Origin of the sequence: Bradyrhizobium cenepequi, assembly GCF_020329485.1 — a bacterium.
In the GTDB taxonomy this organism is placed as follows: domain Bacteria; phylum Pseudomonadota; class Alphaproteobacteria; order Rhizobiales; family Xanthobacteraceae; genus Bradyrhizobium; species Bradyrhizobium cenepequi.
Genome location: NZ_JAGKJI010000049.1, coordinates 1 through 49,667 on the forward strand (window position 1 = coordinate 1; position 49,667 = coordinate 49,667).

42 protein-coding genes and 1 pseudogene are annotated in these 49,667 nt (G+C 63.0%); 21 read left to right on the forward strand and 22 right to left on the reverse strand.

What is annotated here, in order from left to right:
* From J6497_RS32920 to J6497_RS32945, 6 genes and pseudogenes are all read right to left on the reverse strand, one after another.
* A pseudogene (locus tag J6497_RS32920) lies at window positions 1-222 on the reverse strand (hypothetical protein); the annotation flags it as partial.
* Between the two features lie 86 nt (window positions 223-308).
* The gene (gene fahA, locus J6497_RS32925; RefSeq protein ID WP_225708410.1) at window positions 309-1,580 is read right to left on the reverse strand and encodes a fumarylacetoacetase; all 1,272 of its coding nucleotides are present in this window, start codon (window positions 1,578-1,580) and stop codon (window positions 309-311) included.
* A 150-nt stretch (window positions 1,581-1,730) separates the two neighbouring features.
* On the reverse strand, window positions 1,731-3,077 hold the full coding sequence (gene hmgA / locus J6497_RS32930; RefSeq protein ID WP_225708373.1) for a homogentisate 1,2-dioxygenase: 1,347 nt from the start codon (window positions 3,075-3,077) through the stop codon (window positions 1,731-1,733).
* 2 nt (window positions 3,078-3,079) lie between these two features.
* The gene (locus tag J6497_RS32935) at window positions 3,080-4,036 is read right to left on the reverse strand and encodes an MBL fold metallo-hydrolase (RefSeq protein WP_225708374.1); all 957 of its coding nucleotides are present in this window, start codon (window positions 4,034-4,036) and stop codon (window positions 3,080-3,082) included.
* Between the two features lie 12 nt (window positions 4,037-4,048).
* Window positions 4,049-4,276, reverse strand: a complete 228-nt coding sequence (locus J6497_RS32940) for a DUF2783 domain-containing protein (protein ID WP_225708375.1) — start codon at window positions 4,274-4,276, stop codon at window positions 4,049-4,051.
* 7 nt (window positions 4,277-4,283) lie between these two features.
* The gene (locus J6497_RS32945; protein WP_225708376.1) at window positions 4,284-5,897 is read right to left on the reverse strand and encodes an FAD-dependent oxidoreductase; all 1,614 of its coding nucleotides are present in this window, start codon (window positions 5,895-5,897) and stop codon (window positions 4,284-4,286) included.
* A gap of 132 nt (window positions 5,898-6,029) precedes the next feature.
* On the opposite strand from J6497_RS32945, the gene J6497_RS32950 reads away from it, so the two are divergent.
* Entirely contained in the window at window positions 6,030-6,563 is a 534-nt protein-coding gene (locus J6497_RS32950; protein WP_376708309.1) for a MarR family winged helix-turn-helix transcriptional regulator, read from the forward strand.
* 225 nt (window positions 6,564-6,788) lie between these two features.
* Here J6497_RS32950 and J6497_RS32955 read toward each other — a convergent pair whose 3' ends face one another.
* Window positions 6,789-7,595: an N-acyl homoserine lactonase family protein gene (locus J6497_RS32955; protein ID WP_225708377.1), complete on the reverse strand. Its 807-nt coding sequence runs from the start codon at window positions 7,593-7,595 to the stop codon at window positions 6,789-6,791.
* A gap of 373 nt (window positions 7,596-7,968) precedes the next feature.
* On the opposite strand from J6497_RS32955, the gene J6497_RS32960 reads away from it, so the two are divergent.
* The 4 genes from J6497_RS32960 to J6497_RS32975 all read left to right on the forward strand — a co-directional run bounded on the left by J6497_RS32960 (window position 7,969) and on the right by J6497_RS32975 (window position 14,466).
* A complete protein-coding gene (locus J6497_RS32960) occupies window positions 7,969-9,435 on the forward strand; it encodes a caspase family protein (protein WP_225708378.1) in 1,467 nt (488 codons plus the stop codon).
* A gap of 147 nt (window positions 9,436-9,582) precedes the next feature.
* Window positions 9,583-10,239, forward strand: a complete 657-nt coding sequence (locus tag J6497_RS32965; protein WP_225708379.1) for an OmpA family protein — start codon at window positions 9,583-9,585, stop codon at window positions 10,237-10,239.
* A gap of 151 nt (window positions 10,240-10,390) precedes the next feature.
* Window positions 10,391-11,317: an efflux RND transporter periplasmic adaptor subunit gene (locus tag J6497_RS32970; protein WP_225708380.1), complete on the forward strand. Its 927-nt coding sequence runs from the start codon at window positions 10,391-10,393 to the stop codon at window positions 11,315-11,317.
* Window positions 11,317-14,466, forward strand: coding sequence for an efflux RND transporter permease subunit (locus J6497_RS32975; RefSeq protein WP_225708381.1), 3,150 nt, complete (start codon window positions 11,317-11,319; stop codon window positions 14,464-14,466). The genes J6497_RS32970 and J6497_RS32975 overlap by 1 nt, the downstream gene beginning before the upstream one ends.
* A gap of 13 nt (window positions 14,467-14,479) precedes the next feature.
* On the opposite strand, the gene J6497_RS32980 is transcribed toward J6497_RS32975, so the two are convergent.
* On the reverse strand, window positions 14,480-15,154 hold the full coding sequence (locus J6497_RS32980) for a Crp/Fnr family transcriptional regulator (RefSeq protein ID WP_225708382.1): 675 nt from the start codon (window positions 15,152-15,154) through the stop codon (window positions 14,480-14,482).
* 215 nt (window positions 15,155-15,369) lie between these two features.
* Here J6497_RS32980 and J6497_RS32985 point away from each other — a divergent pair, with 215 nt between their 5' ends.
* Both J6497_RS32985 and J6497_RS32990 read left to right on the forward strand, forming a co-directional pair.
* On the forward strand, window positions 15,370-17,382 hold the full coding sequence (locus tag J6497_RS32985; protein WP_225708383.1) for an AsmA family protein: 2,013 nt from the start codon (window positions 15,370-15,372) through the stop codon (window positions 17,380-17,382).
* A 901-nt stretch (window positions 17,383-18,283) separates the two neighbouring features.
* Entirely contained in the window at window positions 18,284-18,469 is a 186-nt protein-coding gene (locus tag J6497_RS32990; RefSeq protein WP_225708384.1) for a hypothetical protein, read from the forward strand.
* A gap of 39 nt (window positions 18,470-18,508) precedes the next feature.
* On the opposite strand, the gene J6497_RS32995 is transcribed toward J6497_RS32990, so the two are convergent.
* Together J6497_RS32995 and J6497_RS33000 are read right to left on the reverse strand one after the other, a co-directional pair.
* Window positions 18,509-18,757: a hypothetical protein gene (locus J6497_RS32995; RefSeq protein ID WP_225708385.1), complete on the reverse strand. Its 249-nt coding sequence runs from the start codon at window positions 18,755-18,757 to the stop codon at window positions 18,509-18,511.
* Between the two features lie 134 nt (window positions 18,758-18,891).
* Window positions 18,892-19,323: an anthrone oxygenase family protein gene (locus tag J6497_RS33000; RefSeq protein WP_225708412.1), complete on the reverse strand. Its 432-nt coding sequence runs from the start codon at window positions 19,321-19,323 to the stop codon at window positions 18,892-18,894.
* Between the two features lie 78 nt (window positions 19,324-19,401).
* Here J6497_RS33000 and J6497_RS33005 point away from each other — a divergent pair, with 78 nt between their 5' ends.
* The 5 genes from J6497_RS33005 to J6497_RS33025 all read left to right on the forward strand — a co-directional run bounded on the left by J6497_RS33005 (window position 19,402) and on the right by J6497_RS33025 (window position 26,625).
* A complete protein-coding gene (locus tag J6497_RS33005; RefSeq protein ID WP_225708386.1) occupies window positions 19,402-19,863 on the forward strand; it encodes a MarR family winged helix-turn-helix transcriptional regulator in 462 nt (153 codons plus the stop codon).
* A 146-nt stretch (window positions 19,864-20,009) separates the two neighbouring features.
* Complete coding sequence (locus J6497_RS33010; protein ID WP_225708387.1) at window positions 20,010-22,196, forward strand: type I restriction-modification system subunit M; 2,187 nt, start codon at window positions 20,010-20,012, stop codon at window positions 22,194-22,196.
* A gap of 59 nt (window positions 22,197-22,255) precedes the next feature.
* Entirely contained in the window at window positions 22,256-23,122 is an 867-nt protein-coding gene (locus J6497_RS33015) for a restriction endonuclease subunit S (protein ID WP_225708388.1), read from the forward strand.
* 14 nt (window positions 23,123-23,136) lie between these two features.
* Window positions 23,137-23,526 carry a restriction endonuclease subunit S gene (locus J6497_RS33020; protein WP_249793858.1) on the forward strand — a complete coding sequence of 130 codons (390 nt, stop codon included), beginning with the start codon at window positions 23,137-23,139 and terminating at the stop codon, window positions 23,524-23,526.
* A 3-nt stretch (window positions 23,527-23,529) separates the two neighbouring features.
* Window positions 23,530-26,625 carry a type I restriction endonuclease subunit R gene (locus tag J6497_RS33025; protein WP_225708390.1) on the forward strand — a complete coding sequence of 1,032 codons (3,096 nt, stop codon included), beginning with the start codon at window positions 23,530-23,532 and terminating at the stop codon, window positions 26,623-26,625.
* A gap of 337 nt (window positions 26,626-26,962) precedes the next feature.
* On the opposite strand, the gene J6497_RS33035 is transcribed toward J6497_RS33025, so the two are convergent.
* The gene (locus J6497_RS33035) at window positions 26,963-27,370 is read right to left on the reverse strand and encodes a type II toxin-antitoxin system VapC family toxin (protein WP_225708391.1); all 408 of its coding nucleotides are present in this window, start codon (window positions 27,368-27,370) and stop codon (window positions 26,963-26,965) included.
* Window positions 27,367-27,627 (reverse strand): antitoxin, encoded by a 261-nt coding sequence (locus tag J6497_RS33040; protein WP_225708392.1) that lies wholly within the window; start codon window positions 27,625-27,627, stop codon window positions 27,367-27,369. The genes J6497_RS33035 and J6497_RS33040 overlap by 4 nt, the downstream gene beginning before the upstream one ends.
* A 106-nt stretch (window positions 27,628-27,733) precedes the next feature.
* Here J6497_RS33040 and J6497_RS33045 point away from each other — a divergent pair, with 106 nt between their 5' ends.
* A complete protein-coding gene (locus tag J6497_RS33045; RefSeq protein ID WP_225708393.1) occupies window positions 27,734-28,621 on the forward strand; it encodes an efflux RND transporter periplasmic adaptor subunit in 888 nt (295 codons plus the stop codon).
* A gap of 269 nt (window positions 28,622-28,890) precedes the next feature.
* Here J6497_RS33045 and J6497_RS33050 read toward each other — a convergent pair whose 3' ends face one another.
* Window positions 28,891-29,727, reverse strand: a complete 837-nt coding sequence (locus tag J6497_RS33050) for a caspase family protein (RefSeq protein WP_225708394.1) — start codon at window positions 29,725-29,727, stop codon at window positions 28,891-28,893.
* Between the two features lie 403 nt (window positions 29,728-30,130).
* Between J6497_RS33050 and J6497_RS33055 the strand changes: the two genes are divergently transcribed.
* The 6 genes from J6497_RS33055 to J6497_RS33080 all read left to right on the forward strand — a co-directional run bounded on the left by J6497_RS33055 (window position 30,131) and on the right by J6497_RS33080 (window position 37,839).
* Window positions 30,131-31,855, forward strand: coding sequence for a hypothetical protein (locus tag J6497_RS33055; RefSeq protein WP_225708395.1), 1,725 nt, complete (start codon window positions 30,131-30,133; stop codon window positions 31,853-31,855).
* Window positions 31,856-31,932: 77 nt separating this feature from the next.
* On the forward strand, window positions 31,933-32,655 hold the full coding sequence (locus J6497_RS33060; RefSeq protein ID WP_225708396.1) for a thermonuclease family protein: 723 nt from the start codon (window positions 31,933-31,935) through the stop codon (window positions 32,653-32,655).
* A 46-nt stretch (window positions 32,656-32,701) separates the two neighbouring features.
* On the forward strand, window positions 32,702-33,535 hold the full coding sequence (locus J6497_RS33065) for an LssY C-terminal domain-containing protein (protein ID WP_225708397.1): 834 nt from the start codon (window positions 32,702-32,704) through the stop codon (window positions 33,533-33,535).
* Window positions 33,536-33,609: 74 nt separating this feature from the next.
* Window positions 33,610-34,797: a pyridoxal-phosphate-dependent aminotransferase family protein gene (locus tag J6497_RS33070; protein WP_225708398.1), complete on the forward strand. Its 1,188-nt coding sequence runs from the start codon at window positions 33,610-33,612 to the stop codon at window positions 34,795-34,797.
* A gap of 161 nt (window positions 34,798-34,958) precedes the next feature.
* Window positions 34,959-37,073, forward strand: a complete 2,115-nt coding sequence (locus tag J6497_RS33075) for a S9 family peptidase (protein ID WP_225708399.1) — start codon at window positions 34,959-34,961, stop codon at window positions 37,071-37,073.
* A gap of 205 nt (window positions 37,074-37,278) precedes the next feature.
* Window positions 37,279-37,839 carry a flavin reductase family protein gene (locus tag J6497_RS33080; protein ID WP_225708400.1) on the forward strand — a complete coding sequence of 187 codons (561 nt, stop codon included), beginning with the start codon at window positions 37,279-37,281 and terminating at the stop codon, window positions 37,837-37,839.
* A 252-nt stretch (window positions 37,840-38,091) separates the two neighbouring features.
* On the opposite strand, the gene J6497_RS33085 is transcribed toward J6497_RS33080, so the two are convergent.
* The 3 genes from J6497_RS33085 to araD all read right to left on the reverse strand — a co-directional run bounded on the left by J6497_RS33085 (window position 38,092) and on the right by araD (window position 42,263).
* Window positions 38,092-39,534 (reverse strand): aldehyde dehydrogenase family protein, encoded by a 1,443-nt coding sequence (locus J6497_RS33085; protein ID WP_225708401.1) that lies wholly within the window; start codon window positions 39,532-39,534, stop codon window positions 38,092-38,094.
* Between the two features lie 104 nt (window positions 39,535-39,638).
* Entirely contained in the window at window positions 39,639-40,358 is a 720-nt protein-coding gene (locus J6497_RS33090; protein WP_225708402.1) for a ribonuclease activity regulator RraA, read from the reverse strand.
* Window positions 40,359-40,526: 168 nt separating this feature from the next.
* Complete coding sequence (gene araD / locus J6497_RS33095; RefSeq protein WP_225708403.1) at window positions 40,527-42,263, reverse strand: L-arabinonate dehydratase; 1,737 nt, start codon at window positions 42,261-42,263, stop codon at window positions 40,527-40,529.
* Between the two features lie 158 nt (window positions 42,264-42,421).
* Here araD and J6497_RS33100 point away from each other — a divergent pair, with 158 nt between their 5' ends.
* Complete coding sequence (locus J6497_RS33100) at window positions 42,422-45,550, forward strand: PAS domain S-box protein (RefSeq protein ID WP_225708404.1); 3,129 nt, start codon at window positions 42,422-42,424, stop codon at window positions 45,548-45,550.
* Between the two features lie 124 nt (window positions 45,551-45,674).
* Here the strand turns inward: J6497_RS33100 and J6497_RS33105 are convergent, their stop codons facing one another.
* Window positions 45,675-46,322: a response regulator transcription factor gene (locus tag J6497_RS33105; RefSeq protein ID WP_225708405.1), complete on the reverse strand. Its 648-nt coding sequence runs from the start codon at window positions 46,320-46,322 to the stop codon at window positions 45,675-45,677.
* 146 nt (window positions 46,323-46,468) lie between these two features.
* On the opposite strand from J6497_RS33105, the gene J6497_RS33110 reads away from it, so the two are divergent.
* Window positions 46,469-46,780 (forward strand): hypothetical protein, encoded by a 312-nt coding sequence (locus J6497_RS33110; protein WP_225708406.1) that lies wholly within the window; start codon window positions 46,469-46,471, stop codon window positions 46,778-46,780.
* A gap of 97 nt (window positions 46,781-46,877) precedes the next feature.
* Here the strand turns inward: J6497_RS33110 and J6497_RS33115 are convergent, their stop codons facing one another.
* The 5 genes from J6497_RS33115 to J6497_RS33135 all read right to left on the reverse strand — a co-directional run.
* Window positions 46,878-47,207 carry a PilZ domain-containing protein gene (locus J6497_RS33115; protein ID WP_225708407.1) on the reverse strand — a complete coding sequence of 110 codons (330 nt, stop codon included), beginning with the start codon at window positions 47,205-47,207 and terminating at the stop codon, window positions 46,878-46,880.
* 3 nt (window positions 47,208-47,210) lie between these two features.
* A complete protein-coding gene (locus J6497_RS33120) occupies window positions 47,211-48,086 on the reverse strand; it encodes a CheR family methyltransferase (protein ID WP_225708408.1) in 876 nt (291 codons plus the stop codon).
* Between the two features lie 32 nt (window positions 48,087-48,118).
* Window positions 48,119-48,502 (reverse strand): response regulator, encoded by a 384-nt coding sequence (locus J6497_RS33125; RefSeq protein WP_225708413.1) that lies wholly within the window; start codon window positions 48,500-48,502, stop codon window positions 48,119-48,121.
* A gap of 243 nt (window positions 48,503-48,745) precedes the next feature.
* Window positions 48,746-49,126 (reverse strand): flagellar biosynthesis repressor FlbT, encoded by a 381-nt coding sequence (gene flbT, locus J6497_RS33130; protein WP_225708409.1) that lies wholly within the window; start codon window positions 49,124-49,126, stop codon window positions 48,746-48,748.
* Between the two features lie 185 nt (window positions 49,127-49,311).
* Window positions 49,312-49,667 (reverse strand): flagellin (locus J6497_RS33135; RefSeq protein WP_283844991.1); only part of this gene is annotated, 356 nt, incomplete at its 5' end.

Consider the following 49,667-nt stretch of genomic DNA (forward strand, 5'->3'; position numbering starts at 1 on the left):
CACACGCGGCACCGATCCGAGCTTCTCCCCCGCCCGGCTGCGGACCTTCTCAATTAACCCCAGCAGCCCCGCATGATCGCCGCCCTCCAGCTTGTGACGCGACATCCGATCCCGATCCGGGCTGTGCAGCGTCACCAGCCACGTCTTCTGACTGAGTTCGATCGCAACGAAAATTGTGCCATTATGGCCGGTGGTGGGCGTGTCTACGGTCGATGCTTGCATCTGACTCTCCGAGGGTTCGAGTGTGGAAACCCAAACCTATCGGAAAGGCCACGCTCACCGCCCCATGGAATCTACATGCTCCTCGGTCACTCCGCCGGCAGAATCGTGCCCTCGACCTCGCCGAAGCCGACGCGATAGCCGTCACCCTGGCACCAGCCGCGCATGACGAGCGAGTCGCCGTCTTCGAGGAAGGAGCGCTTGATGCCGCCGGCGAGCTCGGCCGGCTCGGTGCCGTTCCAGCTGATCTCGAGCAGACTGCCGCGCTGGTCCTTCTCAGGGCCGGAGATGGTGCCACTCCCTAAGAGATCACCGACATTCATCGCGCAGCCAGAGGAGGCGTGGTGCACCAATTGCTGCACCGAGGACCAATACATGTATTTGAAATTAGTGCGGCAGATCCGCGCTGCCTCATTCATCCCAGCTGCACGCAGGGCGACGTCGAGCGTCAGATCGTAATTGTTCGGCTGCGTCTGGCGCAGATACGGCAGCGGCACCGGCTCCTGGGTGGGCCCTTGCACGCAGAACGGCTCCAGCGCCTCGCGCGTGACGACCCATGGGCTGATCGAGGTCGCGAAAGCCTTGGCCTGGAATGGACCGAGCGGGACATACTCCCATTGCTGGATGTCGCGGGCGCTCCAGTCGTTCAGGATCACGAAGCCGAAGATCATCTCCTCGGCCTGCCTCTCGGTCAGCATCTCGCCCATCGCAGACGGCTGGCCGACCACGACGCCCATCTCGAGTTCGAAATCCAGGCGCTTGCATGGACCGAAGCTCGGCGCGTCCGCACTTGGCGGTTTCAACTGCCCGCGTGGCCGGCGCACTTTGGTGCTGCTGACGACAACCGTGGAGGCGCGGCCGTTATAGGCGATCGGCATGTGCAGCCAGTTCGGCTGCAGCGCGTTGTCCTTGCCGCGAAACATGACGCCGACATTGGTGGCGTGCTCCTTCGACGAATAGAAGTCGGTATAGCCGTCGACCGTGATCGGCAGATGCAGCTTCACGTCACGCATCGGCACCAGCGCGCGCCCACGCAGGCGTTCATTGTCGCGCAGCTCGGGATGGTCGTGGCGGAGCAATTCGCTGATCCGTGCGCGGGTGCGCGACCAGACCTTTGGACCGAGGGACATGAAGGGGTTGAGTGAGGACGCGGCGAACACCGCGGGTTCGACCACGTCGATGCGGCCGTCTTGCGCCAGTTGCCAGAGATCGAGCACGTAGTCGCCGATCGCAACCCCGATGCGCGGAGCAAGACCATCCTTGGCCGAGAACACGCCGTACGGGAGATTCTGGATCGGGAAGTCCGACGCGGGATCGACGTCGATGAAGGAGCGGAGTTTGGGGTCGTTGGGATGGGACATGGTTTCCTGCCGAATGTTCGGCGCTCTATCCTTTGTCATTCCGGGATGCGCCGCGAGGCGCAGGCCCGGAATCCATTTCACGGCGGGCGCGGGTTGAGGGATGGATTCCGGGCTCGTGCTTCGCACGCCGCGGAATGACGGAAGCAACGACTATGGCCTACCCGGATCGAACCGCTTCTCCAGTCCTTTCCAGCAATCAGCGTAGTCATCCTGCAACGTCGCCGACTTCGCCGCGAACTCGGTGACGCGCTGCGGGAAGCGGGTTTCGAACATGAAGGCCATGGTGCCCGTGAGCTTCACCGGCTTCAATTCGCTGTTGCTGGCATGATCGAACGCCTCGCGGTCGGGGCCGTGCGGCAGCATGCAGTTGTGGAGCGAGATGCCGCCGGGGACGAAGCCCTGCGGCTTGGCGTCATAGACGCCGTAGATCAGGCCCATGAACTCCGACATGATGTTCATGTGGTACCACGGCGGCCGGAACGTGTTCTCCGCCACCATCCAGCGCTCCGGGAAGATGACGAAATCGATATTCGCGGTACCTGCCGTCTCCGACGGCGAGGTCAGGACCGTGAAGATCGAGGGGTCGGGATGATCGAAGGCGATCGCGCCGACCGGCGAGAAGGTGCGCAGATCGTATTTATAGGGCGCATAGTTGCCGTGCCAGGCGACCACGTCGATCGGCGAATGCGACAGCGTCGTCTTCCAGAGCGAGCCGCCCCATTTGACATAGAGCTCGGTCGGCGTGTCCTTGTCCTCGTAGCTAGCGACAGGCGTCAGAAAGTCGCGCGAATTGGCCAGGCAATTGGCGCCGATCGGCCCACGCTCCGGCAGCGTGAAGGCGCCGCCGTAGTTCTCGCAGAGATAGCCGCGCGCCGGGCCGTTCGGAATCTCGACGCGGAATTTCACACCGCGCGGGATCACCGCGATTTCACCCGGCTCGATATCGATTCGGCCGAATTCGGTAACTAGCCGCAGATTGCCCTGCTGGGCCACAAACATCATCTCGCCATCGGCATTGTAGAAATGCTGGTCCACCATCGATTTGGTGATGAGGTAGACATGTGCCGCCATGCCGGCTTGCGTGTTGGCGTCGCCTGCGGTCGTCATGGTCTGCACGCCCTGCAAGAAGGTCTGTTCCTGCGTCGGGATCGGCGCCGGATCCCAGCGGAGCTGCGCGATCGGAATCTCGTATTCGTGGCAGGGCGCGGTGCGCCACAGTCCGGCATCGACTTTTGCAAACCGCCCGGAATGTTTCACGGACGGGCGTATCCGATAGAGCCAGGAGCGCTCATTGGCGCCGCGCGGCGCGGTGAAGGGCGAGCCGGAGAGCTGCTCGGCATAGAGCCCGTAGGCGCAGCGCTGCGGCGAGTTGCGCCCCACCGGCAGCGCACCGGGCAGCGCTTCGGTCTCAAAGCTGTTGCCGAAGCCGGACATGTAGCCCGGGGTGATTTGCGCGGAGCTTTTCGCGATCGTATCAGGCGAGGTGTTGATGTTCATGGTCATCCTCCTCCTTGCAGGGCGGCCCACATTTCGCGGTCGCGCTTGTCGGTCCAGATCACGGGATCGTCGATCCCGGACGCCTCGTCATAGGCGCGCGAGACGTTGAACGGCAGGCAATGCTCGTAGATCGCGAAGGTCGAGAATTTCGGATCCATCACCTCGCGCGTCGCCGCCATCGTCTCCTTCAGCGTGCGCCCTTTTGCCACCGACGCCTCGGCAGCGCCGTAAAGGGTCGTGACGAAATCACGCGTCATCGCGATCGCCTCACGCCCGGTGGCAAGGCCCTTGAGCGCATCGCCACGTCCGGGTGCGACGGCCTTGGGATTGAAGGCGCGGATCTCGTTCAGCGTCATCGGCCATTCGCGCAAATGCGCATCGCCGCAATAGCAGGCGGAATGATATTCGATGAGGTCGCCGGAGAACATCACCTCGGCATCCGGCACCCAGGCGACGATGTCGCCGGACGTATGCCCGGCGCCAAGCTGCATCAGCCGCACCTCGCGCTTGCCGAGATAGATCGACATCTCGCCCTCGAAGGTCAGCGTCGGCCAGGTCAGGCCGGGAATGCTCTGGGCGTCCTGGAACAGGCGGGGAAAGCGACCGTATTCGGAATCCCAGTCCTGCTGGCCGCGCTCCTCGATCAGGCGGTAGGTCTCCTGCGAGGCGACGATGCCCTGCGCCTTGTAGGCGGAGGCCCCTAACACGCGCACCGCGTGATAATGCGACAGCACGACATATTTGATCGGCTTGTCGGTGACGGCGCGCACGCGCTCGATCACCTTGTTCGCCATCGCCGGCGTCGCCTGCGCGTCGAACACGAGGCAGCCGTCCTCGCCGACGATCACGGCGGTGTTCGGATCGCCCTCGGCGGTGAAGGCGTAGAGATCGGTGCCGATCTCGGAGAAGGTGATCTTCTTCTCCGCCATGTCCGTAGTGGACGCAAAGCCTTTGGCCATCTTATATCCTCGTTATTGTTGCTGCTGTTGTTGCTGCTGGCTCGCCTCCAGCATCCGCCGCTTGGCGAGCGCGATCGCCTCGTGCAGCACCTCGACGTCGCCGATATGGTTGGCGAGCACGAGCACCAGCGCGGCGTCGAGATCGGCGCTTTGCGCGTCCGTCAAGCCGCGATGCGCCTCGACGATCGCACGGAAGGCGTCGTCCGGTTTTGCAAAGTTCGAGCTAGTCGACAGCGCCATGACAACCTCAATTGAATCCTGTCGCGCGCGCCAGCGCCGCTTCGAGCAGCGGCCGCGTCGGATGGCGGAAGCGCGCCGCGACATAACCGTCGGGCCGCAGCAGATAGGCCGAGCCTGGTTCTGCGTCGTAACGCTTGCCGGCGAAACCCGCGGCGTCAACGAAGCCCTCATTGCTACCGATGCGGATGGTCTTGATGCCATCGGGCACATCAACCGCGGCGCCATTGCCAAACTCCAGCAGCGTGAACCGCGTTCCCGCACCGATGAACGCCTCGGTCAGGAACTGCGGATTGCCTTCGCGCCCGGCGATCGGCGCATCCAGCATCGAAGCGCCCGGCCGCAGCCCGCCGCACCATGCATCGCCATCCGGCGTCGACAGCGGCGTATCGTAAACCGACGGCACCGACAGCCGCCCACCATTGACCATCCGCTTGCCGAACTCGGTTTCCTTCGCCAGCGCCAGCACTGCCTGGCGCAGCCGCGCTTCCTGCCGCGAGGCGGGCGCCATGAAATCGGTGGAGCGGGTGGATTCGCGGATGTTCTCATCCGCCGCGGCGCTGCGCTCGATGTGATAGCTCTCGAGCAACGATTCCGGCGAAGTTTCGCGCAGCACACGGTCGAGTTTCCACGACAGATTCTCGGCGTCTTCTAGCCCGGAATTGGCGCCGCGCGCGCCAAAGGGCGAGACCTGGTGCGCGGCGTCGCCGGCAAAGATCACGCGACCGTGGATGAACTTGTCCATCCGCCGGCACTGGAACTTGTAGAGCGAGATCCACTCGAACTCGAACTCGTCGTGACCGAGCATGCGCGCGATCCGCGGTCGCACATTCTCCGGCTTCTTTTCGTGCACCGGGTCTGCATCCGGATGGAGTTGCAGATCGATGCGCCAGACATCGTCCGGCTGCTTGTGCAAGAGTGCCGAGCGGCCGGCATGGAACGGCGGATCGAACCAGAACCAGCGCTCGGTCGGGAACGCCGCAGTCATCTTGACGTCGGCGATCAGGAACTGGTCCTCGAACACCTGACCCGAAAATTCCGCGCCGACCATTCTGCGCAAGGACGAGCGCGCACCGTCGCAGGCGATCACGAAGGAAGCATGGATCTTGTACGCGCCCTCCGGCGTCTCGATCGTCAGCGCCACGCCATCGTTGCGGCTCTCCAGCGCGATCACTTTGTTGCGCCAGCGCAGGTCGATCGCAGGCAACTCGCGCACGCGATCGACCAGGTAGGCCTCGGCGTAGAATTGCTGCAGGTTGATGAAGGCGGGCCGCTTGTGGCCGTCCTCAGGCAACAGGTTGAACTGATAGAGTTGGGAGGCACCGTGGAAGATCTTGCCGACGCTCCACACCACGCCCTTCTCGACCATGCGCTCGCCTACGCCGAGCCGATCCCAATATTCCAGCGAGCGTTTCGAGAAGCAGATCGCGCGCGAGCCTTCGCCGATCCGGTCGGCGTCATCGAGCAGCACCACCGGTTGCCCGCGCTGGGCGAGATCGATCGCAAGCGACAGTCCCACGGGGCCGGCGCCAACCACCACGACGGGATATTCAGCCATATCGGGCGCCACCCGATCCTCGTCGGGATGCCTCAGATAGCCGAACTGGGTTCTGGCCTGCGCCATCCGCTCAAACCCTTGCCGCTTCCTCGTGGCCCTGTTAAATTAGTCTCACGTGCAACGATCTTAAACCTCCTGACGGCATCGCCGTCAACTCCCATCGGAGGCATTTTGACGAAATCGGTTTCGAGCGACGATATGGTGCCGACGCGATCCGAAGTGGACTCGGTCGCGCCGCAGGAGGACGCGGCGGCCAAGAAAAGGCTCGACCTCTTCCACTTCATGCCGTTCCGCCTGAACCGATTGGCGGCAGAGGTAAGCTCGGCGCTTTCAGCGGAGTATCAGGCGCGCTACGGGCTCGACATCCCCTCGTGGCGCGTGCTGGCAACGCTCGGCTTCCGCCGCGATGCCTGCAGCGCACAATACATCGCCGATTGCACGCGAACGCATAAATCCACCATCAGCCGCGCCGTGACCGCGCTGATGGAACGCCAGATCATCGAACGTGTCGAGAATGCCCACGATCGCCGTGAGTTCCGCCTGCAACTCACCCGCAAGGGCAAGGCGCTGTACGAGGAACTGATCCCGCGCCTGCTCCGAAGGGAGCAGGAGATTTTTTCCTGCCTGTCCGCGCAGGAGCGACGGCAGCTCGGAAAGCTGCTCGGCAAGATCGAGCATGGCCTTGAGCTCGTGCAGACCAGCGAAGAGGCGGACGCCAAGGAAGCGTATTAGGACGCACCGCTGTCAGACCCTCATGGTGAGGAGCCGCAAAGCGGCGTCTCGAACCATGAGGCCCCATCCGTGGCCTCATCCTTCGAGACGCCGCTGCGCGGCTCCTCAGGATGAGGGCGACTGACGTGCTTCGCGGTGACTGGGAAGGTGCTTGCCTTCCTCGAGATTGCGGCAGATCGGCTCGCGCGCTGCACCGAGCCGATGAAGCCGACATCGCTGCAACATCTACTCCGCAAACGAACGCGACGGCGCGAGATGGAGAGCAAAGGCGTCGACTTTGTCGCTCGCGCGCGGATAGATCTCGGCAACGATCGGATCGTGTCCGGGAATGAAACGATCGGGATGCCCAGCGAGCCGCTCGACCGTTTCCCAGCCAATCGCCATGTCGCCGACGTTGTAGACGATCGGGAACGGGCTGCGCTTCTGCAGATTGGCGTAGTAGTGCGCGGCGTCGGACGCCAGCACGACAGGACCGCGCGCGGTTTCGACCCGCACCACCTGCAGGCCATCGGAATGGCCGCCGACACGATGCACGGTGATGCCAGGTACGACCTCGCCATCTCCTGAGTGGAATGTGACGCGTTCGCCATAGACGTGACGGACCATCAGCGTCACATGCTCGACTGAGAACGGATGCCGCAGCATGCCATTGCACATGCATCGTCCCGTCGCGTAGCTCATCTCGCGCTCCTGCAGATGGAAGCGCGCGTTCGGGAAGCGATCGAGATTGCCGGCGTGATCGTAGTGCAGATGGGTGACGATCACGTCCCGGATCGATGCCGCCGAAACGCCGAAGCGATCGAGCGCATCGACCGGATTGAGCGTCAGCTTGCGAGCGCGCAACTTGGCCTCCTCGGCGTTGAAGCCGGTATCGACCAGGATATCGCGGCCCGCTCCGCGCACGAGCCAGACGAAGTAGTCGAGGTCCTGCGCCGTGGTCTCATGCGGATCGGGCGCAAGAAAGTTCATGTGCGGAGTGCGCGGCGACATCGTCGCATAGCGCAGGGCATAGATTTCGTAGGCATTTCCCATTGGCTTCGCTTTTCTTGGTTCAGTGGCTGCTTGCGCCGCAAGCAAGCCATTGTCATCGGCAAAGGTCAAACCTTGCAGGCTTGCCGCGACTGCATGCCAGGACCGTGCGAGCAAATGCGGGAGGGTGTCACAGTGAGAAAGCATCACATTGGCATCCGCGAATGTTGGCGACGGAACCAGCGCTGCCGCCAGCACAACCGCCCCTTTATTCCCCTGCCGGAAGTCAGCCGCTCGCGGTCAATTGTCGCAATTAACGATGACATCGCAAGCAGTTCACGGGCTATGGGGGCGGTTTGATAATGCCGATTGCGTAGAGTAAGGTCGCCCCGGCGCAGACCGGGATCGGCGTCTTTTTGGCTGGACTGCCGCGATTATGAACATCCGCTTTGCTTTACTCCTCACCTTGATTTTTGCCCTCGCCTCGACCGCCCCCTCGATCGCTGCGGGCGACCGCTATGCCCTGGTGATCGGCAACGCCAAATATCCGGACGCGGATGCGCCGCTGAAGGAGCCGATCAACGACGTGCGCGACGTCGCCGACGAACTCAAACGCGACGGCTTCAATGTTGACATCGGGGAAAATTTGACCGGCGAACAAATGCGGCGCGCCTTCGACCGGCTCTACGGCAAGATCAAGCCCGGCTCGGTGGTCCTGCTGTTCTTCTCGGGCTATGGCATCCAGTCCAGCCGCCAGAGCTACATGATCCCGGTCGACGCTCAGATTTGGAGTGAGGCTGACGTCCGCCGCGATGGTTTCAGCCTCGAGACGGTCCTCGGCGAGATCAACAGCCGTGGTGCCGGCGTCAAGATCGCCCTGATCGACGCGAGCAGGCGCAATCCGTTCGAACGCCGATTCCGCAGCTTTTCAGCCGGCCTTGCGCCCGTGATCGCACCAAACGGAACGCTGGTGATGTATTCGGCTGCGCTGTCGTCCGTGATCTCGGACAATGGCAGCGACCACAGCCTGTTCGTGCGGGAATTGCTCAAGGAGATCCGCACTCCCGACCTGATGGCGGAGGAGACGCTGAACCGCACCCGCGTCGGTGTCACCCGCGCCTCGCGCAGCGAGCAGGTGCCGTGGATATCGTCTTCGCTCGCGGAAGACTTCTCCTTCATTCCTGGTTCAGGGGCGCGGCCGCAAAGCCCGCCGCCGCCTGCGCCTCCGTCACCACCGCCGGCCCAGACGGCGGTCGCTCCGCCGCCACCTGCCGCGCCGTCACCGCCGCCCGCAGCGCCTCCGGCGCAAACCACGACCGTTTCACCACCGCCGCCGCCCACGCCGCCACCTGCGGAAACCGCGGCTCCGCCTGCTTCGCCCGCGACAAAGCCGGCGGACACTCTGGCCGATGATCCGACCATCAAGATCCTGACGGCACAGCTCAACGACAATCCCGATGATGCCGCAGCCCTTTACCGCCGCGGCCAGGTCTATGCCAGCAAGGGCGCCTATGAGCTCGCCATCAAGGACTTCAACAATTCGCTTCGATTGAACCCGAAGGACGTCGAGGCCTACAACAACCGCTGCTGGGCGCGCACCGTCATCGGTGACCTGCAGGCCGCGCTGAAGGATTGCAACGAGGCGCTGCGGCTGCGCCCGAATTTCGTCGATGCCCTCGACAGCCGCGGCCTCTTGAATCTGAAGAGCGGGCAGGCCAAGAACGCCATTGCCGATTTCGACGCGGCCCTGAAGATCAACCCCAGACTGACCTCCTCCCTCTACGGGCGCGGCCTCGCCAAGAAGCGCAACGGCGCGATCGCGGAAGGGGATCTGGACATTACCAACGCCAAGGCGATGGACCCGAATATCGTTAAGGAATTCGCCGATTATGGCGTGCAGTGACAACAATTTGGATAGCTGATGCCGTCCGGCCTCGAACCTCGGGCGAGTGGACGAGACTAAAAATTTGAGGTGGGCCGGGATCAAGCACCGGCAATGATTTGGCATGTTGATTTTGAAACAGCGCCAACGGCGCAAGAGGGGCTGACAATGTTCGACATCACTGCGAAGAATCTTGCTGCGTTGCTTTCGGTTGCAACGATCGGCGCCACGCTTGCCCTAGGGACGCTGGACGCCCGGGCCGGCGACAACGTCACCGAAGAGCAGATCCTCAGGGCGCTGACGCCCGAGAAGAGGCCGTTGACTCGCGGTCTGTCGATCGGACCGAAGGTGGAGCCGGCCGCAAACGCTGCCGAAGACAAGTTCGTGCAGACCATCCGAGGCCGCTCCACCCGCTCGCTGTCATCGGCTGAGCGCGAGGAGATCGCGACCATCGTCAAGGACAAGCCCAAGATCGATCTGGAAATCAACTTCGACTACAATTCGGCGGAGATCAACGCCAAGTCGCTGCCCTCCGTGCAGGCCTTGGGTCGCGCTCTGACCAATGCCGATCTGAAGGGCTCGACCTTCGTTGTCGCCGGCCACACCGATGCCGCCGGCAGCGATGTCTTCAACCAGGACCTGTCCGAGCGCCGCGCCGAGGCGATCAAGCGCTATCTCGTCGACAAATATGGCATCAACGGTTCCGACCTCGTCACCGTCGGCTACGGCAAGGGCAAGCTGAAGGATCCGAGCCAGCCGCTTGCCGAAGTGAACCGCCGTGTGCAGGTCGTGAACATGGAAAACAAGTCAACCGCTTCCAAGTAGGCCCGTTCAGGTAAACAGCGTAGCGCCACGTGATATTTTGAGGGTAATATGCGTCTCGCACCCCGGCGGGACGCATTTGTTTTAGCGCTAGACTTCAAACAATTGGAAGCGTTCCGCTTCAGCCAACTTTCAGGCCTGGATCGATCCGGCGATGAAATTCTCCGAATACCTAAAGCCTGTGCTCGGAACAGTCTTCGTCGTCGCACTTGGCGCCGGCTACTATTGGTTCGAGCATCGCCCGCGTCCGGTAGAGAAGGAGACGCCGGGCCAGGCGCTCGTCATCGTCACCAAATCCACCAATGCCTGCTTCTCCGACATGGTGCGCGTTACGGGCTATGTCGTGCCGCGTCGTGAAGCGCAGGTCGGTGTCGATCAGGAGGGCTCCAAGGTCACCGATCTCTTTGTCCGTGAGGGCGACACTGTGACCGAGAACCAGGAACTGGCGCGCCTGACCCCGCCGCCGCAGCAACAAGCGGCCCAGGGGGGCGGCCGCGCAACATCGCTTTCCCTGCGCGCGCCGGCCGCGGGTCTGGTCACCGAGGTGCGCACGGCCGTCGGCGCACCCGCCTCCCCGCAGGCCGGGCCGATGTTCCGGATCGCGATCAACAACGAGATCGAGCTGGACGCCGAAGTGCCGAGCATTCACCTGTTGAAGCTCAATCCGGGCGCAACCGTGCGGATCAGCCGCGACGATGCGCCCGACATGGTCGGCAAGGTGCGGCAAATCTCGCCGCAGATCGACCGCAACACCCAGCTCGGCCATGTCAGGATATCCCTCAGCAACAATCCCTCGCTGAAGGTCGGCATGTTCGCCCGCGCCAATATCGACGCCAAGCGCTCTTGCGGCGTCGCCGTTCCGCGCACGGCGATCGACCGTCTGACCTTGCAGGTGGTGAAGGGCAACACGATCGAGACACGGAAAGTGCGGGTCGGGCTGACTTCGGACACGTCAACGGAAATCCTCGAGGGCCTCGACGTCGGCGAAACCGTCGTCGCCGACGCTGGCACCTCGCTGCATGACGGCGACCAGATCAAGATCATGTTCGCCGACGAACTCGAGCGCACGCGGACACGCTAATGGCTTTGAACATCTCGGCTTGGTCGATCCGGAACCCGCTGCCGTCGATCGTCTTCTCGATCATCCTGCTCGCGCTGGGCTGGGTTTCCTTCGCCAAGCTTGCGGTCACGCGGCTGCCGAGCGCCGATATTCCCGTGATCTCCGTTGCGGTGTCGCAGTTCGGCGCAGCACCATCGGAACTGGAAGCGCAGGTCACGAAGACGATCGAGGACGGCGTCTCGGGCGTCGAGGGCGTGCGCCACATCTCCTCTTCGATCACTGACGGCCTGTCGGTGACCACGATCCAGTTCGCACTGGAGACCAACACCGACCGTGCGCTGAACGACGTCAAGGACGCCGTCACCCGCGTTCGCGCCAACCTGCCGCAAAACGTCACCGAGCCGCTGATCCAGCGCGTCGACGTTATCGGCCTGCCGATCGTCACCTACGCCGCGATCTCGCCTGGCAAGACACCGGAACAGCTTTCCTATTTCGTTGACGACGTGGTCAAGCGCGCGCTGCAGGGCGTGCGCGGCGTCGCCCAGGTCGAGCGCATCGGCGGCGTCGAGCGCGAGATCCTGGTCTCGCTCGATCCCGACCGGCTGCAGGCGGCTGGACTGACTGCCGTCAATGTCAGCCAGATCCTGCGCGGCACCAATGTCGACCTCGCCGGCGGCCGCGCGGAGATCGGCAAGAACGACCAGGCGATCCGCACGCTCGCCGGCGCCAAGACGCTGAACGAGCTCGCCGGCACCATGATCCCACTGTTCGGCGGCGGTGAGGTGCGGCTCGACGATCTCGGCACGGTGACCGACACCATTGCCGACCGCCGCACCTTCGCCCGCTTCAACGGCGAGCCGGTAGTCGCGCTTGGCATCAAGCGCTCCAAGGGCGCGAGCGACGTCGTGGTCGCCGCCGCGGTGCAGAAACGGATCGAGGCGCTGAAGGCCGCCTACCCCGATGTCGACCTCAAGCTGATCGATACCTCGGTCGAATTTACCAAGGGCAATTATGAGGCGGCGATCTCGACCCTGTTCGAGGGCGCGATCCTCGCCGTCATCATCGTGCTGTTATTCCTGCGCGACCTTCGCGCCACCGTCATCGCCGCGGTCTCACTGCCGCTATCGATCTTCCCGGCATTCTGGGCGATGGACATTTTGGGCTTCTCGCTCAATCTCGTCAGCTTCCTCGCCATCACGCTCTCGACCGGTATCCTCGTCGACGACGCCATTGTCGAGATCGAGAACATCGTGCGCCACATGCGCATGGGCAAGTCGCCTTACCGCGCCGCCCTGGAAGCAGCCGACGAAATCGGGCTTGCGGTGATCGCGATCTCGCTCACCATCATCGCGATCTTCGCGCCGGCGAGCTTCATGTCGGGCATTGCCGGCCAGTTCTTCAAGCAGTTCGGCATCACGGTATCGGTGCAGGTGTTCTTCTCGCTGCTTGCGGCGCGCTTCGTCACGCCGATGCTGGCTGCTTATTTCCTCAAGCATCATGCCCATGAAGAACGGCCGCCGGGCCGCGTGCTGCAAACCTATCACAGCCTGGTCGCATGGTCTGTGAAGCATCATTACATCACGGTGGTGATCGGCTTTGCCGTCTTCGCGGCATCGATCTGGAGCATCAAGTTGCTGCCGCAGGGATTCCTGCCGGCGCAGGACACCGCGCGCTCGCTGCTGGCGATGGAACTGCCGCCCGGCTCGCAGCTTGCGCATACCGAGAAGGTGACGGAGGAGATCGTCGCGCGCCTGCGCAAGCGACCGGAGGTGAGAAGCGTGTTCGTCGATGGCGGCCGGGTGCCGCCGGGCACGCAGGAAGTGCGGCGCGCCGCGCTCATCATCAACTACACGCCCAAGACCGAGCGCAAGATCACCCAGCGCGAACTCGAACTGTCGATCAGCAACGAGCTTGAGAACGTCCCCGACATCCGCTACTGGTTCCTCGACGAGAACGGCCTGCGCGCGATCTCGCTGGTCGTGACCGGCGTCGACAGCAATATCGTCAACAATGTCGCGAGCGAGCTGGCGACGCAGATGAAGCGGATTCCGATCATCGCCAACGTGATCTCGGAAACCGCGCTCGACCGTCCCGAGCTGCGCATCCGACCGCGCGCCGAACTGGCGGCACGGCTCGGCGTTTCCACCGAAAGCCTGTCGCAGACGATTCGAGTCGCGACGATCGGCGATGTCGGCCCCGCGCTGGCGAAATTCGATGCCGGCGACCGCCAGGTGCCGATCCGCGTCCAACTCGAGGACTCCGCGCGCAGCGACCTGCAGATGCTGCAGCAATTGCGGGTACCGCTCGGCCAGCGCGGCGAACGTGGCGGCGTGCCGCTGTCCGTTGTCGCCGACATCCAGCTCGACCAGGGCCCGACCAGCATCAACCGCTACGACCGCGAGCGGCAAGCCACGGTCGCGGCCGACCTCGTCGGCAACGCCGCGCTCGGCGATGCCACCAAGCAGATCTATGAGCTGCCGGTGATGAAGAGCCTGCCGAAGGGCGTCAAGGTGAGCCCGTCGGGTGACGCCGAAAGCCTCAACGAGCTTTCGGATGGCTTTGCCACAGCGATCACCGCCGGCCTGATGATGGTCTATGCGGTGCTGGTGCTGCTGTTCGGCACCTTCCTGCAGCCGATCACCATCCTGTTCTCGCTGCCGCTTTCGATCGGCGGCGCGATCGCCGCCTTGCTGCTCACCGGCAAGCAACTGACCACGCCGGTTTGGATCGGCATCCTGATGCTGATGGGTATCGTCACCAAGAACGCGATCATGCTGGTGGAATTCGCCATCGAGGCGATCCGCGCCGGCAAGCAGCGCGAGGAAGCCATGATCGACGCCGGCATGAAGCGCGCGCGCCCGATCGTGATGACGACCGTTGCGATGGTGGCCGGCATGATGCCGAGCGCGCTCGCGGTCGGCGCCGGCGGCGAGTTCCGCTCGCCGATGGCGCTCGCCGTGATCGGCGGCCTGTTGTTCTCGACAGTGCTGTCGCTGGTGTTCGTGCCGGCGATGTTCATGGTGATGGACGACATCGGCAACGTGATCTGGCGCCTCGGCAAACGGCTGATCGTCTCGCATGCCGACGAGGAACCTCCCTCCGACCAGCACGGCGAACCGCCGGCCAAGAAGCAGCACCCATCATCGATGGTCTCGCCCGCGGCGGAATAGGCCGCGGGTAGTGCTATTCGTTCCTCGCCACCGCGCTCAGCTTGTTCATGTTGTGCAGCAGGATCCGCCCGCGCTGGAGGTCCACAATGCCGTCCTTGCGCCAGAGCTGGAGTTGCCGATTGACGCTTTCGCGGGCGGCGCCGACGTGGATGCCGAGCTGTTCCTGGGAGATGTGAACTTCAGAACCGTAGTCCGATGCCAGCGCGCAGAGCCGCTTCGCGAGCCGGACCGGCAAGGGCTGCAGCACCGATTCCTCCATCCGCTCGCTCATCCAGCGGATGCGGTGACACAACAGTTCGATCAACTTCACGGCAACCTTCGGCTCGCGCTCGAGGAAACTGAGAAAATCCTCACGGCGCAGCACGAACAGTTCGCTGGCTTCGCCGGCGGTCGCATTCGCGGCGCGGTCCTGACCGTCGAGGACGGCAACCTCGGCGAAGAGGTCACCAGGGCCCATGAAGTTGAGCGTCAGCCGGCTGCCGTCGGAGGCGCCGGTCTCGATGCGGATCTGGCCGCGCCGCACCGCGAACAGGGCGTCACCGGCATCGCCCTTCTGGAACAAGACCTCGCCTGCCCGGAGTTGCTGGGTATGACAAAGGCCCGCAAGCTGCTGCAATTTGTCCGCCCCCAAATCGGCGAACATCGGGTTCATCTTCAAAATGACCGCAAATTCGGCCTGTTTGCTCATTGTAATGCCTTCCACAAGAACCTCCCGAGCGGCTTGCGTTGCAGGCTCGGGTAGCAAAATTCCCCCCTATGGAAGTGTGCCATAAGTCACATATGTTTGCAGCAGCGGCGGATTATTTTCGGCCGCTTTGAGTGGAAACCTGTTTTCGGGGGTAAACTTGTGAGGTCGGCTGCGCTATGGCGCGGCGTGACGTTTGCGCGGTCTGGAATGTCGAGATGAGAGCACTGAAAATCGCAGGCGCCGCCATCGGAGCCGTGATCGTCGTCATCGCGCTGCTTGCCGTGATCGGCATCCCCTCCGACTTTTTGACGTCGGCGATCCAGGAGCGCGTGGAGCGTGAGACCGGCTATCGGCTTGCCATCAACGGCGGCACCAAGATCAGCCTGTGGCCGTCGCTCAACATCACGCTGAGCGACATCGCGCTGCAGGACCCGAAGGACCGCGAGGTCAACAACCGCCTGACCGCGAGCAGCATCCAGGCTGACGTCACGCTGTCGAGCCTGTGGTCGGGCGAGCCGCAAGTCACCGAGCTCCTGATCGTGCGCCCGGTCCTGACCATGCCGCTGCAGCGCGTGCGCGAGCCCAATCCGCCGGCCAAGAGCAGCACCACCGGCACCAGTGAGGCCAAATTCGGCATCGAGCATGTCAGCGTCACCGGCGGCACGATCGTGTTCTCCAATGTGCGCGACCGCGTCGAAAGCCGCATCGAGACCGTCAACGCGGATGCCACCATCGGCAGCGACCGCAAGATCGTCATCACCGGCAATGGGCGCGGCGGCGGCGAGCCGCTGAAATTCGAGATCAAGGCGACCGCGCCGGCGCCGCCGATCGAGCGGCAGAATATCCCGACCGAGATCGCCTTCGAGGCGCCCGGCCTCATGCAGGCGCCGCTGTCGGCGCGGGCCGAGGTGCGGCTGAACGGCACGGCGGTGATGTTCAACGGCGTCAGCGGCACGCTCGGCGACGGCGCGTTCAACGGCTGGGCCTCCCTCGATATCGCCAGCAACAAGCCGCTGGTGAAGCTCGATCTCGACTTCCAGAAGCTCTCGCTTGCGATGGAGCACGGCCAGCCGGGGACGGCGGCTCAGCCCTGGAGCAATGCCTCGATCGACCTGATCGGGCTGAACTATGTCGACGCACAGGCGAAGATTTCCGCGGCTGAGCTCAACATCGGCGATGGCCGCTTCGCGCCCGCGGCGATCGAGGCGAGCTTGATGAGCGGCGTATTGAAGGCGCGGCTCGCCAATCTCGGCACCTATGAAGGCAATGCCAATGGCGATCTTTACATCGACGCCACCAGCAATCCGAGCTACACGCTCAGCGCCGACCTCAGCAATGTGCGGGCGCTGCCGCTGCTGCGCAGCCTTGCCGATTTCGACAAGCTCGACGGCAGGATGCAGGCGAAGATCGCGGTACGCTCCTCCGGCAACAGCCAGCGCGCGATCATGGGAAATATGAGCGGCACGGCATTTGCCGTGTTCCGCGACGGCGCGATCCGCGGCCTCAACGTCGCGCAGATGATCCGCTCGCTGACCACAAGCCCGCTGTCCGGCTGGCAGGAGGGCGATCAGCTCGCGACGGATCTGAGCCAGCTCTCGGCCTCCTTCAAGATCGACAAGGGCCAGGCGGTCACCACCGATCTCAACTTGGTCGGCCCGCTGGTGAAGATGACCGGCGTCGGCACCGTCGACCTCGGCACCAAGATGATCGGCTTCCGCGTCGCGCCGAAGCTTGTGCTGACCACCGAGGGCCAGGGCCGCACCGCCGACCCGGTCGGCCTCGGCATCCCCGTGATGATCGAGGGGCCGTGGGATAGCCCGCGCATCTATCCGGAGATGCAGGGCATCCTCGACAATCCCGAGGCCGCCTACGCCAAGCTGCGCGAGATGGGCAAGGGCCTGTTCGGGCCGAATGGCGCGGGTCTCGGTTCGCTCTTCGGCGGCAGCCAGGGCGGAACCGGCAGCCAGGGCGGCAACGACAGCACCCAGTCCGGCCAGGGCGGGCTCTTCGGCGGCCAGCTTGGCGAGACCATCGGCAACCTGATCCAGCAGGGCCTGAACGGCGGAACGCAGCCGCCGCGTCCGAGCCGCAGCATCCCGCCGGCCTCGCCGCAGCAACAGCCCGAGCCGCCGTCCCAATCCACAGCGCCTTCCCCGCCGAGCGATGGCGATGGGACGCAGGACAGCCGGGCGATGAACGAAGTGCTGCGGCAGCTCTTCAATCGCTGAGGCGCTCCCGTGCGCTCCTTCCCCCTGCAAGGGGGAAGGCCGGGATGGGGGTCGGCCCCGGGCGCAGGTGTTCGAGAGAGCAGGACTCGTGGAGGCAAGATCCCCACCCGGTTTGCGCGTAGCCGCGCAAACCGACCTCCCCTTTTCAAGGGGAGGTGAGGACGCGCGCACCACCGTCAATGACGAGGATGGTGTCCGTATTCGATTTTCAAACAGCCACTCCGCTGTCACGGCTTGACCGGACGATCCAGTATTCCAGAGACGCCGGAGCTCAAGCTGAGAGGCCGCGGCGTACTGGATGACCCGCATGCGCGGGCATGACGACGTCGTTTGAGGAAACATGCGTTCGCATTCTCGCGGCACGATGTGTGCGCCCGAGCTTTGCTTCACTTTTTCACCCTCTCATCGAAGAGAGGGCGCAGGGAAGGCCGGGTGCCGATTGCACCCGTGGGCCCCGTGCAGCAGAAAGCACGGGGGTAGGACCACAGGTCAACCGGAGCAACACCGGCCTTCCCTGCGCAATGGTTTTAACGGTTTCCTTCGTGCTCTCCCCGGTGACCGGGCTTTCTTGCCACCGTCACCTCGCGCGAACTCGTCACGCGAAGCTTAGCGCCAGCGTCGGGGCGCCAGGACCACACGACTTCGCCGTCCGCGATGACAAGCGTTTGTCTTTCGCTGCCACCCGCGTCCACCGCATCCCGCCGCGCGTTCGTGACGATCGCGATCCGCCCCTCTTGTCGGGCGGGACGGCGGATTTATAGGGGTGATTTGGGGAGAAAACGAAGCGCTTTATTTTTCGCATGGCGACTGGACGGGGCAAATCACATTGATTGCGCTCAGGAAATTCGCCTCATTCCGCACGCGCCGGGAACCTTATGGCCGCCTCGCGCGTTGGAGCGGCATGTCGGATTCATATACACCCCGTGAGAAGCCAACGCCGGAACAACGCAAGGCCAGGGAGGTCGAGCGACGGCGCGATGCAGAGCAGGCCATGCGGGAGCATCAGCTCGCGCAAGAGGCCTTTCACAAAAACCGCGAACGGCTGAGAGCCGAGCGACTGGCGCGCGAGGCGGCCGCCGGAAAGTAGCGCTGAAGCGTTTCGAGCGAAGCAGCGGCGGTCTGCGCGTCAGCAGGCCGCCTTGTCGCAGTCGCGACGCGAGACCGAAAACGGCCGCTTGTCTGCACGCTCAACCTGGCCGGCGCTTGCCTTTGCCGTGGGAGAAAACACCGCGACTTCCAGATTCGGCTTTCCCGTCAACGCCACATAGAGGATGAAGCCGGTCAGGAGCGAGCCGTAAATGCCGACCGACGGCAGCGTCCACCGCCGCACGGTCCGCCGATCTTCCGGGGAGAGATGACCGCGATATCTCTGCATCAGAAACTCCGTCATTTGACCCTGTGACGGAGGTTAGTGCGATGCGGGAGAGAGGCGTATGAACGGGTTCACACGCGGGGTGGTTGCTGGCTCGTGCTCACGCTTTCGTGCACACCACGACATCGCAAGCAACGCTAGCGGCTGATCGCGAGCGCCAGATAGATCGCGGTCGCGGCGAGGCCAAGCGCCGTGCGCACCGCGTGCATCCAGCCCCAGGAGACGACGAGCGCACGGGATTCGGCGTTGGCCTGTTCGGCCGGCCACGCCGCGAGCCGCTTGTTGGTCGGCAGCATCACCAGCAACGTGTAGGGCCAGTTCGCCAGCATCAGCACCGCCGCGACCGACCATCGCCAATCCTGCAATTGCCAGCTCGCGAGAAATCCAAGCAGCGCCGAGATGACCGCAAGGCTCGCCTGCATCACAAAGCCGCGCGCATAACTCGGCTTCCACTGCCGCAGCAGGCTCGCATCGTCGAGCAAAAGCCGCGCCGGCTGCTCGGCGACGTTGATATAGAATGCAGCCCCTGAGAACAGCGCCGCGGCGACAAGCGCAAGGAGTCCGGCAATCATTTTCCCTCCACCGGAAAGCCAACGCGTCTTCTTTGATAGATTGACAATATATTGTCAATATGGAACCCTGTTGACATGAAGCAAGGCCCCTCGTCCGACCGCGAAACCGACGCGCTGACGCAACTGATCCTGGAAGTGTTCCGCCTGAACGGCAGCCTCATCGCGGCCGGCGACCGCCTCGTCGCCGACCTCGGCCTGACCAGCGCCCGCTGGCAGGTGCTGGGCGCCATCGCGCTGTCGCCGACGGCCGAGCCCGTCGCCCGCCTCGCCCGCTCCATGGGCCTGCACCGCCAGGGCGTCCAGCGCATCGTCAACGAACTCGTGGAAGAAGGCATCGTCACCCTCGACGACAACCCCCACCACCGCAGCGCCAAGCTCGTGCGCCTGACGAAAAAGGGCGAGGGGCTTTATCGCGCGGCGGAGCGAAGGCAGAGGCCGTGGGCTAGGAAGCTGGCGAAGGGGATTGGGGTGAGAACGACCACCTCAGCGCACGCGGTGCTTAAGGCGATCCGGGAGAAGTTAAAGCTGGGAACATAGAAGGACTGACGCCGTTCGCGCCCGCATCCCGCCGCGCGGCGATTACGCAGTACTTAGCTTTGCGTCGATGGACTAAAATCAAGCTGGCATGTATTGGACTTCTTTCGTATGCGCTTAGCAGCACCGCAACATGTCCGTGGTTAGAAATGAACGTTCAGATACACGAGAGCCTAAAATCCGACATCTGGGAAATAGCGAACCGGCTGCGCGGCCCATATCGACCTCCTCAATACCGGCTAGTTATGTTGCCGATGGTCGTCCTACGCAGGCTCGATTGCGTTCTAGAACCGACCAAAGACGCGGTGCTCAAGGAATACAAAAAGCTGAAGGCGCAAAAGATGCCGGAAGGCGCTATGCAGCGATTGTTAGGGCGTGCGGCGGACCCCAAGCGGAAGCATCCGCTCTACAACACCAGCCCGTTTACGTTTCGGCGTTTGCTCGGAGACTCTGAGAACATTGCCCCCAACCTCGTTTCCTACATCAATGGCTTCTCGCCTACCGCTCGTAGCATTTTCGAGCGGTTTAAGTTCAGTGACCAGATCGAAAAGCTCGACTCCAGCAATCGCCTCTTTACGATCGTCAAGGCGATGGCTGACATCGATCTTCACCCCAACCGCATAGACAATTTGCAGATGGGGTACCTGTTCGAGCATCTCGTGATGCGCTTCAACGAGCAAGCGAACGAAGAGGCCGGCGATCACTTCACTCCGCGAGAGGTTATCCGGCTGATGGCTAACCTTGTCTATACGGGCGAACAGGATGTCTATAAGCCAGGCATTTACCGCACGATCTACGATCCTGCGTGTGGCACAGGCGGAATGCTGTCAGAATCGGAAAAATTCATCCTCGACCAGAATCGCCAAGCCAACCTCGCCCTCTTCGGGCAGGAGTATAATGACGAATCCTGGGCCATCTGCTGCTCGGACATGCTCATCAAGGACGAGGATACAAGCAGCATTGTCCTTGGTGATACGCTGGGTGACGGCAAAACGCGTGACGGGTTCCAAGGCAAGCAATTCCACTACCTACTTGCCAATCCGCCCTTTGGCGTAGAATGGAAGGACCAGAAGGCGGTCGTTGAAAAGGAGCACAATGAGCTTGGCCTCTCCGGCCGCTTTGGGGCGGGACTGCCCGCGATCAATGACGGCTCTTTGCTGTTCCTCCAGCACATGATTTCCAAGATGCAACCCTACAAAGCGGGAGACGACGATGCAGTCGGATCCAAGATCGCAATCGTTTTCAACGGTTCGCCGCTCTTCTCGGGTGATGCGGGATCGGGGCCGTCGAACATCCGTCGCTGGATCATAGAACACGACTGGCTAGACGCTGTTATCGCGCTGCCCGACCAGCTTTTCTATAACACCGGCATCTTTACCTATATTTGGCTCGTGACCAATCGCAAGGCACAGCAGCGGCGCGGCAAGGTGCAGCTAATCGACGGTACACGCTTCTTCGAGCGCATGAATAAGAGCCTTAACAACAAGCGCAATCAGATCACCGACGATCAAATCCGGCACCTCACCCGTGTTTATGGCAATTTCCGGGATCGTGAGACGGCGGAAGTTGTCATGGATCACAAGACAGGAGAAAAGGAAGCGCGTGTCGTTTCTCGCATTTTCAAGAACCACGACTTCGGCTTCCTCAAGATAACTGTCGAGCGCCCCTTGCGCATGAATTTCGAGGCCACCGCCGAGCGCATCGTCAGGCTGCACGACCAGACCGCCTTCGCCAATCTCGCCACCTCCAAGAAGCGCAAAAACGACAAGGCAGCGGCGCGCGAGATCGAGGAGGGGCGCGAGCTGCAAGATGCCATTCGGGCGGCGCTGGTCACGTTGGAGGGCAAAGGCCGGTACATGGACCGTGAGGTGTTTGATGCCGACCTAACCCGTGCCGCCAAACGGGCCGGGATAGTGATTGCAGCGCCGGTCAAGAAGGCGATCTTTGCAGCGCTGGGCGAGCGCGACCCCGACGCGGAGATTTGTCGCGATCGCCAGGGTAGCCAAGAGCCTGATCCTGAGTTGCGCGACACCGAGAACATTCCCCTGCCCAGGGGCACCGTGCTGCCGCTGCCGATGGAGTTTGGCCCGGACAAGCCCAATGACGAGCTCGTGGAGGCCTTCCGCAACGCAATCGACGCCTACATGGAACGCGAGGTATTGCCCCATGTGCCCGATGCCTGGGTGGACTATGATAAAACAAAGGTCGGGTACGAAATCCCGATCACCCGGCACTTCTACGTTTACAAGCCGCCGCGTCCGCTGGATGAGATCGAAGCGGACATCACCGCGTTGGAAAGCGAGATTGCCGGCCTGTTGAAGGGGCTGGTTGCATGAGCGTTGGCAGTGATGCTCCTGCGCAGTGGAGTAAGCGAAGGCTTCGGTTCGATGTTCGAGTGAACCCGCCGAAATCAAAACTCGATCTCCCGCCCGAGACCGAAGTGTCCTTCGTCCCGATGGATGCAGTGGGAGAACTGGGCGGACTTCAACTGAACGAGACTCGAACGATCGAAGAGGTTTACAATGGATACACATACTTCGCCGACGGCGATGTGTGTCTGGCCAAAATCACGCCCTGCTTTGAGAACGGCAAAGGCACATTGGCGCAAGGTCTCACAAATGGCGTCGCCTTCGGAACGACCGAGTTGCACGTCATTCGTCCGCTTCGTCGCCTAGACGCGCGATTTCTCTTCTATTTGACCATTGCTCACGATTTCCGTTCGTTTGGCGAAGCCGAGATGCTCGGAGCGGGCGGGCAAAAGCGCGTGCCCGAGGAATTTCTGAAGGACTGGCGTCCCCCGCTCCCGCCGCTCGAAGCCCAGCGGCGGATTGCGCGGTTTCTGGATGAGAAGACGGCCCGGATCGATGGCCTGATTGAAAAAAAGCACGCGCTTGTGAGCCAGCTAGCTGAGAAGCGTCAGGCCCTTATCACTCGCGCCGTCACCAGGGGCCTAGATCCCGCCGCCTCGCTCACGTCCTCCGGCATGGACTGGTTCGGCAAAATCCCGGCGCATTGGGAGCGAGGAAACATCCGAAGGTTTGCGCGGATGAAGACTGGTCATACCCCGTCACGGTCTCATCCCGAATATTGGGAAGCTTGCACCATCCCATGGTTCACCCTCGCCGATGTCTGGCAATTGAGGGATGGAACTCGCTGGTATCTTGAGGAGACGGCAGAGAGGATAAGCGAGGTCGGCCTGGCTAACTCTGCGCAGAATTGCTGCCTGCCGGCACGGTGGTTTTCTCGCGCACAGCTTCGGTAGGATATTCTGGCATTATGCCAGAGCCAATGGCGACAAGTCAGGATTTCTGGAATTGGGTTTGTGGCCCCAAGCTATTGCCTGAATACCTTTTGCTTCTCTTCCGGTCGATGACGCAGAAATTTGAGGAGAGCACGAACGGATCAACCCACAAGACAATCTATCAGGGAATTGCTGCAGGATTGGAAATCTGCGTCCCGCCGTTGAACGAACAGCGCGATATTGTCGAATACGTTTTCGCGCGAGTTCCGGCCGTAGACGAAATCGTACTCAAGGTGCGAAAGTCGCTTGATCGGCTCCGCGGCTACCGCGCTGCTCTCATCACATCAGCGGTGACAGGAAAAATTGTCGAGCGACAAGACTCTGGATTGGCGCTGCTGCAGAACACCTTGGTGCAGGAGATTTGACGCATGTCCAGCCACGCCGAACGAGACTTCGAGATTGCGATTGAGGCCGGATTAGTCGGCAAGGGAGGATATGCGAAGCGTGCGCCCAGCGCCTACAACGAGGCGCTCGCACTCTTCCCGCACGATGTGACGAGCTTTCTCAAAGAGAGCCAGACGACTAAATGGAGCCAGTTGGAGGCCCTACTCGGGGCAAAGACCGAGCATACCGTGCTTGACAGCCTCGCCAAAGAACTTGAGCTAAAGAGCACTCTCCACGTCTTGCGGCATGGATTCAAGTGCTACGGGAAGAGTTTTCGCCTTGCCTATTTCCGGCCCAACTCCCGTATGAATCCGGATGCTGCCGCAGGCTATGCCCGGAATCGGCTAGCCATCACCCGCCAGGTAGCCTTCACCTCAGTGATGAAGAAGGCGGACGGCAAGAACCAGCGCTGCATCATTGACGTGACGCTCAGCCTGAACGGCATCCCGGTCGCGACGGCTGAACTGAAGAACCCGCTGACTGGCCAGCGGGCCGCGGATGCAGTGCGCCAATATTGCGAAGAGCGCGATGAGCGCGACTTGCTCTTCGCCTTTAAGAAACGGGCGCTGGTGCATTTTGCGGTTGACCCCGATGAGGTGTGGATGACCACGCGCCTCAAAGGCAAGGAGACGGCCTTTCTGCCATTCAACCGGGGCAACAATCAGAGCGCCGGCAATCCACCGGTGGAGGGTAATTGGAAGACCCACTATCTCTGGGACGAGGTGCTACAGGCCGATAGCCTGATCGATATCCTCCAGCGCTTCATGCACCTTGAAGTGAAGGAGCGGCAGGTCAAGACCGATAAGGGCGTGCGGACGATCCGCAAGGAAACAATGGTCTTCCCGCGCTATCATCAGCTCGATACGGTGCGGGCGCTCGTTGCGCATGCGCGGGCGAACGGACCAGGGCGGAATTACCTCGTTCAGCACTCCGCTGGCTCGGGCAAGTCAAACTCAATCGCTTGGCTGGCCCACCGGTTGGCGAACTTACATGACGCCAATGACCAGAAGGTATTTCACTCGGTAATCGTCGTGACGGACCGGCGAGTGCTCGACCATCAATTGCAGAACACGATCTATCAGATCGAGCATAAGACCGGCGTGGTCGAAAAGATTGACGAGGACACCCAGCAGCTTGCCCGTGCGCTATCGAACGGGACGCCCATTGTTATCACCACCATTCAGAAATTCCCATTCATTACGCAAGCGCTCTCCACCTTGGAAAAGAAAGGGTCTGCAGTGAAGATCGACACCGCAGGCAAACGCTTCGCGGTAATAGTGGATGAGGCGCATTCCTCGCAGAGCGGAGAAACAGCAATTGCGCTTAAGGGCATGCTAAACAAGCACGGGATTGAAGCTGCCATCGCCGCGCAACTCTCCGACGAGGAAGACGACGATCTTTCAGAAGAAACTAGGGCCGCAATCTTGCGAGAGGCGCTGAAGCGCGCGCGTCAGCCCAATCTCAGCTTCTTCGCCTTTACCGCCACGCCGAAATTCAAGACCAAAACGTTATTCGACGAGCCGGGGCCATCAGGCACGTCGCCGTTTCATCAGTACACCATGCGGCAAGCCATTGAAGAAGGCTTCATCATGGACGTACTCCAGTACTACACGACCTACAAACGCTTCTTTGGTCTTATCAAGCAGATTGAGGACGACCCCGAGGTGCCGCGCAAACAGGCGGGCAAAGCGCTGACCCAGTACCTTGAACTGCACCCGGTCAATATCGACCAAGTTGTTTCGGTGATTATCGAGCATTTCCGGCTCTACGTCATGCACGAGCTTGGCGGCCGCGCCAAGGCAATGGTTGTTACCGGTTCGAGACGTGCAGCCGTCAAATACAAGTTGGCTTTTGACAGCTATATCAAGGATCACGGCTACACGGGGATACGCTCACTGGTGGCGTTTTCCGGAACTATTGAAGAACCCGAAGACTCAGGCCTCACTTACACGGAAGTTTCAATGAACGGCGGAATGGCCGAAAGCGAACTGCCCGAGGCCTTTGAGCGCGATGATTACCGAGTCCTCCTAGTCGCAGAGAAATATCAGACGGGTTTCGACCAGCCGCTGCTACAGACGATGTACGTAGTCAAGCGTCTTGCTGGGGTACAGGCAGTGCAGACGCTATCGCGGTTGAACCGAATGGCTCCAGGCAAGGCGAGGACCTTTGTTCTCGATTTCGCAAATGAGGAAAGCGACATCTACAAAGCTTTCAAGCCTTATTACGAGGTGACACCCATCGGCGAGAACGCTGATCCGCACCGGCTTTCCGAGCTGCAGCATAAGCTCCTAAGTTGGGTCATCTTCACGCCTCAAGACGTCGATGCTTTCGCTAAGGTTTGGTATCGAGGCAAGCGCGATCACTCGGCTACCGACCATCGGCTGATGAATTCGGTCCTTGATACTGTGGTGCAGCGGTTCCGAGGGAGGAAAGAGCCAGAGCAGGATGAATTTCGTGACCAGCTGACTGCCTACCGGAATCTCTATGCCTTCCTCTCCCAAATCATTCCGTATCAGGACAGCGAGCTTGAAAAGCTTTACGCCTTCGTGCGCAATCTGATCGCCAAGTTGCCGCCGCCCGGAGGCGGCAAAACCTTTGCCTTGGATGATGAGGTTGCTCTTCGGTTTTTTCGCTTGCAGCAGATGACCGAGGGATCAATCGATCTGGGCTATGGTGAAGCCGAGCCGCTCAAAGGGCCGACTGATGTTGGGACCGGAGGATTCTCGGAAGAAGGCGTTGCTCTGTCCACATTGGTCGCAAAACTGAACGAACGCTTCGGTACCGACTTCACCGAAGCTGATCAATTATTCTTTGATCAGATACGCGCCAGCGCGGAAGGAGACGAGAAAATCGTGGAGGCCGCAAAAGCCAATAACCTTGCGAACTTCTCGGCGTACCTAGAACGCATGCTTGACGAGCTGTTCATAGACCGTATGGACGGGAACGAAGAGATCTTTTCTCGGGTCATGACGGACAAACAGTTCCGGTCGGTTGCCCACGAGCACCTTGCCCACGAAATCTTCCGCCGAATTCGCGAAAAGGAACAAGCCGGTCGCGGTACCGAGGTCGCAAAAGATTAGCCGGAAGGGGTTCGGCGCCGTTGGCCTCGCCCTCTCCCCATTCGAGCAACCGGACTTGGCGGTCCTAGTTCCGCGCTGATACGTGGGACGGAATGCCGATGTCGATCTGCTTCACTCGTTACATTTGGCCGAAGCCCCCCACCCTCCTCCTCGCCGCCTGCCTCTCCGCGGCCGCCATCTCCCCCACCCTCGCCGCCGAGGAGCCCAAGGCTCCCAAGGGCGCGACCGTCACCGTGCTGAAGGCGTCGAAAACCTGCTTCGGCAATATCGTCGAGGTGTCCGGGATCATGATGCCGCGGGACGAGACGCAGGTCCGCCGACGCCGCTCCCTTAGCCGTCACGCCGCCCAGTCCACCACGATCAGCCCCGGCACGCGCGAAAACTCGCGGGTGTTGAGCGTCACCAGTGCGGCGCTGTGCCGCCGCGCTTGCGCTGCGATGAGACAGTCGTACGGCCCGATCGGCGTCCCCTTGCTTTCCAGATAAGCGCGGATGTCGCCCGCGTGAGACGCATCTTCGGCTTCGAACGGAAGGACAGCAATCCCCGGCGCAAGAAACTCCTCGAGCAGAAGCTCGGACTCAATACGTCTGTTGCTGCGCGCGTAACCGTAACGCAACTCAAACAATGCGATCGCCGGAAAGCCGATTTCCGTCCCCAGCCGCAACTGCTCCGCCAGACGATGCCTGACCGAGGGAATGCGGCGATTCATGACGTAGATGGCGATGTTGGTGTCGAGACAGATCATTCGTCGAAGAACACGCGCGGATCAGGTTCGGCCGGCGCTTCGTCCGGAATGCCCTCGGGCAGGAAGTCCCGCCCTCCGAGTTCATCGAGGCGCGCGAACCACGCGTCCACATCGAACGGCTGCTTCCTGATCGGCTCAAGGATTACCTTGTCGCCAACCTTGCTGACGCGCACCTCGCTGCCCTCGAAGCGAAACTCCTTGGGCAGGCGGACGGCCTGGCTGCGGCCGTGCATGAACAATTTGGCGGTTGCAGTCATGATCCGCCTCCTGATTTTCGATAGCTACCCATGATATATATCGCGCGGTGCTTGGCGCGTTCAAGGGCCATCTGGTATCGATGGAGCCGCACCCGGGAACAATCCAATGCGCAGCCTTCCTGCCCATCCTTTTGCATCGCTCTTCCTCGCCGCCGCCCTCTCCGCGGCCGCCATCTTCTCCACCCTCGCCGCCGAGGAGCCCGAGAGCCCCAAGGGCGCGACCGTCACCGTGCTGAAGGCCTCGAAGACCTGCTTCGGCAATATCGTCGAAGTATCCGGGACCATCATGGCGCGGGAGGAGACGCAGGTGCGGCCTGAACGGTTCGGGCTGAAGGTGGCGGAGGTGATGGCGGATGCGGGGGACAATGTGACCGCGGGGCAGATCCTGGCGCGGCTGAACCTGCCCGAGGGCGGACAGATCAACGTCACCGCGCCGGTGGCGGGGACGATCTCGGCCTCGAGCGCGATCGTCGGCACGATCGCCGGCGGCAAGGGCGAGGCGCTGTTCTCGATCATCGCGCGCAACGAGTTCGACCTGATCGGCATGGTGCCGACGCGGGACCTCGGCAAACTGGCGCCGAACCAGACGGCGTCGATCAGGATCATCGGCGCCGGCGACGTCGACGGCAAGGTGCGGCGGGTGGCGCCGACGGTGGAGCCGAACAGCCAGCTCGGCCAGGTGATCGTCGGCATCAACGCGCCCCGGCGGCTTCTGGTGAATTCGTCCGGCCGCGCGCAGATCAGGACCGGGCAGAGCTGCGGCGTCGCGCTGCCGCTGACCGCGATCCTCTATGGCTCGGCCGGCACCGTGGTGCAGGTGGTCAAGCACGACCGCATCGAGACGCGGCGGGTCGAGACCGGGCTGATGCAGGCCGGCCAGGTCGAGATCCGCGGCGGCGTGCAGGAAGGCGACATTGTGGTGGCGCGCGCAGGCGCCCTGCTGCGCGAGGGCGACCCGGTGCGGCCGGTGATGGCGAGCGCGGAGGGGAAGTGAGGGGCGCCGGCGCTCCTGGAGACAGATCCCCACCCGCTTTGCGCTTGCGCGCAAATCGACCTCCCCTTTTCAAGGGGAGGTGACAGCTCCAGCTTGTGCCGAATCGCTCCCTCCCCCTGAAAGGGGGAAGGTCGGGATGGGGGTCTGGCCCCGGGCGCAGGTGGTCGTGAGAGCGGGACTCGTGGAGGCAGGATCCCCACCCGCTTTGCGCTTGCGCGCAAATCGACCTCCCCTTTTTCAAGGGGAGGTGAAGGGCACCACGTGCGGCATTAGCCGCCGAGGCGGATGTCTTCGAGCAGCGAGGAGGACACCGACGGGACCTGCTCGCCTTCGCTGGAGCGGGAGATCGAGACGCGGGTCTTGTTGAAGGCGGACTCGATGCCACCCTGGGTCTTCAGGTTGCCCAGGAGCTCGGAGACCAGCAGGCTATTCGTGGCCTTGGACTCCTCGATGACCTTGCCCGGCGTCGCCGACGTGATCACCAGCGTGTTCTCGGGCGGGCTGATCGGGGCCAGGCCGTGGCTGTAGGAGCGGAAGCGGCGCTCGTAAGGGTTACGGCGGGAGGCATCGAGCACGACGAGCTTGGCCTTCGCGCCCTTCTCGTCCATCGCGGCCAGCACCTGCTCGACGCTGAGGCCATCGCGGCGGACGTCGGCCTCCTTCCAGATCGCGGCGTCGACGGGAAGCATGAAGCTCTCGCGGCCGGCCTGCACGCCGAAGCCGCCGAAGAACAGCATCACCACCGTGTCCGGCCCGACCTTAGCCTTCAGGCGGTCGACGGCGCGGGTCATGTCGTCCCTGGTCGCGTCCTCGACGACGTCGACGTCAAAGCCGCCTTGGCGCAGCGCCGCGCCCAATTCGCGGGCGTCGTTGATCGGCTGCTGCAGCGGATGGTTCGCATCGGGATAATGGCCGTTGCCGATGATCAGCGCGACGCGGGCCGCCTTCGCCGGCACGACGCTCTGCTCGGTCGCAACCGCCTTGGCCGCCTCGAGCGGCCGCTTGTTCAGCGCAGCATGCGCGCCAATCGCCAGCGACACCATTGCAACGCACGCGGCGGCGACGGTGAGAGTGCGGCGGGAAAGGGAGAGCTGCCTGAACTTCATGCGTTTCTGATCCCAATCGTTGACCAAGGCGCGACCATATAGTCGCGTCAAAGCCGTCTATGGTTTTAGGGGTTGCTTCATCGAGTGCCGGTGAATTGTCCTCAATTTGCGGCACCGCAACACAGAAACCCTTAACCCGCTGAGCCTTCCGGAGCAACTTGATTCGACCTTTCGGCCTTATCCGTAATGCGCCGGGGTCAACGATTGTGCCAAAAGGCGGCCACGTACGTGATCATCATCACATTTGTGTTTCCCGCGATTTTGTGCTGCGATTCAAGGGTTTGCGGGGGCTTCTGGGCGGGGCCTCCTTGGATTGCGCAGGATTTTTCTCGAACAAGCCGGTTCCCGGCCGTCGCGAAAATCGTGCGCGCCAGAAAAATCGTGCGCGCCAGAAAGGGGTGGCATGGGTTTGCATGACATTGCCGGGGCGGTGTGCCGGGCGCTGACGGTCCGCAAGGACGGGCCGTCGCTGTACGACGTCTGCGACCCCCTGCTGCTGAAATATCGCGGCGGCGACGCGCACTTAGGAAAATTCTACCGGACCGCGCTCGGCAATCCAGCGCTGCGAGGGCTGCTGCGGCGGACCGGCCTGCCGGCCTTGCACGACGGCGCGCGGCTTGGCGCGCTGCAGGCGGCGCTGCGCGAGGCGCGCGATGCCGAGGCGCCGGACTGGGCGGCGGTCGGCGCGCCCGTCGCCGCGCTGATAGAAGATATCGACGTGCGGCATCCCATGCCCGCCGCGGCTCCCCCGGTGCGGGCACCGGCGGCAGGCGAGATCGAGCGCGTGATCCGGGCCTGCGGCGCGCATCTGCTCCGCGCTTATGCCAGAAACGGCTTCATCCCGACCTATGCGGCGTTCAACCTGATCGGCGATGCCGACATCTGCGGGCGCGAACTGTTGATGGCGCTGACCGGACTGAACTCGCGCGGCTACAAGAATTCAACATTGCTGTTCAACCTCGCGCGCATCTTCATCGCGCATTCGCCGGCGCGCGCGCTGATCAACCCGCCCTGGCGCGGCATCGCCGAGCCGATGTGGGAGCCGATGCAGATCCGCCATCGCTCGGCCTATTACGATGCGTTCTTCACCGAGGCGCTTTTGAGCTTCATCGAGACCGGGCTCGCCTCTGGCGCGGAGACCAGCGCCGCGCGCGGGGCGATCGCCGACATGGTGGACTTCTGCTTATCGATCAGCGCCGAGGAGGTGCCCTCACATGACGGCTCGACCGTGAACGTGATCACGGCGCTGGCGTCCCTGCCGCATCCGCGCTTCTCGCGCTTCTTCGCCCAAATCAAGCAGGATCTCGGCTTCGGCATCTATGTGCCCGACTGCGATACCACCGCCTGCTCGTTCTCGGCGGCGACGCAGGCCGGCAGCGAGCATCCGATCCTGGGGCAGCCGCTGCTGGATTTCTATCGCGGCTACCAGGTGCGGAGCGGCGCCAACGAGCCGCGCGTCACCGTGCCGCTCAACGACAATATCGACTACGAAGGCGGCGTCGTCACCTGGATCGACAATCTCGCCGGCGATCGTCCCTACGGCAACGATCTCGATCCGACGCTGAATCTTGATATCCTCGAGGTCAGCTTCCGCAATCTTAAGCGCTGGCGGATTTTGGAGACGCCGCAGCGATTGGAGACGGTGCACCGCATCATCGATTTCCAGCGGCGCCTGGTGGAAAGCGGCGCGTTCAAGAATCCGCGCTCGCATATCTACTACCTGCCGGAGCTCTATTGCGCCTATTTCGGCCGCTGCTACGCCGCCTTCATCGCGCTGCCGCTGGCGGCGCAGCGGCTGATCGATCCGACCGGCGTGTTCGCGATGATCCGCGCGCAGGTGCTGCTCTATGTCGAGCAGGAGTTGATCGCCCATGAGATGAACGCGTTCGACGCGGCGCTGGCGCTGATGGCGCTGGCACATCTTGGCGCCGAGGTCGCGACGTTCACGCCGGCGCTGCACTGCATCGTCGCGAGCTTCGGCGAGGGCGGCCGGCGTGGGCCGTACAAGGCCTACGAGTGGAACAAGATGAAGACGCCGACGCGAATTCTGGTCGGCGGCCCCGAAGTGACCTCGGCTTTCGTGCTGATGGCGCTGGCGCTGGCGCGGCGGGCAATGACGCGAAGTTGAAACGGCTGCGGCGTTCGCGCTACTGGTTTGCCTGCCCGATTCTCCGCACAATCGCCCACCAATTTCGTGAACTGCCGATGCGATCGCTGCTTCTCATTGCCGCCCTCCTGCTGTTGCCCACGCTGGCGCAGGCCGCCGATATCACCGGCGTGCCGAAGATCCGCGAAGGCGACCAGATCCTGATCGGCACCAGTCGCATCCGGCTTGGCAGCATCGACGCGCCCTCCACCGACCAGCTCTGTCTCAACACCCACGGCGAGCGCTGGACCTGCGGGATCGCCGCGCGCGACGAGCTGATCAAGCATGCCGGGGCCAAGAGCTGGACCTGCCATCCCCGCTCGACGGACCGCCGCGGCCGCACCGTGGCGCGCTGCCAGGTCGACGGGCAGGACATTCAGAAATGGCTGGTCAGAAACGGCTGGGCGCTCGCCTCTACGCGGCTGTCGCACGATTATGAGGCCGACGAGAAAGCCGCACGCGACGCGAAAGCCGGCATGTGGCAGGGCGCCTTCATCGCGCCCTGGGACTGGCGCATCCGCAACAAGAAGACGCCGATCCTGGGTAGCGTGAAGCCGCCGGAGAACGCGCGCACCATCCTGCTCGCCTCCGCGTCGGGCCCGGTCGCGCCCTCGCCCGACTGCACCATCAAGGGCAACGTCAACACGTCAGGCGAATGCATCTATCACACACCGCAAAGCCGCTGGTACGCCAAGATCCAGATGAAGATCGCCAAGGGCACGCGCTGGTTCTGCTCGGTCGAGGAGGCCGAGGCAGCCGGCTGCCGCGAGACAAGACGCTAGCCAGTCTTTAACGTGGGGTTCGCAACCTCCGTTCGAGAACGTGGTCGTGACAGAGCTCGATAACAAGGCGCAACCTTCGGCGCGGCGGGGACGGCTCCGGCGCATCCAATTGCTGCTGGTGCTGACGCTCGCGATCTACGCGCTTGCCGCCTATCTGCTGCTGCCGGCGTTCTGGACCCATCACGAGCACCAGAAGGGCCTTGCCAACCTGCCGATGGTGACGCGCACCGCGCAAGGGATTCCCGGCGATCCCATGAATATCGGGCTCATCGGCGACAAGTTCGACGTGGTCTGCGCCATGCACGCCGCCGGCTGGTATCCCGCCGATCCGATCACGCTGAAATCGTCGCTCGAGATCGTCGGCAGCGTGCTGCTCGACCGCCCCTATCGTGACGCGCCGGTCAGCAATCTCTTCTATCTCGGCCGGCGCGAGGACCTCGCTTTCGAGAAGCCGATCGGAAACAGCGCCGATCGCCGCAACCATGTGCGCTACTGGCAGGTGCTCGATAAGGGCGAAGAGGGTAGGCCGGTGTGGCTCGGCGCAGCTACGCAAGATCGCAGCGTCGGCGTCAGCCACTACACCGGCGCGATCACCCATCACATCAGTCCCGACCTCGACGCCGAGCGGGCGCTGCTCACGGCTGACCTGGAAAACGCCCGCATGGTCACCGCGAAATATCAGGTCACCGGCATCGGCCCGACGATCGCGGGCCGCAACGGCGGCGGCGACCTCTATTACACCGACGGCGAGATCTGGATCTTAAGGCTGGTCGAAGCATGCAAGCCGCGTGACGGCCCGGCGACGACGATCCCGAGCCCGCCGGCGATCGAGATCAAGGATCAGATCTGGCATGCCGTCGCCGATGCAATCGGAAAATAACGCCTCTGTGGGTTGAAATTTGCAGCCAATCCCTGCATCCACGTGTGTGAGGCAGATTAACCAGGAAGCCAACAATGACTGTTCGCGCGGGCCGGGAATTTCTGGCCATCCCCGGACCCACCACGATGCCCGACGAAGTGCTGCAGGCGATGCATCGTCCGGCGCTCGATATCTACTCGGCAGAGATGGTCGAACTGACCGAGAGCCTCTTGCGCGATCTCTCGAAGCTATTTGCCACCAAGGGCAACTCCTACATCTATATCGCCAACGGCCATGGCGCCTGGGAAGCGACGCTTTCGAACGTGCTGTCGCGCGGCGACAAGGTGCTGGTGCTGGAGAGCGGGCGCTTTGCGATCGGCTGGGGTCTTGCCGCATCCGCGATGGGCGCCGAGGTCGAAGTGTTGAAGGGCCACTGGCGCCGCGCGATCCGGCCCGCTGAAGTGGAAGAGCGGCTGCGGCGCGACAAGGACAACACGATCAAGGCGATCCTCGCGGTGCAGGTCGACACCGCCTCCGGCGCCTATAACGACATCGAAGCGATCGGCAAGGCGATCAAGGCGAGCGGCCATCCGGCGCTGTTCATGGTCGATACCGTGGCTTCGCTCGGCTGCATGCCGTTCGAGATGGACGCCTGGGGCATCGACGTCGCGATGTCCGGCTCGCAGAAGGGGCTGATGACGCCGCCGGGCCTTGGCTTTGTCGCGGCGAACGCGCGCGCGCAGGAGGTGCACAAGCGCGCCGACCTGCGCACGCCGTATTGGAACTGGACCGAACGCGAGGGCACCGAGCACTATCGCAAATATGCTGGCACCGCACCGGTGCACCTGTTGTTCGCGCTGCGCAAGGCGATCGACATGCTCACCGCCGAGGGGCTGCAGAACGCTCATCTACGCCATAGCCTGCTTGCGGAAGCGGTGCGGCGCGCCGTTGCGGTGTGGGCCGAGGGGCAGGTGCTCGGCTTCAACATCACCGAGCCTGCCGAGCGCTCGAACACGGTGACGACGGTCACCATGAACGGCTATGACCCGGCCGCGCTGCAGCGTTACTGCAAGGAGAAATGCGGCGTCGTGCTCGGCACCGGCATCGGTGACCTCCAGGGCCAGGCCTTCCGCATCGCCCATATGGGCCATGTCAATGCGCCGATGATCTTGGGCACGCTCGGCGTCGTCGAGGTCGGCCTCAACGCACTCGGCATTCCCCACGGCAAAGGCGGAACCGAGGCCGCGATCGCGTGGCTCGGCGAAAGCGTGCATGCGGATTGACCTTGTAGCCCGGGTGAAGCGCAGCGTAACTCGGGTTCTATCGCCACCTGCAACGGCGGTCCCGGGTTGCGCTGCGCTCCAACGGCTACGGTTCGTCCATCTGGCAATCCTCGCCTGCGTCCCGATATAAGGCGTAGCCTTTGAAACGGAACGAGGACCGAGTGGACCAATCCACCACCAAGAAGCCTGCCCACCCGGCGCCCGTCGCGCCGCGGCGGCCGCATTCCTTCACGCGGCACGGCATCATCGTGACAGACGATTTCGCCTGGCTGAAGGATCCGAAATGGCAGGAGGTGCTGCGCGATCCCGCAATCCTCGATCCTGATATCCGCACCTATCTCGAAGCCGAGAACACCTATACCGAGAGCCTGCTCGGCCACACCGCGCCGTTGCAGAAGAAGCTGGTCGCGGAGATGCGCGGGCGGATCAAGGAGGACGACTCCAGCGTGCCCTCGCCCGATGGTCCGTTCGCTTACTTTCGTAAATACCGCGAGGCAGGGCAGCACGAGATATTCGGCCGCATGCCGCGCAACGGCGGCGAGGCGCATTTTGTGCTCGACGGCGATGCACTGGCGAAGGACCGCGACTATTTCAGGTTCGGCGGCAGCCGGCATTCGCCCGACCACAGGCTGCATGCCTGGAGCGCCGACACCAAGGGCTCGGAATATTTCTCGATACGCGTGCGCGACTGGGCAACCGGCAACGATCTCGACGACCTCGTCGAGGAGACCGATGGCGGCGTGGTCTGGAGCGCGGATGCGAAAAGCTTCTTCTACATCAAGCTCGACGACAATCATCGCCCGATGCAGGTCTGGCGCCATCGGCTCGGCACCGGACAGGCCGACGACGTGCTGGTTTACGAGGAGCAGGATTCCGGCTGGTTCACCCATCTGCATGAGAGCGCGAGCGGACGCTTCTGCGTGATCGCCGGCGGCGATCACGAGACCTCGGAGCAGCGGTTGATCGATCTCCGCAATCCCGAGGCGCCGCCGCGGCTGATCGCCGAGCGCGAAGAGGGCGTGCAGTATTCGGTTGCCGACCGCGGCGAAGAGCTGCTCATCCTGACCAATGCCGACGATGCGATCGACTTCAAGGTGGTGACGGCGCCGCTCGGCTCGCCCGAGCGCAAGAATTGGCGCGACCTGATCCCGCATCGCGAAGGCATCTACATTCTCGACCTCGAGCTTTTCAGTGGCCATATGGTACGACTGGAGCGCGCCAATGCGCTGCCGGCGATCGTGATTCGCGACCTCTTGACCAACGAGGAGCATGCGATCGCCTTCGACGAGGCCGCCTACTCGCTCGACACCATGGGCTCCTACGAGTTCGAGACGACGAACCTGCGCTTCTCCTATTCGTCGATGACGACGCCGTCGGAAGTCTACGATTACGAGATGACGAAGCGGACGCGGGTGTTGCGCAAGCGCCAGGAGATTCCGTCCGGCCACGACCCGGCCGACTACGTCACGACACGCATCATGGCGACCTCACATGACGGCGCAGAGGTGCCGGTCTCGATCCTGTACCGCAAGGATTTCGTCCGCGACGGCAAGGCGCCGCTCTTGCTCTACGGCTACGGCTCCTACGGCATGGCGATGCCGGCTTCCTTCAGCAGCAACCGCTTATCGCTGGTCGACCGCGGCTTCGTCTACGCGATCGCGCATATCCGCGGCGGCGCCGACAAGGGCTGGGGCTGGTATCTCGACGGCAAGCGCGAGAAGAAGACCAACAGCTTTGATGATTTCGCGGCTTCCGCCCGCGCGCTGATCGATGCAAAGTACACCAGCACAAAACGCATCGTCGGCCATGGCGGCTCGGCCGGCGGCATGCTGATGGGAGCGGTCGCGAACCGCGCCGGCGAACTGTTCGGCGGCATCGTCGCCGAGGTGCCCTTCGTCGACGTGCTCAACACCATGCTCGACGACACGCTGCCGCTGACGCCGCCGGAATGGCCGGAATGGGGCAACCCGATCGAGAGCGAAAAGGACTTTCGCACCATCCTGTCCTACTCGCCCTACGACAATGTCGCACCGAAGGATTATCCCGCGATCCTTGCGATGGGCGGCCTCACCGATCCGCGCGTGACCTATTGGGAGCCCGCGAAATGGATGGCCCGATTGCGCGCGACCATGACTGGCGGCGGGCCGGTGCTGCTCCGCACCAACATGGGCGCCGGCCACGGCGGCGCCTCGGGCCGCTTCAACCGTCTCGATGAAATCGCGATCGTCTACGCCTTTGCGCTGTGGGCGGTGGGGCTGGCGGAGGCGGTGGCGTAGACGCCGGGCCACCGGTTGGAGAATGAGCCCGCCCTCTCTCCACACCTCGTCCCGGGCTTGACCCGGGACCCATAACCACCAAACCTCGTTGTTGAATGAGGCTGTAACTCCGAGTCTTCTTCACCATGACTGCCTGTGGTTATGGGTCCCGAATCGGCGTTCGCTTACGCTCACTTGTCCGAGACGACAACGGAGAGGAGGGCTGATGCCGCGCTACACCAAGACAGATTTCCCTGTCGACAACGTGCGTCGCTTTCTCGAGCCGGGGCCGATCGTGCTGGTCAGCTCGGCGCACAGGAATGAGACCAACATCATGACCATGGGCTGGCACATGATCATGGAGTTTCAGCCCTCGTTGATCGGCTGCTACGTCTGGAACGCCAACCATTCCTTCGAATTGATCCGCCGCAGCAGGCAATGCGTGATCAATGTGCCGACCGCCGAGTTGGCGCCGACGGTGGTCAAAATCGGCAACAGTTCCGGGCGCGACATCGACAAGTTCGCCGAATTCGGTCTGACGCCCAGGCCCGGCGAACAGGTGCGTGCGCCGTTGATCGAGGAGTGTTACGCCAATTTCGAATGCCGGCTGATCGATTCAAGCCTGATCCGGAAATACAGCCTGTTCGTGCTGGAGGTAGTGAAGGCGCATGTCGCGGCCTCGCCGAAATATCCGAAGACGATCCATTATCGCGGCGACGGTGAGTTCATGATCTCCGGCGAGAACACGCGGAAATATCGCAAGCTGTTCAAGCCGGAGATGTTGTAGCGGCCAAAGTAGAGCCTGAGCCGATCAGGTTAAGGTGCAGCCACGATGAGACAGCGCTCCCTCTCCCGCTTGCGGGGGAGGGCTGGGGTGGGGGTATCTCCGCATTGGGATTCCCCGAGTGGAGAGAGCTCACCCGGCGCTACGCCATAGCCGAAGCTCCGCTTCGGCGTTCTCTAAGAACGGCCGCCGAGGGCGGCCTACGCCTCTCCCGCAAGCGGGAGAGGTGAAGATTCAGCCCGATCGGATCATGCTCTAGGGATTCGTATAGGCGGTCTTCACGGTTGTATAGAACTCCGCCGCGTATTTGCCCTGCTCGCGCGGACCATAGCTCGATCCTTTTCGGCCACCGAACGGGACGTGATAGTCGACACCGGCGATTGGCAGGTTGACCATCACCATGCCCGCCTCGGCATTTCGCTTGAAGTCACTGGCGTATTTCAGGCTGGTGGTGCAGATGCCGGCGGATAGACCGAACTCCGTATCGTTTGCGGCGGCCAGCGCCTCGGCATAGTCGTTGACGCGAATGACGCTCGCGACCGGTCCGAAGATTTCCTCGCGTGCGATCCGCATCTTGTTGGTCACTTCGGTGAACAGCGCCGGCTGCAGATAGAAGCCGGGCGCATCGCGCTTCAGCCGCTCGCCGCCGAACACGAGCTTGGCGCCCTCGTCCTTGCCGATCGACAGATATTTCAGGTCCTGATCGAGCTGGTTCTGGTCGACGACGGGGCCGATGTCGGTGCCGGCCTTCAAGGCGTCGTCGACCTTGAGGCCGCTCAGACGCTCGGTGAGCGCGGCGACGAACTTGTCGTGAATGCCCTTGGTGACGATCAAGCGCGAGGCCGCCGTGCAGCGCTGGCCGGTAGAGAAGAACGCGCTGTTGACGGCACATTCGACCGCGACCTTGAGGTCGGCATCGTCGAGAATGACCAGCGGATTCTTGCCGCCCATCTCGAGCTGGAACTTCTTCATCGGCCGCGATGCCACGCAGGCCGCCGCAACCTTTTGGCCCGTCGCCACCGATCCGGTGAAGCTGACCGCGGCGACATCGGGATGTTCGAGCAGCGCAGCGCCGACCTCGGAGCCACGGCCGATCACCAGGTTGAGCACGCCTTTGGGCAGACCGGCGCGCTGCAGGATATCGACCAGCGCCCAGGTCGAGCCCGGCACCAGATCAGCCGGTTTGATCACGACCGTGTTGCCATAGGCGAGCGCGGGCGCGATCTTCCAGGCCGGAATCGCGATCGGGAAATTCCAGGGCGTGATCAAGCCGACCACGCCCAGGGCTTCGCGGGTGATCTCGACGTCGATGCCGGGACGCACAGATGGAAGCTTCTCGCCAGCCATACGCAGGCACTCGCCCGCAAAGAACGCAAAGATCTGCCCCGCACGCGCGGCTTCGCCGATGCCCTCGGGCAGGGTCTTGCCTTCCTCGCGCGATAGCAAGCGGCCGAGTTCATCCTTGCGCGCGAGGATTTCATCGGACGCTTTCTTGAGGATCTCGTAGCGGACCTGCGGCGTCGCACGCGACCACGCTGGGAATGCCGCCTTGGCGGCGGAGACCGCGGCATCAAGCTGGGCGCGGGTGCCGCGCACGGCTTCGCCGACGGTGTCGTTGGTATCGGATGGATTGACGTTGGGCGAGCGCGCACCGTCCGACATCCATTCGCCGTCGATCAGATTGTTGAACATCAGCATGGCTTTCCTCCGTCTTGGTCGGGCTTGGTGCCGACGATGCTTGAGAACTAACCAGAGCACGATCCGGAAGCGCTTGCGCGGCGATCATGCTCCAACAAAACGATCTAGCGTCCGTTCCTTTTCCGCCACGCCGCGAAATCGGTCAATGTCTGCGGATCGGTGGCGGGATAGAGGCCGAAGATACCACGGCCCTTGTGGACTTCCTCGGCGACGAAATCCTCGAATGCGGTCATCTCGAAGGTCTCCTCGGCGATCTCGTCGGCAAGATGCGCGGGAATGACGATGACGCCGTCGGCATCGCCGAGGATCACATCGCCGGGGAACACCGGTGCATCGCCGCAGCCGATCGGGACGTTGATCTCGATCGCCTGGTGCAGCGTCAGATTGGTCGGCGCGCTCGGCCGGTGATGATAGGCGGGAAAGCCGAGCCCGGCGATCTCCACGGAATCGCGAAAGCCGCCATCGGTGACGACGCCGGCAACGCCGCGCTTCATCAGCCGCGTCACCAGGATGGCGCCGGCGGAGGCGGCGCGCGCATCCTTGCGGCTGTCCATCACCAGCACGGCGCCGGGCGGACAATCCTCGATCGCCTTGCGCTGCGGATGTGAGCGGTCGCGGAAGACGTCGAGCTTGTTCAAGTCTTCGCGCGCCGGCATGTAGCGCAGCGTGAAGGCTTCACCGACCATGGTCGGCTGGTCCGGGCTCAACGGGTGGACGTCCTGGATGCACTGAATGCGGAAGCCGCGTTTGTAGAGTGCGGTGGCAACCGTGGCGGTGGAGACGGTCTTCAGCTTGTTGCGGGTGGCGTCGCTGAGTTTGGGCATTGGCGTTCGCCCTCCCTTTCATTATTCCGGGATGCTAGGCTCCCTCTCCCGCTTGCGGGAGAGGGCTGGGGTGAGGGTTCTCTCCGCGAGTCCCCCATGGAGGGAGCCCTCACCCGGCGCTGCGCGCCGACCTCTCCCGCAAGCGGGAGAGGTGGAGAACCACGGCGATCAGTAGATCGACGGTTCTTCCACCGGCTTGCCGAAGTCGGTTTCAAGAAAATCGAAATCGCAGCCTTCGTTGGCCTGCTTGATGTGGCGCGAGAACATCCAGCCATAGCCGCGCTCGTAGCGGCGCTCCGGCGGCTTCCAGGCGGCGCGGCGCCGCTCGAGTTCGTCCTCGGAAACATCGAGCCTGATGCTGCGGGCCGCGACGTCGAGGGTGACGCGGTCGCCGTTCTGCACCAGTGCGAGCGGGCCGCCGACATAGGATTCCGGAGCCACATGCAGGATGCAGGCGCCGTAGCTGGTGCCGCTCATGCGCGCGTCCGAAATCCGCACCATGTCGCGCACGCCCTGCTTCACGAGTTTTGTGGGGATCGGCAGCATGCCCCATTCGGGCATGCCCGGACCGCCCTGCGGCCCCGCGTTGCGCAGGATCAAGACGTGATAGGCCGTCACATCCAGATCGGGATCGTCGACCGCCTTTTTCATCGAGGGGTAATCGTCGAACACCAGCGCCGGGCCTGAATGCTTCAGGAAGCGCGGATCGCAGGCGCTTGGCTTGATCACGCAGCCATCGGGCGCGAGATTGCCCTTGAGCACCGCGAGCGCGCCCTCCCTGTAGATCGGGTTCGCGACCGTGCGGATGACATCGTCGTTGTAGACTTCGGCGCGGGCGATGTTGTCGCCGAGCGTCCTGCCGGTCACCGTCATGCAGTCGAGATGCAGATAATCCCTGATCCGGCTCATCAGCGCCGGCAGGCCGCCGGCATAGAAGAAATCCTCCATCAGATAGAGGTCGCCGCTCGGGCGGACATTGGCGATGACCGGCACCTTGCGGCTTGCCTTCTCGAAATCGTCCAGCGAGATGTCCTGGCCGGCGCGGCGGGCCTGCGCGATCAGATGGATGATCGCATTGGTCGAGCAGCCCATCGCCATCGCAACCGTGATCGCGTTCTCGAACGCCTCGCGTGTCTGGATCTGTTGCGGCGTCAAATCCTCCCAGACCATTTGCACGATGCGGCGGCCGCATTCGGAGGCCATCCGGATGTGGCCGGCATCGGCGGCGGGGATCGAGGAGGCGCCAGGCAGCGTCATGCCGATGGCTTCGGCGATCGCGGTCATGGTGGAGGCGGTGCCCATGGTCATGCAGGTGCCGTAGCTGCGGGCGATGCCGGCTTCCATGTCGACCCAGTCCCGATCCGAAATCTTACCGGCGCGCCGCTCGTCCCAATATTTCCAGGCGTCCGATCCCGAGCCCAGCGTGCGGCCCTTCCAGTTGCCGCGCAGCATCGGACCGGCCGGCAGATAGATCGTGGGCAGGTTCATGGAGGTGGCCCCAAGCAACAGCGCCGGCGTGGTCTTGTCGCAGCCGCCCATCAGCACGACGCCGTCGACCGGATGGCCGCGCAAGAGTTCTTCGGCGTCCATCGCCAGCATGTTGCGGTAGAGCATGGTGGTCGGCTTCAGGAACGATTCCGACAGCGACAGCGCCGGCAGTTCCATCGGAAAGCCGCCGGCTTGGAGGACGCCGCGCTTGACGTCGTCGACACGGCTCTGGAAATGCATGTGGCAGGGCTGGGCGTCCGACCAGGTGTTGATGATCGCGATCACTGGCCGGTCCTTCCACTCTTCCGGCGCATAACCCATCTGCATGGCACGCGAACGGTGGCCAAAGGCCCTGAGATCATCGGGCGCGAACCAGCGCGCGCTGCGGAGCGTTTCCGGGCTTTTCTTTCTTGTCATTTTGCACCTGTCGAGGAACACTGTTGAAGTCATGTCACAGGCATTGCGGGACCGGCAAGTCCGTATTGCTTCCACCTGATAAGACGCTCTAGCATCAGAGGCCCGGGCCGCGAATGCCCGCCGCCCGCTCCGGACGGAGGAAGGCCGCAACAGCACAGATGACGCTCACAACCAGGCTCGCCATCGCGATGATTGCGCTGGTTGCGATCACAGTCGGCGCGGTCGCGTGGCTGAGCTATCGCAACCTGGAACAGGCGATCGTGCCGCGCGTGCTCGACCGGATCGAGGCGCATTCGCGCTTCGTGGCGGGAGACCTGGCTACCCAGACCGACAACGCGCGCGCCGACATCGTGATCTTTCGCGATTTTGCGGCGGTGATCGGGATGATGCGGGCCCGCCTCAACGACGGGACCGATCCGCTGGATCATGTCAGCGAGACGCTGTGGCGCGAACGGCTGGAAGGCCGCCTTGCGGCGCAGCTTGCGACCAAGCCGGCATATGCGCGGCTGCGCTATATCGGCGTTGCCGATGGCGGGCGTGAAATCGCTCGCGTCGACCGTTCGGGGCCGAATGGCGCCGTTCGGGCCGTGCCGGAAGCAGCGCTGCCGCGCGCCGGCGATGCGCCCTATTTCCGTGACACGCTCGCACTTGGCGTCGGCGGGATCTATGTCTCGCCGGTCGAATTGGACAAGGAAGCCGGCGCAGCGCAGCCGGTGCCGATCCTGCGGGTGGCGACGACGGTGCCGGCGACCGACGGCAAGCCGTTCGGGATCATCGTGATCGAGATCGACATGCGCGGCGAGCTGGACCGCGTGCCAGGCTCGGTGCGGCCGGGCGAAACGGCCTATGTGGTCGATGGCCGGGGCCACTACCTCGTCCATCCTGACCGAACACGCGAATTCGGCGGACAGGCAGGGACGGGGGCCGACTGGCGGCGCGACTTTCCCTATCTGGCCTCGTCGCTGGGAACGACGCAGGGCTTCGCGCGCATGGTCGAAGGCGCGGGCGGACGGCCGAACGGCGTGGCGCTGGGGCCGGCGCTGCTCGCCGGCAATCAATGGATTGCGGTGATCGAGACGGTGCCGAATGCAGTGTTCATGGCGCCGGCGGCGACGATCCGCAACAGCTCGATCGTGGTCGGCCTGCTCGCGGTGCTGGCCGCGGCGGCACTGGCGATCCTGATCGCAAGATCGCTGATGTGGCCGATCGGGCAATTGACGGCGGCGGTCGAGAGCGTGGCCAAGAACGGCACGGATGCCATTCCGGTCGACGCGCCGGGCGAGACCGGCGTGCTGGCGCGCGCCTTCGTGCGCGTGATCGATGAAGCAAACGCCAAGGCGGCTGCGCTCGAGCGCGAGGTGGTCGAACATTTGCGCACCGAGGCTGCGCGCGACCGCCTCGCCGGGCGCGAGCGCCTGTTCAGCGCCGCGGTCGAATCCGCCAACGACGCCGTCATCACAAAGTCGCTAGGTGGTATCATCACCGGCTGGAATCCGGCCGCCGAGCGCCTGTTCGGCTATGCCGCGACTGAAGCGGTGGGCCGGCACATCTCACTGATCGTACCGCCCGATCGCGCCGCGGAGACAGACGATGTGCTGCGCCGGATCGGCGCCGGCGAAACGATCGCGAACAATGAGACCGTGCGGCTGCGCAAGGACGGCACGACGGTTGAGGTGTCGCTCTCGATCTCGCCGATCAAATCGGCATCCGGCGCCATCATCGGCATCTGCAAGACCGCGCGCGACATGACCGAAAGCCGCAAGGCGCAGGAGAATTTGCGCGAGAGCGAGCAACTGGCGCGCGGCATCATCAACAGCGCGCTCGATGCCTTCGTGCAGATCGATCAGAAGGGCATCATCCGCTACTGGAATCCGCAAGCGGCAAGCATCTTCGGATGGGCTCGCGAGGAGGCGCTCGGCAGGAACGTGTTCGAGCTGCTCGGCCGGCCGGACGGCCCGCTCAAGACGGCGTTGGCGGCGTTCCTGAAATCGGGCGGCGAACCGGTGCAGCAGCGCCGCCGCGAGGTGGTGATACGGCGGCGGGACGGCACGGAGTTCACCGCGGAACTCAGCATCGCCGCGCTGAAGACCCGCGACGGTTTCGTATTCAACGGCTTCGTCCGCGACCTCACCGACAAGATCGCGGCCGAGGAACGCATGAGGCAGGCCGAGAAGATGGAAGCCGTCGGCCAGCTCACCGGCGGCATCGCGCATGATTTCAACAATATCCTCACCGTCATCACCGGGACGATCGAGATCCTGGCCGACGCGGTGAGGAACGAGCCGCAGCTTGCCGCGATCACCAAGATGATCGACGAGGCGGCCGCACGCGGCGCCGAGCTCACCCAGCATCTGCTGGCATTCGCCCGCAAGCAGCCACTGGATCCACGCGAGGTCGACGTCAACCTGCTGATCGTCGAGACCACGAAGCTCCTGCAGCGGACACTCGGCGAGCATGTCGAGATCGAATCGATCTTCGAGGACGAGACCTGCCTTGCGATCGTCGATCCCAACCAGCTCGTCACCGCGATCCTCAATCTCGCTCTCAACGCCCGCGACGCGATGCCTGATGGCGGCAAGCTCGTGCTCGAGACCGGCACCGTGTTGCTCGATGAGACCTACGCTAAATTGCAGGGCGACGTCCGGCCAGGGCGCTATGCGATGATCGCGGTGAGCGACACCGGCACCGGAATCCCCTCCGACATCATCGACAAGGTGTTCAATCCGTTCTTCACGTCGAAAGGTCCGGGCAAGGGCACCGGCCTCGGCCTCAGCATGGTCTATGGCTTCATCAAGCAGTCAGCGGGGCACATCAAGATCTACAGCGAGGAAGGCCATGGCACCACGATCAGAATGTATCTGCCGCCTGCGGCCAGCGCGACGGCCACGATCGAGCCGACGCTCGCACCGAAGCTCGAGGGCGGGAACGAGACCATCCTCGTCGTCGAGGACGACAAGCTGGTGCGCGACTATGTGCTGACGCAACTGCACTCGCTCGGCTACGCCACGCTGGATGCCGCAAACGCGGCCGAGGCGCTCGCGATCACCCGCGCGGGCCGGCCGTTCGACCTGTTGTTCACCGACGTGATCATGCCCGGCATGAACGGCCGGCAACTCGCCGACGAGGTCCACAAGCTGAAGCCCGACGTGAAGGTGCTGTTCACCTCGGGCTATACCGAGAATGCGATCATCCATCAGGGCCGGCTCGACGAAGGTGTGCTCTTGCTCGCGAAGCCCTATCGCAAGTCGGACATGGCGACCATGATCCGCAAGGCGCTCGCCGCATAGAGGCGATTTTATTCAACAGCGAGCTAGAGCATGATCCGGGAACGTGTGAAGCGGTTTTCCGAAAAGATCATGCTCAAACGATAACCTAAAGCGCGATGATGATTCATCCTCATCTCATCGCGCTTTAGGCCGAGCGCTGCTGTTGCTGCTGCGCGGTCATCACGATGCGCACGAGATCGGCGGCATTCCTGGCGCCGAGCTTCTTCATGATGTTGGCGCGGTGATCCTCGATCGTACGCGGGCTGATGCCGAGAGAACGCCCCGCTTCCTTGTTGGAAGCGCCCGCCGTGAATTGTTCCAGCACCTCGCGCTCGCGCCGCGTGAGCGGCTCGCGCCCGGGAAAATGCAGAGTTGCGATCCGCGATGCGGAACTCTCAGCCTGCCGCCGCATGTAGGCACCGATCGCCTCATTGAGACGGGCGACGATTTCGCTGCCGCGGAACGGCTTCTCGATGAAGTCGAGCGCCCCGTTCTTGATGGCGCTGACGGCCATCGCGATGTCACCCTGTCCCGAGATCATGAAGATCGGCGCCGGATAATCCTCGCCGTGCAGTTCCTTGAGAATATCAAGGCCGGATTTGCCGGGGATGTGCACGTCGAGCAGGATGCACGCCGGCGTCCTGGTTCGCGCGACCGACAACAGCGCGGCGCCGTCGGCAAAACAGATCACCTGATAGCCTGCTGCGGATAGGACCATCGAAAGCGTGTCGCGTACGGCGGGATCGTCATCGACGACGAAGATCTCCCCGCGGGAAGGGGCATTCTCAGCCATAGGTCATTCGTCCTTGAGTGGTGAAACCTGCAAACCGAACAATGGCTCCGACGTCGCGTCGAATTGACCCGTATTAGTACGGGACGATGGCTTAGCGCACAAGTAGCACCGCGGCCCCTAAAGGTAGGGTACCGTGGAGAATGCGCATGCAGAAAGCCGCAGAAAATGATCCTGCCACAGAGGCCGTGGACGGAATTGACGCCTATCAAACAATCGTCTCAGACCTGATATGCCTGATCGGCCAGGTGCAGGCGAGCCTGTCTCGGATCGAGAGCGTGATCGCCTATGAAACCTCGCTTGCTTGCGCGGAAGCCGCCGATGCCAACATTATCGTGCTCGACGACGTCACGCCGCGCTATACCAAAGCGGGGGCGGCACTCAAGGCATGCGACGCCGGCCTCGGCGCAGCCCTCGGGTTCCTGCTCGAAGTAAAGGCAATCGAGCAGCGCCTGAACTAAAGCGCGATGAGATGAGGATGAATCATCATCGCGCTTTAGGTTGTTGTTTGAGCATGATCTTTTCGGAAAACCGCTTCACACTTTTCCGGATCATGCTCTAGGCGGAGGTTTTCCAGTTCTCGGTTCCCTCCGCCGCGGCAACGCGTCTTTTCACAGGCTTGCCCCGGATGAACTGGATGTCCATCTCGGTGCCGTTGACGCGGACCAGTTCGCAGCGGCGATAGGCAAGCCCGGTCGAGGACAACAGAAGGAAGAACTCCTTGAGGTTAAGTCCCTGGATGGAGCCTTCGACATTCAGGGCCGCGTCATTCTCGGAGATGGCGTTGAGCACGCAATTGCGCCGCCAGGTTCCATCGATTGCCATGATGCATACCTCGTAGCCGCGGCTGAATGTCACCCGCCCTGCTGTCCCGCCGGTCTCCTTCATCTGTCAGCGTCCTCCGATCGCGGCCATCCTGGGCATGGCCGCAGCCGCCATCGGGGCGACTGCTGCGCGTGCGCCGGTCGGCCGATAGAGGCCGCGCTTTTCCGCGCAGGGTTTGAAGACGTCGGTCAAGCCGACGACGGTTTCAGCCGCGCCGAGCACCAGGAAGCCATCTCCTTCGAGCGACCTGGCGAGGCGATTGAACACGTTGATCTTGGTGTCCTGATCGAAATAGATCAGCACGTTGCGGCAGAAGATGACGTCGAACGTGCCGAGCTGCGAGAAGTCATGCAGCAGATTGAGCTGGCGGTGCTGCACCATCGCGCGGATCTCGGCATTGATCTGCCAGAGCTCGCCGTTCTGCTTGAAGTACTTGAGCAGCAATTGGATCGGCAGGCCGCGCTGCACCTCGAACTGGCTGTAGATTCCCGCCTTGGATTTCTCCAGCACGTCCTGCGACAGATCGGTCGCAAGGATCTCGGTGCGCCAGCCCGCAAGCTGCGCGCTCATCTCCTTCAGGCAGATCGCCAGCGAATACGGCTCCTGCCCGGTCGAGCCGGCGGCGCACCAGATCCGGATCGTCTTGCGGCCTGCCCGTGCCTTCAACAGTTCCGGGATCATCGTGTCGCGGAAATGATCAAACGGCGCCTTGTCGCGGAAGAAGAAGGTCTCGTTGGTGGTCATGGCCTCGACCGCCTGCGCGATATGACGGCTCGATCCGCCCTTCATCTTCTGCAGGAGATCGTCGATGCTGGACAGGCCGCATTTGCGCGCCAGCGGCAGCAGGCGGCTTTCGATCAGATATTGCTTGTCCGCGGACAGGTCGAGACCGGAATGGTCCCTGAACAATTTACGCAGATACTCGTAGTCGGACGCGTTCACGACAGCCTCTCAGCACAAGGGATTTCGAACGATCAGGCGGGCATCGCGGCTGCGATCAGGCCAACCTCGTGGAATTTGGCGGCGATGATGGCCTTGTCGAACGGCTTCATGATGTATTCGTCGGCGCCCGCCTCGAGCGCGCGCGAAATGTGGTCGACGTTGTTCTCGGTCGTGCAGAACACGACCTTGGGCAGATCGCCGCCGGGCAGCCGACGCAGATGGAGCAGGAACTCGTGGCCGTCCATCACCGGCATGTTCCAGTCGAGCAGCACCGCTGTGGGCATGGCGCGCCGGCAGGCATCCAGTGCCCGCTCGCCGTTCTCGGCCTCGATGATCTGGAAATTGAGCTCTTCCAGGATGCGGCGCGCGATTTTCCGCACCACGCTGGAATCATCGACGACAAGACAGGTCCGCACCTGCTCGCCGATCCGTGGACCATCCATCTGAACTCGCCTCTCGATTGTTGTTGTCGATGCTCGTCAATCGATAGCGCTCAGCGCCTCACAACCACTTAATTTTACCGCCCGTGCGAATACGGATGGCATGCTGATACCGGCAAGCGAGCGATGTCCAATGCGCCGGAATCGAGCGTTGCCGCGCGTCGGGACGAAGACAATGAATTCGTTGGAGTTTTCGCTGCGAGGCGCGGCCGGCGCGCTTCACGCCGCGGCGCGCTGCTGCTCGCGCTGCATCAGCTTGCGGATTTCCTTGAGCGCCTTGTAGAGCGCGCCGCCCGCCACATGCTGGTTAACCAGGTCGAGCGGCTCGCGCGTGCCGGCATCGGCCTGCAGCAGTTCCTTGGCGAAGCCAAGATAGGCGGTCCGATAGCGCTGGACGTCGTTCTTCAGATACATGGTCTGGACGCAATGATAGAGCCGCCTCGCCGGAGTATTGGCGGTCTTCTCGCTCACGGTGTCCCTTTCGCGCAGGATCGGCGCTTCGCCGTCGATCAGGAAGGAGGTGCGGGTGCCGGAGTTGATCAGCACGGTCTCGCCGATGACGATCCGTTCAAACGGCTTCAGTTCGACGCGCAACGGCATGATCGTCTCCTTTTCTAGGCAACGGCTTTTCTAGGCAACGGCGCGGGCGTCTGGCCGCCCTCGATTTTCGAAGTCTTCGTCGCGCAAACCGGCGATGGCCGTGCCGCCATCCGGTCTCGCGGTTCTTGAATCCGAAAGCGGCGGAGTTGCCTCCGCCGCTTCCGTGTTCGGTTTCGTCGCAGGGCTCAGCGGAGCAGCTGGAGCACGCTCTGCTGGCTCTGGTTGGCGAGCGCCAGCGCGGACACCGCGATCGACTGGCGGGTCGACAGCGCCTGGCTGTTGGCCGCTTCCTCGTTGGTGTCGGCCAGCGTCAGGTTGGACGAGCCGGTCTGCAGCACGTTGATCAGGTTCTTGGAGAAGTCCTGACGGATCTGCACGATCGACAGGTTCGAACCGAAGGCCGAAGCCTGCGAGCGCAGCGTGCTCGACGCGTCGTTCAGCGCGGTGAGAACCTTCTGGGTGCTGTCGTTGTCGATGAAGTCGGTCCCGGCAGTCAATGACGCCAGACCCAGGCCAGCCGGATCGTCGGTCACGCCGTTGA

Excerpts from the sequence above, each read along its gene's own strand:
- J6497_RS32950 (WP_376708309.1), top strand. The coding sequence starts at position 6,030 with ATGGTGCCGACGCGATCCGAAGTGGACTCGGTCGCGCCGCAGGAGGAC.
- J6497_RS33055 (WP_225708395.1), top strand. The coding sequence starts at position 30,131 with ATGGGTTTGCATGACATTGCCGGGGCGGTGTGCCGGGCGCTGACGGTC.
- J6497_RS32965 (WP_225708379.1), top strand. The coding sequence starts at position 9,583 with ATGTTCGACATCACTGCGAAGAATCTTGCTGCGTTGCTTTCGGTTGCA.
- J6497_RS33085 (WP_225708401.1), bottom strand. The coding sequence starts at position 39,534 with ATGCTGATGTTCAACAATCTGATCGACGGCGAATGGATGTCGGACGGT.
- J6497_RS32955 (WP_225708377.1), bottom strand. The coding sequence starts at position 7,595 with ATGGGAAATGCCTACGAAATCTATGCCCTGCGCTATGCGACGATGTCG.
- J6497_RS33025 (WP_225708390.1), top strand. The coding sequence starts at position 23,530 with ATGTCCAGCCACGCCGAACGAGACTTCGAGATTGCGATTGAGGCCGGA.
- J6497_RS33020 (WP_249793858.1), top strand. The coding sequence starts at position 23,137 with ATGCCAGAGCCAATGGCGACAAGTCAGGATTTCTGGAATTGGGTTTGT.
- hmgA (WP_225708373.1), bottom strand. The coding sequence starts at position 3,077 with ATGAACATCAACACCTCGCCTGATACGATCGCGAAAAGCTCCGCGCAA.
- J6497_RS32980 (WP_225708382.1), bottom strand. The coding sequence starts at position 15,154 with ATGAGCAAACAGGCCGAATTTGCGGTCATTTTGAAGATGAACCCGATG.
- fahA (WP_225708410.1), bottom strand. The coding sequence starts at position 1,580 with ATGTCCCATCCCAACGACCCCAAACTCCGCTCCTTCATCGACGTCGAT.
- J6497_RS33110 (WP_225708406.1), top strand. The coding sequence starts at position 46,469 with ATGCAGAAAGCCGCAGAAAATGATCCTGCCACAGAGGCCGTGGACGGA.
- J6497_RS33040 (WP_225708392.1), bottom strand. The coding sequence starts at position 27,627 with ATGACTGCAACCGCCAAATTGTTCATGCACGGCCGCAGCCAGGCCGTC.
- J6497_RS32995 (WP_225708385.1), bottom strand. The coding sequence starts at position 18,757 with ATGCAGAGATATCGCGGTCATCTCTCCCCGGAAGATCGGCGGACCGTG.
- J6497_RS33035 (WP_225708391.1), bottom strand. The coding sequence starts at position 27,370 with ATGATCTGTCTCGACACCAACATCGCCATCTACGTCATGAATCGCCGC.
- J6497_RS32975 (WP_225708381.1), top strand. The coding sequence starts at position 11,317 with ATGGCTTTGAACATCTCGGCTTGGTCGATCCGGAACCCGCTGCCGTCG.
- J6497_RS33115 (WP_225708407.1), bottom strand. The coding sequence starts at position 47,207 with ATGAAGGAGACCGGCGGGACAGCAGGGCGGGTGACATTCAGCCGCGGC.
- J6497_RS33010 (WP_225708387.1), top strand. The coding sequence starts at position 20,010 with ATGAACGTTCAGATACACGAGAGCCTAAAATCCGACATCTGGGAAATA.
- J6497_RS33100 (WP_225708404.1), top strand. The coding sequence starts at position 42,422 with ATGACGCTCACAACCAGGCTCGCCATCGCGATGATTGCGCTGGTTGCG.
- J6497_RS33080 (WP_225708400.1), top strand. The coding sequence starts at position 37,279 with ATGCCGCGCTACACCAAGACAGATTTCCCTGTCGACAACGTGCGTCGC.
- J6497_RS32960 (WP_225708378.1), top strand. The coding sequence starts at position 7,969 with ATGAACATCCGCTTTGCTTTACTCCTCACCTTGATTTTTGCCCTCGCC.
- J6497_RS32990 (WP_225708384.1), top strand. The coding sequence starts at position 18,284 with ATGTCGGATTCATATACACCCCGTGAGAAGCCAACGCCGGAACAACGC.
- araD (WP_225708403.1), bottom strand. The coding sequence starts at position 42,263 with ATGACAAGAAAGAAAAGCCCGGAAACGCTCCGCAGCGCGCGCTGGTTC.
- J6497_RS32940 (WP_225708375.1), bottom strand. The coding sequence starts at position 4,276 with ATGGCGCTGTCGACTAGCTCGAACTTTGCAAAACCGGACGACGCCTTC.
- J6497_RS32935 (WP_225708374.1), bottom strand. The coding sequence starts at position 4,036 with ATGGCCAAAGGCTTTGCGTCCACTACGGACATGGCGGAGAAGAAGATC.
- J6497_RS33060 (WP_225708396.1), top strand. The coding sequence starts at position 31,933 with ATGCGATCGCTGCTTCTCATTGCCGCCCTCCTGCTGTTGCCCACGCTG.
- J6497_RS33005 (WP_225708386.1), top strand. The coding sequence starts at position 19,402 with ATGAAGCAAGGCCCCTCGTCCGACCGCGAAACCGACGCGCTGACGCAA.
- J6497_RS33070 (WP_225708398.1), top strand. The coding sequence starts at position 33,610 with ATGACTGTTCGCGCGGGCCGGGAATTTCTGGCCATCCCCGGACCCACC.
- J6497_RS33050 (WP_225708394.1), bottom strand. The coding sequence starts at position 29,727 with ATGAAGTTCAGGCAGCTCTCCCTTTCCCGCCGCACTCTCACCGTCGCC.
- J6497_RS33105 (WP_225708405.1), bottom strand. The coding sequence starts at position 46,322 with ATGGCTGAGAATGCCCCTTCCCGCGGGGAGATCTTCGTCGTCGATGAC.
- flbT (WP_225708409.1), bottom strand. The coding sequence starts at position 49,126 with ATGCCGTTGCGCGTCGAACTGAAGCCGTTTGAACGGATCGTCATCGGC.
- J6497_RS32970 (WP_225708380.1), top strand. The coding sequence starts at position 10,391 with ATGAAATTCTCCGAATACCTAAAGCCTGTGCTCGGAACAGTCTTCGTC.
- J6497_RS32985 (WP_225708383.1), top strand. The coding sequence starts at position 15,370 with ATGAGAGCACTGAAAATCGCAGGCGCCGCCATCGGAGCCGTGATCGTC.
- J6497_RS32945 (WP_225708376.1), bottom strand. The coding sequence starts at position 5,897 with ATGGCGCAGGCCAGAACCCAGTTCGGCTATCTGAGGCATCCCGACGAG.
- J6497_RS33090 (WP_225708402.1), bottom strand. The coding sequence starts at position 40,358 with ATGCCCAAACTCAGCGACGCCACCCGCAACAAGCTGAAGACCGTCTCC.
- J6497_RS33045 (WP_225708393.1), top strand. The coding sequence starts at position 27,734 with ATGCGCAGCCTTCCTGCCCATCCTTTTGCATCGCTCTTCCTCGCCGCC.